Source organism: Candidatus Eremiobacteraceae bacterium (assembly GCA_035295225.1).
In the GTDB taxonomy this organism is placed as follows: domain Bacteria; phylum Vulcanimicrobiota; class Vulcanimicrobiia; order Eremiobacterales; family Eremiobacteraceae; genus JABCYQ01.
The window spans coordinates 1-54,846 of the sequence record DATGJI010000051.1; the positions used below are offsets into that span (position 1 = coordinate 1).

The 54,846-nt window shown below is 62.8% G+C and carries 53 protein-coding genes, 1 tRNA gene, 1 other RNA gene and 1 pseudogene; 13 read left to right on the forward strand and 43 right to left on the reverse strand.

All coding sequences use genetic code 11. The features are described 5' to 3' along the window. Window positions 1–128: 128 nt before the first annotated feature. The 8 genes from VKT51_08115 to VKT51_08150 form a co-directional block, all read right to left on the reverse strand. Window positions 129–569, reverse strand: coding sequence for a hypothetical protein (locus tag VKT51_08115; GenBank protein ID HLJ84119.1), 441 nt, complete (start codon window positions 567–569; stop codon window positions 129–131). Between the two features lie 9 nt (window positions 570–578). Then, window positions 579–1,661, reverse strand: coding sequence for a dipeptide ABC transporter ATP-binding protein (locus VKT51_08120; protein HLJ84120.1), 1,083 nt, complete (start codon window positions 1,659–1,661; stop codon window positions 579–581). Continuing rightward, entirely contained in the window at window positions 1,651–2,706 is a 1,056-nt protein-coding gene (locus tag VKT51_08125) for an ABC transporter ATP-binding protein (GenBank protein ID HLJ84121.1), read from the reverse strand. The genes VKT51_08120 and VKT51_08125 overlap by 11 nt, the downstream gene beginning before the upstream one ends. 87 nt (window positions 2,707–2,793) lie before the next feature. Beyond that, window positions 2,794–3,714, reverse strand: coding sequence for an oligopeptide ABC transporter permease (gene opp4C / locus VKT51_08130; protein ID HLJ84122.1), 921 nt, complete (start codon window positions 3,712–3,714; stop codon window positions 2,794–2,796). Window positions 3,715–3,717: 3 nt separating this feature from the next. Then, the gene (locus VKT51_08135; GenBank protein HLJ84123.1) at window positions 3,718–4,680 is read right to left on the reverse strand and encodes an ABC transporter permease; all 963 of its coding nucleotides are present in this window, start codon (window positions 4,678–4,680) and stop codon (window positions 3,718–3,720) included. 10 nt (window positions 4,681–4,690) lie between these two features. Beyond that, the gene (locus VKT51_08140) at window positions 4,691–6,340 is read right to left on the reverse strand and encodes an ABC transporter substrate-binding protein (protein ID HLJ84124.1); all 1,650 of its coding nucleotides are present in this window, start codon (window positions 6,338–6,340) and stop codon (window positions 4,691–4,693) included. A gap of 20 nt (window positions 6,341–6,360) precedes the next feature. After that, window positions 6,361–6,723: a preprotein translocase subunit SecG gene (secG, locus tag VKT51_08145; protein HLJ84125.1), complete on the reverse strand. Its 363-nt coding sequence runs from the start codon at window positions 6,721–6,723 to the stop codon at window positions 6,361–6,363. A gap of 75 nt (window positions 6,724–6,798) precedes the next feature. After that, window positions 6,799–7,548: an alpha/beta fold hydrolase gene (locus VKT51_08150; GenBank protein HLJ84126.1), complete on the reverse strand. Its 750-nt coding sequence runs from the start codon at window positions 7,546–7,548 to the stop codon at window positions 6,799–6,801. 41 nt (window positions 7,549–7,589) lie between these two features. Here VKT51_08150 and VKT51_08155 point away from each other — a divergent pair, with 41 nt between their 5' ends. Further along, window positions 7,590–8,246, forward strand: coding sequence for a hypothetical protein (locus VKT51_08155; protein ID HLJ84127.1), 657 nt, complete (start codon window positions 7,590–7,592; stop codon window positions 8,244–8,246). On the opposite strand, the gene murI is transcribed toward VKT51_08155, so the two are convergent. From murI to VKT51_08185, 6 genes are all read right to left on the reverse strand, one after another. After that, window positions 8,224–9,030, reverse strand: a complete 807-nt coding sequence (gene murI, locus VKT51_08160) for a glutamate racemase (GenBank protein ID HLJ84128.1) — start codon at window positions 9,028–9,030, stop codon at window positions 8,224–8,226. The genes VKT51_08155 and murI overlap by 23 nt on opposite strands. Window positions 9,031–9,048: 18 nt before the next feature. Next, complete coding sequence (locus VKT51_08165) at window positions 9,049–11,070, reverse strand: N-acetylmuramoyl-L-alanine amidase (protein HLJ84129.1); 2,022 nt, start codon at window positions 11,068–11,070, stop codon at window positions 9,049–9,051. Continuing rightward, a complete protein-coding gene (locus VKT51_08170) occupies window positions 11,067–11,570 on the reverse strand; it encodes a GerMN domain-containing protein (protein ID HLJ84130.1) in 504 nt (167 codons plus the stop codon). Before VKT51_08170 ends, VKT51_08165 begins: the two co-directional genes overlap by 4 nt. Before the next feature lie 153 nt (window positions 11,571–11,723). Beyond that, window positions 11,724–13,001: an RNA polymerase sigma factor gene (locus VKT51_08175; GenBank protein HLJ84131.1), complete on the reverse strand. Its 1,278-nt coding sequence runs from the start codon at window positions 12,999–13,001 to the stop codon at window positions 11,724–11,726. 2 nt (window positions 13,002–13,003) lie between these two features. Beyond that, window positions 13,004–13,414: a YciI family protein gene (locus VKT51_08180; GenBank protein ID HLJ84132.1), complete on the reverse strand. Its 411-nt coding sequence runs from the start codon at window positions 13,412–13,414 to the stop codon at window positions 13,004–13,006. 161 nt (window positions 13,415–13,575) lie between these two features. Beyond that, window positions 13,576–14,703, reverse strand: coding sequence for a permease (locus VKT51_08185; protein ID HLJ84133.1), 1,128 nt, complete (start codon window positions 14,701–14,703; stop codon window positions 13,576–13,578). Window positions 14,704–14,814: 111 nt separating this feature from the next. Here VKT51_08185 and VKT51_08190 point away from each other — a divergent pair, with 111 nt between their 5' ends. Continuing rightward, window positions 14,815–15,195 carry a VOC family protein gene (locus tag VKT51_08190; protein HLJ84134.1) on the forward strand — a complete coding sequence of 127 codons (381 nt, stop codon included), beginning with the start codon at window positions 14,815–14,817 and terminating at the stop codon, window positions 15,193–15,195. A gap of 43 nt (window positions 15,196–15,238) precedes the next feature. Here the strand turns inward: VKT51_08190 and VKT51_08195 are convergent, their stop codons facing one another. The 4 genes from VKT51_08195 to VKT51_08210 form a co-directional block, all read right to left on the reverse strand. After that, complete coding sequence (locus tag VKT51_08195; protein HLJ84135.1) at window positions 15,239–15,544, reverse strand: hypothetical protein; 306 nt, start codon at window positions 15,542–15,544, stop codon at window positions 15,239–15,241. Window positions 15,545–15,675: 131 nt separating this feature from the next. After that, a complete protein-coding gene (locus VKT51_08200) occupies window positions 15,676–17,313 on the reverse strand; it encodes a S53 family peptidase (protein ID HLJ84136.1) in 1,638 nt (545 codons plus the stop codon). A gap of 150 nt (window positions 17,314–17,463) precedes the next feature. Beyond that, on the reverse strand, window positions 17,464–18,081 hold the full coding sequence (locus tag VKT51_08205; protein HLJ84137.1) for a hypothetical protein: 618 nt from the start codon (window positions 18,079–18,081) through the stop codon (window positions 17,464–17,466). A 22-nt stretch (window positions 18,082–18,103) separates the two neighbouring features. Beyond that, on the reverse strand, window positions 18,104–20,050 hold the full coding sequence (locus VKT51_08210) for a hypothetical protein (GenBank protein HLJ84138.1): 1,947 nt from the start codon (window positions 20,048–20,050) through the stop codon (window positions 18,104–18,106). Window positions 20,051–20,187: 137 nt separating this feature from the next. Between VKT51_08210 and VKT51_08215 the strand changes: the two genes are divergently transcribed. Continuing rightward, on the forward strand, window positions 20,188–20,568 hold the full coding sequence (locus tag VKT51_08215; GenBank protein ID HLJ84139.1) for a hypothetical protein: 381 nt from the start codon (window positions 20,188–20,190) through the stop codon (window positions 20,566–20,568). Further along, window positions 20,550–22,370: a GAF domain-containing protein gene (locus tag VKT51_08220; GenBank protein HLJ84140.1), complete on the forward strand. Its 1,821-nt coding sequence runs from the start codon at window positions 20,550–20,552 to the stop codon at window positions 22,368–22,370. The genes VKT51_08215 and VKT51_08220 overlap by 19 nt, the downstream gene beginning before the upstream one ends. A gap of 10 nt (window positions 22,371–22,380) precedes the next feature. Here the strand turns inward: VKT51_08220 and VKT51_08225 are convergent, their stop codons facing one another. The 7 genes from VKT51_08225 to VKT51_08255 form a co-directional block, all read right to left on the reverse strand. Next, the gene (locus tag VKT51_08225) at window positions 22,381–22,611 is read right to left on the reverse strand and encodes a hypothetical protein (protein HLJ84141.1); all 231 of its coding nucleotides are present in this window, start codon (window positions 22,609–22,611) and stop codon (window positions 22,381–22,383) included. Window positions 22,612–22,989: 378 nt separating this feature from the next. Further along, window positions 22,990–23,343: a transfer-messenger RNA gene (gene ssrA / locus VKT51_08230) on the reverse strand. A 90-nt stretch (window positions 23,344–23,433) separates the two neighbouring features. After that, on the reverse strand, window positions 23,434–23,802 hold the full coding sequence (locus VKT51_08235) for a phage holin family protein (protein ID HLJ84142.1): 369 nt from the start codon (window positions 23,800–23,802) through the stop codon (window positions 23,434–23,436). After that, the gene (gene uvrC / locus VKT51_08240) at window positions 23,803–25,647 is read right to left on the reverse strand and encodes an excinuclease ABC subunit UvrC (protein ID HLJ84143.1); all 1,845 of its coding nucleotides are present in this window, start codon (window positions 25,645–25,647) and stop codon (window positions 23,803–23,805) included. Between the two features lie 42 nt (window positions 25,648–25,689). Further along, the gene (locus VKT51_08245; protein HLJ84144.1) at window positions 25,690–26,337 is read right to left on the reverse strand and encodes a DedA family protein; all 648 of its coding nucleotides are present in this window, start codon (window positions 26,335–26,337) and stop codon (window positions 25,690–25,692) included. Between the two features lie 2 nt (window positions 26,338–26,339). Continuing rightward, the gene (locus VKT51_08250) at window positions 26,340–26,765 is read right to left on the reverse strand and encodes a Clp protease N-terminal domain-containing protein (protein ID HLJ84145.1); all 426 of its coding nucleotides are present in this window, start codon (window positions 26,763–26,765) and stop codon (window positions 26,340–26,342) included. Beyond that, a tRNA-Pro gene (locus VKT51_08255) sits at window positions 26,765–26,839 on the reverse strand. Before VKT51_08255 ends, VKT51_08250 begins: the two co-directional genes overlap by 1 nt. Window positions 26,840–26,898: 59 nt before the next feature. Between VKT51_08255 and VKT51_08260 the strand changes: the two genes are divergently transcribed. Next, window positions 26,899–27,648: a TrkA family potassium uptake protein gene (locus tag VKT51_08260; protein ID HLJ84146.1), complete on the forward strand. Its 750-nt coding sequence runs from the start codon at window positions 26,899–26,901 to the stop codon at window positions 27,646–27,648. Further along, window positions 27,649–28,308 carry a TrkA family potassium uptake protein gene (locus VKT51_08265; protein ID HLJ84147.1) on the forward strand — a complete coding sequence of 220 codons (660 nt, stop codon included), beginning with the start codon at window positions 27,649–27,651 and terminating at the stop codon, window positions 28,306–28,308. 124 nt (window positions 28,309–28,432) lie between these two features. On the opposite strand, the gene VKT51_08270 is transcribed toward VKT51_08265, so the two are convergent. The 6 genes and pseudogenes from VKT51_08270 to mutL form a co-directional block, all read right to left on the reverse strand. Further along, a complete protein-coding gene (locus VKT51_08270; protein ID HLJ84148.1) occupies window positions 28,433–31,039 on the reverse strand; it encodes a zinc-dependent metalloprotease in 2,607 nt (868 codons plus the stop codon). A 94-nt stretch (window positions 31,040–31,133) separates the two neighbouring features. Then, window positions 31,134–32,384 carry a radical SAM protein gene (locus VKT51_08275; GenBank protein HLJ84149.1) on the reverse strand — a complete coding sequence of 417 codons (1,251 nt, stop codon included), beginning with the start codon at window positions 32,382–32,384 and terminating at the stop codon, window positions 31,134–31,136. Beyond that, window positions 32,381–33,271, reverse strand: a complete 891-nt coding sequence (gene dapF / locus VKT51_08280) for a diaminopimelate epimerase (GenBank protein HLJ84150.1) — start codon at window positions 33,269–33,271, stop codon at window positions 32,381–32,383. The genes VKT51_08275 and dapF overlap by 4 nt, the downstream gene beginning before the upstream one ends. 117 nt (window positions 33,272–33,388) lie before the next feature. Then, window positions 33,389–33,586: pseudogene (gene hfq / locus VKT51_08285) on the reverse strand (RNA chaperone Hfq). A gap of 13 nt (window positions 33,587–33,599) precedes the next feature. After that, entirely contained in the window at window positions 33,600–34,532 is a 933-nt protein-coding gene (gene miaA / locus VKT51_08290; protein ID HLJ84151.1) for a tRNA (adenosine(37)-N6)-dimethylallyltransferase MiaA, read from the reverse strand. Continuing rightward, window positions 34,529–36,247: a DNA mismatch repair endonuclease MutL gene (gene mutL, locus VKT51_08295; protein HLJ84152.1), complete on the reverse strand. Its 1,719-nt coding sequence runs from the start codon at window positions 36,245–36,247 to the stop codon at window positions 34,529–34,531. Before mutL ends, miaA begins: the two co-directional genes overlap by 4 nt. Before the next feature lie 254 nt (window positions 36,248–36,501). Between mutL and VKT51_08300 the strand changes: the two genes are divergently transcribed. The 3 genes from VKT51_08300 to VKT51_08310 are packed head-to-tail and all read left to right on the forward strand — an operon-like array spanning window position 36,502 to window position 38,588. After that, window positions 36,502–36,915, forward strand: a complete 414-nt coding sequence (locus tag VKT51_08300) for a GntR family transcriptional regulator (GenBank protein ID HLJ84153.1) — start codon at window positions 36,502–36,504, stop codon at window positions 36,913–36,915. A 4-nt stretch (window positions 36,916–36,919) separates the two neighbouring features. Then, on the forward strand, window positions 36,920–37,843 hold the full coding sequence (locus VKT51_08305; protein ID HLJ84154.1) for an ABC transporter ATP-binding protein: 924 nt from the start codon (window positions 36,920–36,922) through the stop codon (window positions 37,841–37,843). A 1-nt stretch (window position 37,844) separates the two neighbouring features. Further along, a complete protein-coding gene (locus VKT51_08310) occupies window positions 37,845–38,588 on the forward strand; it encodes a hypothetical protein (GenBank protein HLJ84155.1) in 744 nt (247 codons plus the stop codon). A 228-nt stretch (window positions 38,589–38,816) separates the two neighbouring features. On the opposite strand, the gene VKT51_08315 is transcribed toward VKT51_08310, so the two are convergent. Genes VKT51_08315 through VKT51_08330 form a run of 4 tightly spaced genes read right to left on the reverse strand, consistent with a single transcriptional unit; the run spans window position 38,817 to window position 45,124 of the window. Then, entirely contained in the window at window positions 38,817–40,349 is a 1,533-nt protein-coding gene (locus VKT51_08315; protein ID HLJ84156.1) for a sensor domain-containing diguanylate cyclase, read from the reverse strand. A gap of 50 nt (window positions 40,350–40,399) precedes the next feature. Next, complete coding sequence (mutS, locus tag VKT51_08320) at window positions 40,400–42,901, reverse strand: DNA mismatch repair protein MutS (protein HLJ84157.1); 2,502 nt, start codon at window positions 42,899–42,901, stop codon at window positions 40,400–40,402. Next, entirely contained in the window at window positions 42,898–44,220 is a 1,323-nt protein-coding gene (gene miaB / locus VKT51_08325) for a tRNA (N6-isopentenyl adenosine(37)-C2)-methylthiotransferase MiaB (protein ID HLJ84158.1), read from the reverse strand. The genes mutS and miaB overlap by 4 nt, the downstream gene beginning before the upstream one ends. Before the next feature lie 58 nt (window positions 44,221–44,278). Then, window positions 44,279–45,124, reverse strand: coding sequence for a PEGA domain-containing protein (locus VKT51_08330; protein HLJ84159.1), 846 nt, complete (start codon window positions 45,122–45,124; stop codon window positions 44,279–44,281). Between the two features lie 94 nt (window positions 45,125–45,218). Between VKT51_08330 and der the strand changes: the two genes are divergently transcribed. From der to efp, 3 genes are read left to right on the forward strand one after another with little or no spacing between them, the layout of a single operon-like run. Beyond that, window positions 45,219–46,607 (forward strand): ribosome biogenesis GTPase Der, encoded by a 1,389-nt coding sequence (der, locus tag VKT51_08335; GenBank protein HLJ84160.1) that lies wholly within the window; start codon window positions 45,219–45,221, stop codon window positions 46,605–46,607. Beyond that, window positions 46,604–47,203, forward strand: a complete 600-nt coding sequence (gene plsY / locus VKT51_08340) for a glycerol-3-phosphate 1-O-acyltransferase PlsY (protein HLJ84161.1) — start codon at window positions 46,604–46,606, stop codon at window positions 47,201–47,203. Before der ends, plsY begins: the two co-directional genes overlap by 4 nt. 60 nt (window positions 47,204–47,263) lie before the next feature. Continuing rightward, window positions 47,264–47,824 carry an elongation factor P gene (gene efp, locus VKT51_08345; protein HLJ84162.1) on the forward strand — a complete coding sequence of 187 codons (561 nt, stop codon included), beginning with the start codon at window positions 47,264–47,266 and terminating at the stop codon, window positions 47,822–47,824. A gap of 103 nt (window positions 47,825–47,927) precedes the next feature. Here the strand turns inward: efp and VKT51_08350 are convergent, their stop codons facing one another. The 5 genes from VKT51_08350 to VKT51_08370 all read right to left on the reverse strand — a co-directional run bounded on the left by VKT51_08350 (window position 47,928) and on the right by VKT51_08370 (window position 51,138). Further along, a complete protein-coding gene (locus tag VKT51_08350) occupies window positions 47,928–48,908 on the reverse strand; it encodes an ornithine cyclodeaminase family protein (protein HLJ84163.1) in 981 nt (326 codons plus the stop codon). Between the two features lie 10 nt (window positions 48,909–48,918). Further along, complete coding sequence (locus VKT51_08355; protein ID HLJ84164.1) at window positions 48,919–49,686, reverse strand: TIGR00266 family protein; 768 nt, start codon at window positions 49,684–49,686, stop codon at window positions 48,919–48,921. 105 nt (window positions 49,687–49,791) lie between these two features. Beyond that, on the reverse strand, window positions 49,792–50,073 hold the full coding sequence (locus VKT51_08360; protein ID HLJ84165.1) for a GIY-YIG nuclease family protein: 282 nt from the start codon (window positions 50,071–50,073) through the stop codon (window positions 49,792–49,794). Next, entirely contained in the window at window positions 50,070–50,636 is a 567-nt protein-coding gene (locus tag VKT51_08365) for a UbiX family flavin prenyltransferase (GenBank protein ID HLJ84166.1), read from the reverse strand. The genes VKT51_08360 and VKT51_08365 overlap by 4 nt, the downstream gene beginning before the upstream one ends. 4 nt (window positions 50,637–50,640) lie before the next feature. Further along, window positions 50,641–51,138, reverse strand: coding sequence for a SprT-like domain-containing protein (locus VKT51_08370; protein HLJ84167.1), 498 nt, complete (start codon window positions 51,136–51,138; stop codon window positions 50,641–50,643). A gap of 94 nt (window positions 51,139–51,232) precedes the next feature. Between VKT51_08370 and VKT51_08375 the strand changes: the two genes are divergently transcribed. After that, window positions 51,233–52,063: a M55 family metallopeptidase gene (locus tag VKT51_08375; protein ID HLJ84168.1), complete on the forward strand. Its 831-nt coding sequence runs from the start codon at window positions 51,233–51,235 to the stop codon at window positions 52,061–52,063. A 167-nt stretch (window positions 52,064–52,230) separates the two neighbouring features. Here VKT51_08375 and VKT51_08380 read toward each other — a convergent pair whose 3' ends face one another. From VKT51_08380 to VKT51_08390, 3 genes are all read right to left on the reverse strand, one after another. Further along, complete coding sequence (locus VKT51_08380; protein HLJ84169.1) at window positions 52,231–52,566, reverse strand: CHY zinc finger protein; 336 nt, start codon at window positions 52,564–52,566, stop codon at window positions 52,231–52,233. Window positions 52,567–52,628: 62 nt separating this feature from the next. Continuing rightward, on the reverse strand, window positions 52,629–53,627 hold the full coding sequence (locus VKT51_08385) for a UPF0158 family protein (protein ID HLJ84170.1): 999 nt from the start codon (window positions 53,625–53,627) through the stop codon (window positions 52,629–52,631). Between the two features lie 47 nt (window positions 53,628–53,674). Further along, window positions 53,675–54,846, reverse strand: a 1,172-nt coding sequence (locus tag VKT51_08390) for a hypothetical protein (protein HLJ84171.1), incomplete at its 5' end; no start/stop codon positions are given.

Below are 54,846 nucleotides of genomic sequence, written 5' to 3' on the forward strand. Positions count from 1 at the left end.
GGATGTGGGGCGCGCCTTTACGGCGCGCCGGCGGATGTGGGGCGCGCCTTTACGGCGCGCCGGCGGATGTGGGGCGCGCCTTTACGGCGCGCCGGCGGACCGTAAAGGTCCGCCCTACATCGCTCTGGTTAGTATAGGGCGAGGGCGGCGTTGACCAAGGTGGGTGCGTCGGTCATGTCCATGCTCGATATCGTCACGGTCACGCCGGGCGGCGTCCACTTCAGCCAGCCGACGTGCTGGTAGTACGGACCGGTCACCGTATATGTCGCCGGGTAGCCGTTGACCATATATATCTGGCCGGTCGGTTCCGGCGAAGGTCCTGGACTGCTCGCGTCGTCGTCGGCGCGCATGGTTTCCAAGACCGTGAGCTCGAGACGGTCGCCGAGGCGATAGACGATCTTCACGCTTGTCGGCCGCGACTGCGAATCGCTGGCAAGAATGGTGACGCTGTCTGCTTCAGCCGACGTCGGCATGACGTAGACGTGAAATGCCGCGTTGTCCACGACATCGGCAAGCGATTGACTTGCGCCCATCGCGCCGAGCAACAGCGCTGCGAGCGCCGCGATCACGAGCGCCTCTTACGCGACCGGCGCCACGCGCGCGCGCGTCGTGGGCCTGATCTGGGGCTGTTCGCCGTTCAATTCTTCTACTTTGTGACACGCCACCCAGTGGCCGGCGTAGTTGGAAAATGCCGGGACTTCTACTTTGCAGCGCTCGTACGCGATCGGGCAGCGCGTGTGGAATCTGCAGCCGCTCGGAGGATTGACGGGCGATGGGATGTCGCCTTCGAGGATGATGCGTTCGCGGCGCGCTTCGAGGCGCGGGTCGGGGATCGGAATAGCCGACAGCAGCGATTGCGTGTACGGATGGAGCGGGCGCTCGTACAGTTCGTCGCGGCCGGCAAGCTCCATCAACTTCCCGACGTACATCACCGCGACGCGATCGGAGATGTGGCGCACCACGGAGAGATCGTGGGCGATGAAGAGATATGTCAGCCCTAGCCGGTCCTGCAGATCCTGAAGCAGGTTGACGACCTGCGCCTGGATCGAGACGTCGAGCGCGGAAACCGGCTCGTCGGCCACGATGAATTTTGGATTCACTGCCAGCGCGCGCGCGACGCCGATGCGTTGCCGCTGCCCTCCGGAGAATTCGTGCGGATAGCGGTTGGCGTGATACGGTGCGAGACCGACCGTCCGGAGCAGCTCGTTGACGCGCGCATCGATTTCTTTACCGGATGCGAGCTTGTGGATCTGCAGCGGCTCGGCGACGATGTCGCCGACGGTCATGCGCGGGTTGAGGCTCGCGTAAGGGTCCTGGAAGATGATCTGCATCTCGCGGCGCAGCGCGCGCATGGCCGGACGTTTCAGGGTGGTGATGTCGATGGTGCCGCCCTCGAAATAGATATGGCCCCTCGTAGGCTCGACAAGGCGGAGGATGCAGCGGCCCACAGTCGTCTTGCCCGAACCGGACTCGCCCACCAAGCCGAGCGTCTCGCCTTCCTTGATGTCGAACGAGACGCCGTCCACCGCTTTGACGTCGCCCACGTGGCGGCTGAAAACACCCGCCATGATCTTGAAATACTTGGCGACATCGCGCAGCGCGACGAGCGTGTCGGCGCTCACGCCGTCGGTGGAAGCGGTCGGTTTGAGCTCAGCTGCCATCTGGCGCCTTCCGTTCGGCAGCGGCGGCGGCCGTCGCCTCTGCGGCAGCGCGCAACGCCTTGGTGTCGATATTTTTATCTTCCTTATATAGGAAGCATCGCGCCACGTGCCCCTCTCCGAATTCGTACGCCGGCGGCGGGGTGGTGATGCACTCGGGCATGACGTACCGGCAGCGCGCGGCAAACGCGCACCCGGGTGGCAGCCGCAGCAAATTCGGCGGCTGGCCATCGATCGGCTGGAGGCGCGTGCGGCCCTTTTCGTCGAGGCGAGGCAGCGAGTCGAGCAGGCCCCACGTGTATGGGTGCTTCGGTTCAGAGAATATCTGATCGGCGGTGCCGTATTCGATCATGTTGCCGCCGTACATGACGAGCACTTTCTCACATACTTCGGCGACGACGCCGAGATCGTGGGTGATGAGAATGATGGCAGAGTTGAGGCGGCGCTGCAAGTCGCGCATCAGGTCCAGGATCTGCGCCTGAATGGTGACGTCCAGCGCGGTGGTGGGTTCGTCTGCGATCAGCAGCGCCGGGTCGCACGACAGTGCCATGGCGATCATGACACGCTGGCGCATGCCGCCCGAGAACTGGTGCGGATAGTCGTTGATCCGATCGCGCGCTTCTGGGATTCGCACGAGAGCGAGCATGTCCACCGCGCGCGCCATGGCATCTCGCTTGTTCTTCTTCTGATGGATCATGATCGCTTCGGCGATCTGGTCGCCGACGGTGAGCACCGGGTTCAGGCTCGTCATCGGGTCTTGGAAGATCATGGAGATCTTGTTGCCGCGGATCGCGCGCATCTGAGGTTCGCTCAACAAGAGAAGGTCTTGTCCGTCGAACTCGATGCTGCCGCTCTCGATCCGCCCGGGCGGCATCTGGATCAGCCGCATCACGGCAAGCGACGAGACGCTCTTGCCGGAACCGGATTCGCCCACGATCCCGAGCGTCTTGCCCGCGTCAACGGAGAACGAAAGACCGTTCACCGCGCGGACGATACCGTCGTCCGTGCGGAACGTCACTTCGAGGTTTTTCACCGAGAGCAACGACATGGTCTTAGAACAACGCTCCTATGAAAACGGAGGTCGCGTCGAAGCGCGACCCTGTGCCGGATTTTTCACGCGCCGCACGGAGTATTCCTACGCTCCGCTGCCGCGCGTCTTGGGATCGAGCGCATCTCTGAGACCTTCGCCGACGAAGTTGAACGCGACGACGGTCATCACGATGAGCAGACCGGGGATGACCAACAGCCACGGCGCGCTGAGCACCTCCGGATCGAGCGCCTTTTGCAGACTATTGCCCCAACTCGGCGTCGGGATCTGCACGCCGAGGCCGAGATACGAAAGTCCTGATTCCGTCAAGATGTTGTCGCCGATGGCGAGCGTCGCCGCCACGATCACGGGCGCGAGCGCGTTGGGCAGCAAGTGCCGGAAGATGATCCGACGATCTTCGGCGCCGAAGGCACGCGCAGCGGTGACGAAGTCGCGCTCGCGCAGCGAGAGTATCTGACCGCGCACGAGGCGCGAGACGCCCGTCCAGGACAGCATTCCGATGACGACCATGATCACGATGATGCTGAAATTATTGGTCACGGCCTCCACGGTAAGGATCAGGAAGAACGTCGGGAAGGAAAGCATCATGTCGACGAATCGCATCATCGCCGAATCCACCCAGCCGCCGTAGTATGCCGCGATCGCTCCGTATATCGTGCCGAATGTGATCGCGATGAACATCGCGGAAAACCCGACTTCAAGCGAGATGCGCGCTCCGAACAACATACGTGAGAAGTAGTCGCGTCCGTCCACGTCGGTGCCGAAAAGGTGGTGAGCCGAAGGCGGCGTGGGCGTACCGATGATATTCATGTCGATGGCAAGCGGATCGTAACTGGTCAAATGGCCTGCGAAGACGGCGCAAAAAACGATCAGCCCGACAAGACCGAGGCCCACCAGCGACAGTTTGTTGCGAGCAAAGCGTCGCCAGACGTCGACGGCGACCGGAACGTGCGCGGGCATCGCTTGGTCGAGCGCGGATTCGAGGCCGATCGGTCGCGACGCAGCCATGTGCTAGTCGTACCTGATCCGCGGATCGGCGACGGCGTAGCCGATATCGGCAAGCAGATTCCCGACGACGACGAGCAAAGCTGAAAAGAGCGTGATGCCCATGATCGTGGGATAGTCGCGTTCGAAGATCGCGTTCAAACCAAGATAGCCCATGCCGGGTATCGAGAAGACTATCTCGGTGAAGTACGCTCCCGTGAGAAGGGCCGGCAGATAAAGGCCGATGAGGGTGATAACGGGCAGCAGCGCGTTGCGCAGCGCGTGCTTGTACACGACGACGCTCGGCGAGAGACCTTTGGCGGCCGCGGTCCGGATGTAATCTTCACCGAGCACGTCAAGCATTGAAGCACGCTGGTAGCGCATCCATGAAGCCAAACTCACGAACGTCAGCGTCGCGACAGGCAACACGAGATGACGGATCCGATCACCGAGGTTGAACCCGGTCGAACCCATTTCGCTCAGGCCCGACGCCGGAAACCAGTGGAGCCGCACCGCGAATATCTCGAGCATCATAATACCGAGCCAGAACGTCGGCATGCCGTAGCCGATAAACGCGATCGCCGTGGCGATATAGTCGATGACCGAATTCTTATGCGTCGCCGCGTAGATGGCTGTGGGTATCGCGATGAGCAACGTGCAGATGAACGACGTCGAGATGAGCTGTAATGTGATCGGGACCTTTTCGAGGATCTTTGCCATGACCGGCCGGCCGTCGATGAAGGAAAAACCCAGGTCACGATTGACGACGAGGTTATGCAGCCAATAGAAATATTGGACGTACCACGGTTTGTCCAACCCAAGCTGATGTTGGATTATCGCAAGATCTGCGGCCGACATCGGCCGCGCCGAATGCGTGAAAATGGACCCGACGCCGCCGGGCGCCAGCGCCATGATCGCATACGAGATGACCGAGATCCCGAGCAGAAGCGGAATGAGTCCGAGCAGGCGCCGGCCTATGTACGTGGACACCGAGCTGCGCTTACTGTGCTATCCACCATTTCGGAAGATTGAAGATCGTGTACGCGAAGAACGGACCGGCCTGCGCCGGGTCCACACCTTTCACGCGAGAGTTGACGACGTTGCGGTAATACGGCTCTACGGTCCAAAGATACGGCACGTCTTGTATCGCGAGCTCCTGCACTTTGAAATAAAGGGCACGCCGCTTTGCCTGGTCGGTCGTCTCGAGCGCCGCTTGCAGCAGCGCGTCCATCTTCGGATTGCTGTAGCGCGCATAGTTGAGGCCGGCCGGCGGGATCGCTTGCGTGCTCAAGATAAGCGTCGGATCGGGATCGGTGTTCTCACTTTCCCCTCCGGAATCGAGCTGAAATTTTCCATCCCGCTCGTTCTGATAGAAGACGTTGATCTCCGACTGCTTGGATGTGAGCTTGATGCCGACCGCCTTCATCTCGGCTTGTGCGAATTCGAAGTCTTTCGCTCCGGCTTCGTTACCCGAGATCAAGCCGACGGAAATCGTGAGCGGCTGACCGTTCTTTGAGCGGTAGCCGTCCGGCCCCATCTTCCAGCCGTCGGCGTCGAGTATCTGACCGGCCTTAGCTGGATCGTAGGGAAATGCGGTCTTTTCGGCTGGGTCAAGAGCCCATGATTGCGCGAGCGAGACAGGTCCGAAAACGGGGATATCCTCGCCGCGGAACAGTTTTGCGGATTCGGTCGCGCGATCCCAGGCGTACATCATCGCGCGCCGCACGTTGATGTCGCCCATGATCGGATCCTTGAGGTTCGGTATCTCCCAGTTGAAGTCGTTGGCGTACGTGTGGATGTGCGTGAAGCGGTTATCGTCTTTGACGGCCTGCCATTGCGCGCCCGTCAACTCGTATGTCATGTCCACTTCGCCGTCTTGCAGCGCGATGAGCACCGCCTGTTCGGTCTGGTACTCCTTGATGTACACCTCATCGATGTACGGCCGGCCATTCCACCACGTCTTGTTGCTGGTCAGGGTCATGTGATCGTCTTGCTTGAAATCGGTGACGATGTATGGGCCGTCGCTGACGAACGATCTCGAGATGTCGAGATGTCGCATCGCCGAGTGCGAAACCTTGGCATAGATGTGTGCCGGCAACGGCGCGTGCACGACGCCCCCGAGAACATCGGCGAGAAACGCCGCGTTCGGCGTTTTCAATTTGTAAACGACGGTCCATTTGTCCGGTGCGGTGAGACCGGCAACGATGTCGTAGTCGGATTTGTATGGCGCCTGCGTCGCCGGATCCGACTCGAGTGCGTATTCGTACATCACGTCTGCGCTCGTCACCGGCTGGCCATCGCTCCACGTGGCGTTGTGGCGCAAGTGCATCGTATACGTCAAACCGTCTTTTGAGATTTCCCATTTCTCGGCGAGCCACGGGACGACTTGCATCTGGGGGTCGACGTTGACCAGCGTGTCGTAGGCGAGCGCAAGATCGTTGCCGGCCCCTTCCACGTCAGCGTAGATCGGCAGCAGTGTGTCCGCCGCAGAATTTGAACCGATCTTAAACGTTCCGCCGTAGTGCGGCGTTCCGGCCGCGGCCGTTCCGTTCTCAGGCGCGGTCGAGGTGGAAGTCGATCCACCGCCCGAGCATGCTGCGAGCAACGCGGCCGCGACGACGAGTGCGGCGGTCTGCGGCAGATGACGCATGATCTTTGTGCCCCCGCTGGCTATCGAGTGATGAAGAAAAATGCGATCGCGAGGATGACGAATGCGCTCGCGAACGTGGTGGTGAGCCGGCCCATCTGTTGCTCGAGGCCGAGCCTACCGTGGTACGCGGATTCCATCCGCCCGCCGATGCTGCCGCCGAGACCCTCGGTCTTGGTGGTCTGCGCGGCCATGAGCGCGATGAGCCCTACCGATGAGACGATGAACAAGCCTTGGACAAGCGCCAAGATGACGGGATGCTGCTGGCCCCACGTCGCAGGTGCTCCGAAGAGATTTGGCGGCAGCACGAGCGGCACAGGTGTGGGGATAACGGGCGCTCGCGTAGCGGCGGCGGCAGCGGCGAGGGCAGTGAGGAATGCGAACACGCGTAGCCTGCTCCGTAATGACGGTCAAGACGGGGTGATAGAGCGATAGTTCTTCGGTAAAACGTCCCGCGTACCCTATGCGGATTTCATCTCCAGACCCTTAAGAAAGTCCAGCACGGCGGGTGCGAATCGCTGCAGACGCGGCCGCACCGTTATGAGATGGTCGTGTCCGTCGAGCATCACCACGCGCACATCGGCCGAGCCGACGGTATCGCGGATGTATTCCGCATTTCGCGCCGGCGAGGTGGGATCGGCCTTGGACTGCACGATCAGCAGCGGCGCGCGCACTTTGGGTAAGATGTCCTTCGCCATCGCAAGCACTTCCAACACCGGCGGTGCGGCGTTGACCGGCACCGTCGAATAACCCACCACGTTGCCCTGCCACGCCGCGAAGTTCGCGGGCGTGCGAAGCGTCGGTACGAAGCGGTTCAGAAACGGCACCGCGCCGGCGACCAGCGGATCCAAGAACACCGGCGTCGAGAAGCAGACGATTCCGCTCACCGTGTGCCGCGTCGAGAGATAAAGGCTGAGCGCACCGCCGAGAGACAGTCCGAGGAGATAGACTCGACAAAAGCGCCGGCGCGCTTCGTCGAAGGCGCGCTCTGCGCCATCGATATAGTCTGACGCTTCGATCTGTGCGAGATCGTTTTCATGCGTCGCATGTCCGGCGAGCGCCGGACCGATGACGCCGAACCCATTTTCATGCAAGAGTTCGCCGAGCGCGCGCACCTCAAACGGACTGCCGGTGAAGCCGTGCAGCAAGAGCGCACCGGGGCCGCCATCCGGACCGAAGCTGAAGGGCTCACCGCCTGCGAGATACGTCATGCGGGCAGGGCGGGCGTCGCGCGCCAGGAAAGCAACGCGCGATGCGCGATCCGGCGAACCCACGCGAGGCCAAAATCTCGTCGGGCACAGTCGTGCTGCTGCGGGAACATCGCGCGGCTGTTGAATTCGCGCGCGCACTGTCCACGATATTCAATCCTTTTCTCTCCGCCACGGCGCTTTTCATCATCGTCTCGCATGCCTACTCGACGTCCAGGCTCGAGTTCTGGAAGCTGTCGGCAGCGGGGCTCTTCTTCTTCACCGTCGCTCCGCTGGCGTGCGTCCTCTACCTTTACCTTACCGGTCGCATCTCCGACTTCGACATGTCCGAGCGGCCCGAGCGCCAGCGCGTTTTTGCGGCGTTCGTCGTGATCTATCTCCTCGCCGCGATCTCGCTCTCGGCTCTCCATGCGCCGGTTCAACTCGTCGCGATCACGTGGGGATACTGGGGCACGGCGCTGCTCACGATGGTCATCACGCGTTGGTGGAAGATCAGCACGCACGCGTTCGGCATCGCGGGGCCGTTCACGGTCATGTTCTTTCTGTTCGGTAAGGAGCCGCTGCCGTACGTGATCATCGTGCCGCTGGTGTGCTGGGCCCGCGTCTACCTGCGCAGTCATACGGTGGCGCAAGTCGTGACCGGATCCGCCATCGCCGTGCTCTCGACGTTCGTCTTCTTCAAGTTGTTCCACTTGGTTTGAGATCGACGTGCCGCAGCACGTCGATCCGCGTACCCGTCAAGAGCTGGGCGTTCGCGGCGAATTCGTCCTTGTCGCCGCTGACCTCAAATGAGAGCGTGCCGCGGCTGTGGTCGAGCCCTGCGATCATCTGACTCACTTTCGCCGCGCACGCGGCCGCCGGATCGACGATTGCGACCTCGTCGCCGAGCGCGGTCGTGAACCAGGCGGCCAAATGCTGAAAGTGCGTGCATCCGAGGACGAGCGTGTCGCAGCCGGCGCGCAGGATCGGGCCGCAATACAATGCGACTGCATCTCTCGCGCGCACGCTCGCCCACCCGCCGGATTCGACGATCGGCACGAGCGACGGCGCCGCGACGGATGTGACGCGCGCGTCCGGCCGGTACTTCAAGATCTCGCGCTCGAACACGCCGCTGCGCACCGTCGCGTGCGTCGCGATGACCCCGATGCCGCCGTTCCGGGTGGCTGCCGCTGCCGCGAGCGCGCCGAACGAAACAACGCCGACGAGCGGAACGGTGGAGACAGGCCAGCCCGCCGCGTCAAAGGCCGCGCACGTGGTTCCGGACGCGACGACGATGACCGAGGGGTCGTGCACGAGCAGTCGTTTGACGATTGCCGCGCCGAGCGCGGCGACGTCCGCAAGCTCGCGGCCTCCGTACGGCACGTGGGCGGTGTCGGCGAAATACATATAGTCCGTGTCGAGCGTGAGCGCGCGCAATGCCGACAGCACGGTCAAGCCGCCTAGACCCGAGTCGAGAAGGGCGACTCGACGGGCCGGGCTTGTCATATCAGAACGAGAGTCCTGTCAAGGTGAAGGTCCGGGGGTCGGCGATGCGTGCGGTCCCCCGGTGAAATCCATGATGCCTTTGACGATTCCTGCAGCGATGCGGTCGAGGAACGCCGGCTGCTGCAGCAACGTGCCGTCATGTGCGTTGCTTAGGAATGCAGTCTCGACGAGCACCGCCGGCATGGCGGCGTGTTTGATGACGTAGAAATCTTCGCGCTTGACGCCGACATCGGCGATGCCGTCAGACGCCACCGTTTCCGCTTGCACATCTTGGGCAAACGCCTTGTCCGCGGGCTGCCAGTAATACGTGGTCGTGCCGTTCGGCGCGGTCGACACCGACGAGTTGATATGGATGCTGACGAACACGGTGGCGCCCGCGGCGTTTGCGACGTCGTCGCGCGCCTGCAGTTCCTGCTTGTCGACGCCGTTCGGATCGCCGACCTCGTAGTCGCCGTCTCTCGTCATGACGACACGCCAGCCGAGCGATTGCAGCCGGTTCTGCACGATTTTCGAAATCTCAAGCGTGAGATTCTTCTCGGTCAGCCCGAGGTCCGGATTGAGCGATCCAGGGTCGTTGCCGCCGTGGCCCGGATCTATGACGACAAGATCGCCGACCGTCGCCGCCGGTTGGATCGAAGCCATCGGCCTTGGCGATGCGTTCGCGACCACCGCAGCGTTCAGTTCTCCGACGCCGGCCATCGGCGTGTCAGGCGCGGGCGTCGCGGTCTCTATCTCTATTCCGATCTGATTGCTCGTCCCCGCGACCTGGCCTACGCGGATATCTGTGTCGCGGCTCGGCGCAATCGACAAGCGCACGACTTTATCCGGCACGAGCAGATGTTGGCTGACCTTAGCCGATTTGATGAAATCGAGCTGCACATCCAGGTCTCGCGACGCGCCGACCAGCACGGCATGATCGAGATCGAGCCAGAAGCGATCGTCGGGATCACCGAGCCTGTGCCATGAAAAACTTACCGGTCCGGAAAGCGTGAGCGTGATGCGCATGCCGGTCGGTACGCGCGCGACGCTCACGGCGGTGACTCTCTGATCGGCGGATGGAGCGGGAGAGCCGCTTGGCGTGGGTTCGGCGACGGGCGCCGCGGTTGTGACTCCGTTTATCGGCGACGATGTGTCGACGGGTTCGGGGACAGCAGGCGTGGGCGAAGCGACTTGCGGAGTCGCGGTCGGCAGCGTCGTTGCGGACACCACGACATTGTTGATGCGGGTCACCGCGCTTGGCGTGGCTGCGATCGTGGCCGTCTTCAGCGCTGCTTGATCGCGCGCGATGACGATATCCATCTCCGCGCCGCCGTCACCGCGGCGCGCGACGAAGCTCGCCTTGCCGGCCAGCGCCAGGGTCAGCGTTGTCGTGGGATAACCCGGCGGGCCGTTCTCTGCGATGGTGCCGCGCGCCACAAGACCGATACGACGTTGCACATCGGCAGCGAGGTCGGTGCCGAAGCCGGGAAACGACACGGTCAGCGTACGCGCGCGCGACTGGGCCGCGTACGCACTATGCCAGCTGATAACGCCGGACCCGGCGATGTGCAGGATCGTCCGCGGACCGTCTTGCCGAGAACTGATCGAAAGTATCTGCGGCACGAACACGTACCCGCCGTGGAAGCCGCGCACGCCGAGGCCGAGCGCGCGCGCGAGCGGCAACAGCGGCAAGTACAGTTGTCCGCCCTGCGTGAACGGCGCGAACGGGATCGCAGTCGCGGCGCTGTTGACGCTGACCGCATTGCTTCCGACAGTGAACGTGATGAGCTCACCGTCTGCGCGCGTGATCGCGACGAAACGGGTGCCGGGCTGCCACGCGAGGTGTGCGGCGACTTGATCGAGCATCGCGTTGAGACCCGAGTCGTTGACCGGAGCGACCGGATCGCCGAATGCGATCCCGAGTTTTTCGAACGGGATCTGCCGGCCGGCGACCCAGACTTGTGCCGAAGTCGGCGTGACGGTGGTGGCGAGCGCCGGGACCGGCAAATCGAGTGCCAAAGCGGCGGCCAACGCGATGCCCGCTGCGAGCCGGATCATCATTGGGCGAAGGTCGTGCGCGAGAGCGGTTCGTCCAGTTCGAGTTGACCGCCCGGAAGCGAAGGCACGACGACGCCGTTCAGGCGGATCTGTACCGCCGTTATTCCCGGAATATCGGTGACCGTGTACGTGAGCGACTTGAAGAGCCCGGCTTCATCGCCGGCGCCCCGGCTGAATCTTTTTGTGATCGAGCCTGTGAGGTCGACGACCGCGGTCGCTTCCTTCAGCGAGACTTTGGCACGGGTATCGGGCGGAAATGTGAGGAGATCTGCGGCTGGGTCGAGCGGACCAGCCAAAAGCTGCTCCACGGCGTACTGCGCACGGGCCGCCCCAGACAGCCCCGGCGCGGCAGAGTAATGGAAGGCAACCAGCGTGTCGCTGCCCGCTTTACTGTAGTAGACGGTTATTTGATTGGTCGGAGGCGGCTCTGCGCCCCGATGGTTGCATCCGGCGACGCTCAAAACGAGCGCTATCGTGACTGCTAATCGTGTTCTGCTCGACATCCTGTCGATGATCTATCCCTCCTGCCCGTACAAACGTTTGTTTGGGCAGAGTATGTAGGGCGGACCTTCATGGTCCGCCGTCGATGATGGCCGAAGGGGTCGACGCGAGTCGGCCCCGGCAAACGCAACGTGGGCCGACTGGCGTCGGCCCCTTCATTGCGTGAGGGCTCGCGCGCGAGCGTGCAAGAGCTCGCGTTCGCGAGCGTTTTGCGTGAGCGACGCCGCGCGCTCGAATTCTTTTCGAGCCTCTTCGTGGCGGCCGACCTTTTCGAGCAAGTCACCGCGAACGCTCGGCAGCCAATGGTACTGGGCTAGCGAAGGTTCGTCGTCCAGTCCGTCGACGAGCGCCAGGCCGGCCGCCGGACCGTATGCCATGGCGACCGCAACGGCTCGGTTCAATTCGACGATCGGCGTCGGCGTCAGCTGCGCGAGCGCGTCGTAAAGCGCAACGATCCGCGGCCAATCAGTCTCACCGGCTGTTCGGGCGCGTGCGTGGCATGCGGCGATCGCGGCTTGCAACGCGTACGGTCCGAGCGCGCCACGGAGATCCTCGGCGCGCTTGAGGGCGGCGAGGCCGCGCCGTATCAGCAGGTAGTCCCAGCGTCCTCGATCTTGGTCTAACAAGAGAATGGGCGCTCCCGATGGCGAGACACGCGACTTCAGACGCGACGCCTGTATTTCCATCAAGGCGACAAGACCATGGACTTCCGGCTCAGCCGGAGCCAGTTCAGCCATGATGCGACCGAGGCGCAGGGCGTCTTCGCACAGCGCCGGTCGAAGCCAATCCTCTCCGGCCGTCGCCGCATATCCCTCGTTGAAGATGAGATAGAGAACTTCAAGCACGGACGACAGTCGTCCGGCGCGATCGGCTCCGCTCGGCACCTCAAACGGCACGCGAGCTTCCGCCAGCGTTCGCTTGGCTCGTACGATCCGCTGTGCGATCGTCGGCGTCGAGACGAGAAAAGCGCGCGCGATCTCTTCTGTCGTCAAGCCGCCGAGCAGGCGAAGCGTCAGCGCGACTCGCGCATCGGTTGTGATGATCGGATGGCACGCGATGAACATGAGGCGCAGGAGATCGTCGCCGACGCCATCGTCGGCCCCATCGAACGCCGCCACGGTCAGTTCGTCAGCGGCTTCCAGGCGATGGCCGATCTCTTCGCTCTTCTCTTCCAGACGCTTCAATCGGCGAAAGACGTCAACCGCGCGGTGTTTCGCCGCGGTCATGAGCCACGCGCCTGGATTGTCAGGAATGCCTGACTCGGGCCACTGCTCGAGCGCCGCGACGAGTGCGTCCTGCGCGAGATCCTCCGCAAGGCCGACGTCGCGGACGAATCGCGTTAGTCCGGCGATGAGGCGCGCCGACTCGATACGCCAGATCGCATCGATCGCGCGATGCGCTTTCGATGCGACCGTTGCGTCAGGTTCGCTCACATCTATACGTTAGGCTTGGCGCCGGCCGAGGCTGCCTTCTGGTTCCCGACAATCTCTTCGAAGTCCGATTCCTCGAAAATCTGGCGGATTTCGATCTCGGAGTCGCCGGCATGCGGGTTGGGGCAGCGCTTGACCCACTCGATGGCTTCCGCCAACGATTTGACTTGCCAGATCCAAAAGCCGGCGACCAGTTCTTTCGTCTCTGCGAACGGACCATCCACGACCGTACGCTTTGACCCGGAGAACTGCACGCGCGCGCCCTTCGAACTCGCTTGCAGGCCGTCGGCGGCGAGCAGCATGCCGGCTTTAGCGAGTTCTTCGTTAAATTTTCCCATAGCTTCGAGGAGTTCGAAACTCGGCATCACGCCCGCTTCCGATTGCTCGTTCGCTTTGACCAAAACCATGACTCGCATCTACTTCTCTCCTTTACTTGCAACTCTGCGTGAGCCCCGCATCGTCGACCTACTCGCACCGCAGCGGTCTCTACTCACGCGTCGATTTTGGCACGGCGATTTCGACACTCGCTGTACCGCTACGGGGAATTTTCGAGCCGGCTAAGCGCCGACTCGATGGGTCAATCGTGATGGTGATGTCCGGCGTGCGGATCTGAGCCTCGATTACCCCACCACACGAGAAGCCCGACGATCGCGAGAAACAGTATGTTCAAGATCGTCGTATAGTCAAAGCTGATCTGTTCCACGGCCATCAAGAAATTTCCCGACGGGCGCGGCGTCAAATGCAAGGAGCCGAACACAGCGTCCACGAGTAAGCCTGCGACGACCATCGAGAGATAGAACACCGCGACCATGCGCAACGCGAGCGCCCAACCGTAATACTTCCGATAGATGTCGACGAGCGGCAGCACGATCAGGTCGGCGTAGAGAAACGCGATGACGCCGCCGAAGGTGCTGCCGCCGTTCCAGAGGACTGCCGCGAGCGGCACGTTGCCGATAGAACAGACGAAGCTGAGAAAGGCGATGACCGGTCCGATCGAAGCGTTCTCGACGACTCGAAACAGCGTTGGCCCCCCGGTGACGAACAAATGCTGCCACCACGTCGCGGGCACGCCGACGGCGAGAAAGCCGGCTATCAGGAAGCCTAAGATCAGATCGGTCTGCAGCATGGACCAATCCATCTCGAAGTAGTGCGCGATATAGCGCCAGCCCTCACCGGATCGCAGTTTCTCCATCAACGTGGCACCGGGGGCGAGCATGTCGCCGTGATCGTGCTGGTGCGTCGAGCCCGTTTCCACATGCGCGCGCCCGCGTTCCACCAACGCCGGCGAAATGAAGAGTTTCGCAAAGAGCGCGAAGATCGCGATCAGCACGAGTCCGCCGACCCACTCTGCGACGACGAACGGCCAGCCCATCAGCCGCCAGAGAATAAAGCCGAGCTCGATCACGAGATTCGTCGAGGCGAACATGAATGCCATCGACGTCGTGAAGTTCGCACCGCGTTTGAATATCGATTTCGCGGTCGCCGCCGCCGCGTAGCTGCACGACGAACTCGCCGCACCGAGAAGCGCGGCAAGTCCGAGTTCACGGAACCCGGCGCGACCGAACAGCGCAGCCATCCCGCCTTTCGGCACGTACGCCTGCACCATCGCGGAGAGGATGAACCCGAGCAACAGCGACCAGAGCACCGCCCAGAACATCGCGAACGACGCGTAAAGCCACTGGCTGATGAAATGTACGACGATCATCGATCTACCGCTGCCTGCGCGCGTTTCACATCGGCGGCATGTCGAAGGAAGCCGCAGGCTCGAGGCAAATCATGCGGCTCTGCTTCGTGCGACGTTCGAATCGAGGGTGCGATGGGCAACCAGCTTTCCTATAAAGTCACGGGAATGGATCTGAGCGGATACATGGTCAAGGATGCGGCACGAGCGATCGCCTTCTACCGCGATGTGCTCGGCCTAGAACCGGTGACGATCTATCCGGACAATCGAGGCGCAGAATACGAACTCGCCGACGGCACGACCTTCGGACTGTGGGGCGGCGGCGGGGTCGTCATGCCGTTTCAGCCGAGCAACGGAATATTGTTCGCGGTCGACGATCTCGACGCTGCGGTAGCTGCGCTCAAGGCCAAGAGCATCCCCGTCCTCATGCAGCACGACACGCCGGTCTGCTCCATGGCGATGATCAACGACACCGAAGGCAACATGATCACCTTCCACAAGCGCAAGGCGATGTGACTTTGTCGTCGACCGTTTAGGCCGGGCGTCGAGCGCCCTTCGTCTATGCCCCGCGCGTCCGTGCTTCGCGCAGTTCCCGCTGAACCGGCCATTCTGAAAAGGCGAAGATTAGGACGATGATGAGGTTGACGATCGGAATGAGCAACAGCAAGCTGAGCGCGCCCGAATAACCGGCCTTCGACGCGATCGTCCAGTTGATCCACAGACTTAAGATGAGCAGGCCGATGCCTATGAGGACCCCGACGATGCCCATGCCCGCGATGGCGGCGAAGGCGCCCGCGGACGCGTTGGTGGCCGCATCGCTATTGGCATCTGCGAGCAGCAAAACAAAAAGAAGCGGAGAGATCATGACGACACCTCTTTCGGACAGCATGTGTGCCGGAACGACCGTTCGCCCGCTTCCTCGCTAAACCCCTGGACTATCGGACAAGAGGAGCCGGGAGAAAAACGAGGGCAAGCGCTGCTTGCCCTCGTCACGTGTCATTCCACCCCGGCGAATTTGAAGCCCTTGATCGAGCCTATGCCGGTCGTGTTGTCGTAACCCGTGTGCGCGCTGAAGCCGCCGTTTGAGCCGATCTTTATGTCGTGGAATACGGTGTAGCCATGCGCCTTGAACGCCGCATAGATGTTCGGGTTGACGTACCCGAAGCGCTTCCCGTCTTTCTGATTGATCGTCACCTGCAGCGCGCAGTACGTCGGCGACGACCACGATGTGCCGCCGATCGGACCTTGGAACGCGCCGCCGAAAAAGAACGAGAAGCCCGTAGATGGATCTGCTGGGAACGCGATGTCGGGCACGTTCCGATGTGTGGTGGACGCAAGTCCCGGCACGCCGACCTGGTATGTGGGAATCGGCAGAACTGCCGACACGCCGCCGCCGGTCCCAGACCATGTGCGCTCGGACATGTACATCGCATGCGAGTTCACGAACAGCGATGTGCCGCCGACCGAGACGAAGCGCGGTTCCACCGCAGGCGTCGATTGGCCGGTCGTGGAGCTGCACTCTTGTGAGCCGCCGTCTCCCGCTGACGCGCTAAAAGTGATGCCTTTGGCTTCGCCTTGCGTCGCGATGTGGTTGGCCGCTTTGGCGTACGGCTGGTCATCCGTCTCGCAGACGCCGAAGCTTGAATTGACCACGTCGACTTTGTTGTCGGAGACGATCCTGTTATACGCGCTTTCGCCAGGCGCGTCGATCGGATCTTCGAGGATATAAAGGTAGATATCGGCGCCGGGCGCGAGCGATGCCATCGTCTCGACATCCAGCGTGGCTTCGACGACAGCCGGATCACTGGGGCTCCAAGCGCCCGTGCCCTGGATGAGCGTGCGGTGCGTCTTTCCGGTGCGCGTCTCGCCGAAGAACGTCAAGAACGACTTGATGTCTGAATCTTTCACGGTGCCGGCCACGTTAGCGACCGCATGGCCCGTGCCGTCGAAGCCGTGCTGCACCGGGAAATCGAAACCTGTCGCAAGGGCGACGGGACCGAATCCGCCGTCGGGTCCGTGAAGCATGCCGCCGACGGTGTCGGGCTGCACAGCCAGACGCCGACCGCGGACCCAATCGTATTGGGCTTTGTTGAGATTATCAAAGCCGGAGATCGCGACCACGTCGTTTTGCAGCTCGTCCGGCACTATCGCAGGGCGCGCGTTTGCGTAGCGCAGCCCGTATCCGTTCTGAAAGACTTTGTGTATCTCGGTTTTAAAATACGCGTCCGCCGCTTGCGCCGGACCTTCAACGTTGAGCAACGTGCGATTGTTGTACGTGCCGGTGACGCGGAAACCCGCGCGCTGCATCGTCTGGGCTACGCGCGCATAGTCTGCTTGGGATGGCGCGAAGTAGGCATTGAATTGATAGTTGTTCAGGAAGCGCCCGAAGTACGGTGAAGACGGATCGCCTTGCGCATCGACGAGCCGCGATAGTTCGGCCTCATGGCGATAGTGGAGCGTGATCGCGAGTGAGACGACTTGCGAGCGCGAGGCGATGCCGAGATCGCGCACATCGCTGCGAACGGGAACGTTTGCTGCAACGGCGGGCGTGAGTTGCGCATTCGCTCGGTGTGGTGCGCCGATCAGCAAGAGCGCCGCAGCTGCCGGCACGATGAACTGCTGGAATCTGACCATGACCCCTCCAAAGAAAGATTGTGATTCCATACAGTGTACGCTTGAGGCGCAACTGCGAACAAGGCCCAATTCTATTCAGCGATGCTGGCGGTTCTCAACCTCAACAGCTCTAGAATTGTGGTGGCATCATTTCGGCACTATTCTGGAGCGTTAACTCTTATGCGGACAAATCGCATCGTAGATGCCAAACGCGCACCAGTCAGACTGCGGCACGCCGTACTCCCGCATCTCAGCGACTCCGATAGCGCCGCCGCCGCCTGCGATCCTATGCCATCCGCCGACTCTCTTTTTGAAGAGTGTCGCTCCGCCTCCGCCCCCGTACCATCCGCCAATGGCATAGTTGGCTGAAACAACGACGTAGGGTATCAGCCTTCCATCCATTTGCCGGCGAATAGCCTCAATATCTTGAACAGGGCCCGAATCGTTCCGCACTCCGCGGCATGGCCGATCATTTTTCGGCGCCGGCAGACTTCGCATCAGCCTCGCACCGTCTCCCCGAGAGATCCCGTGCCCGTCTATCTGACATTGAAAGTAAAGAACGTCGAGTGCTTGCCAGCCGAACGAAAATCGCTCGACGAGGATCGGCTCGATGACCGCAGACCCTTCCATCAGGCCGCCGTGCGTCAAAACGGCGGCGTATCGTCCCACGACGTTCATGCGCTCGACGACGGCTACCGTTCCTTTGGGCTGATAGAGCGCGTTCAGCGCAGCTTGTTGAGGCGATGACGCGAAGTTAGCGAACGCATAGGCCGCAAATATTGCGATCACGATGCACCCCTCTGATTCGGCATCATAGATTCGGATTCGCGCGCTGCTGGACGAGCGCGTCGATCGCGGTCATCTGCTGTCGAACGATATCCAGCGCGCTGGCCTGCGCGTCGCGATCGCGCCGCAGCTCGGCGTTGCTTTCGCGCAGCTCTTCGAGCTGTTGGCGCAGCGTTTCGGCCTCGAGGTGATCGTACGCGGCCCCGGCGGGCATCGCAAGCTCGCGCAAGCTGCGGATCTCGTCGGGATCGAGCGCCTCGCCGCCCACGTGGCCGCCGTAGAGCGCAATCGCGGCGACCTCGTGTCGGATGACGATCGGCACCGCGAGAAGCGGTTGCTGCAATCCTGTCGGCATATCGGGGCGCGCATAACGGACGTCGGACAAGCGGACCGGTTCCAATTCGGCTTGCAACAAGACGACGAGATGATCGGACGCTTCGAGCGACTCCGTCGAACCATCCCAGCCTAAAGCGAAGCGCCGTCGAAACGATCCGTTACCTTGGCGCCGAAAGACGGCGCTCGACGAAAGTTCCAGAGCACTTTCGGGATCGGCCGAAAGTGTTTCATCGACGAAATCGACCGACGGTGCATGCGGCAGCATCCGCGCCACGCGCGCCAACCGTTTTTCAGCGAGATGGCGGCGGCGGAAGAGCACGCTGTCGACGAAATGATCTACCCGCCCGTGCATCGTGTTGAGCGAGAATCCAATCGTGACCGCAACGACGATCTCAACGACAAACGCGAGCTGCGTGCGCTCCAGCCACTTACTGATGAAAAAGTCGATGAGCGCGAAAACCCCGACGAGTATCGCCGTGAGGATTGTATAGACAAGCGTTCGGCTCGCGACAAAGCCGACGTCGATGACGCGGTGACGGATCGTGCCGTACGCGACCGCAACGGCGAAAAGCGAGAGAGAGAGCGATGCTAAGATCGGGATGAGCGCGTTGGCGATGGGATTCGTATAGATCGTATTGACGACGATGCCACCGGCGTCGAGCGCGACGTAGAGCGCAAACGTCGAGATCACGGGTAGTAGCCGTTGGCGAGCGCTGCCGCGCGCTGCCGCGAGCGAAGAGGCGAGAGCGACGAGCGCCACGATTCCCACAAGCGCCGGAAAGATGTAGTCGGCGATGAGCCCGACGACGTAGGGAGGGGGCGAAGAGCCCACGAGAATGTCGGCTGCGAAGTACACAGTCATAGCGAGGTAAACACAGCCAATCGGAATCGCGGCGCGATCGAGCGTTCGAAGCCAACCGCTCGGGTTGTCTCCGGGGAAGCGGCTGACGAATATGAGCAAGCCCGCAAACGTGATGGCGTTGCCGACGAGCAGACTGATCGACGTGAGGAAAAAGATGTCTGGCGTCGACCAAGGGTATGCAACCGACGTTGCCGCTGCCGCGATGCCTATCGCCAAGAAACCCCAGGTCATGCGACCCGGTCGCATAAACACGAGCCAGATGCCGAGCGCGCTGATCAGTACACCGGAGATAAATACCGCGATGCTCGATAGCTGGGAGCCGACCTGGGGGACGGCGCGCAGCGTTACGGTCCTGCGGTTGCCGCCGTTCAGGACGTTTACCGTGAGCTTATCGCCGATCGCGACAGCTTCGGGCACCTCGAGATTCACACGACCGATGAGCGGGAGGCTCGCGAAGTCGATCTTGTCGCCCGGCCGGATACCGGCGTTTGCCGCGGGCAGGTTGGGAGACACTGAGATGATCGTCGCGCCGTCGGCGCCGACATTCCAGCCGAAGACACCGAAGCCGAACTGCGTGCTCGCTATCAGCGCGACGAAGCTGAGAATGATGAGTGCGACGCACAGCACGACAATCGCCACCGTGATGAATCTCGGTGTCGCCGGCGCGGTTGATTCCGCTTGCACGGTGCGTAATTTCACGGCGGCGGCCGTCAACGCCTTGAACAGCCGAGACTGCTTTGTTACCGGCGCCGCCAATGTTAGCGGAGAAAGCACGCGGTGAATCCAACCGATTCGATGCGTTCGGCGGCGCGGCGATCACACGCGCGTATTGCTGATATCCGATGAAGGCAAAAACTATGCGAAAAATGGGCGTTCTCAGGAACTCTTTTCATCCGTTTTTATCGGTCTGCGTGGCGGCCGCGCTTGTGCTGCCTATGGTCTCCGCCGCGTCTGCGGGAGCTTCCCCGGGAGCGGCCGCTGAGAAGCCATACATCTCGTGCTCGACGTCAGGCGGTGCAGGGATCAACACCTACATCACGGGCGTTTTTCAAACCACGTATCCAGTAAAATATCTGCCGAGCGGGGGATATCTCGTCGATCAATCAGTGCTCGATCGCTTCTACGCGTACCTGACGAAGAAAGGCTACCATTTTAAGCCCGGCAGCAACTATGGCTGCGTCGTAGAACCGACCAAGGCGCAGGCTGAGGCCGCCCAACGTAAGCGGTATGAGAGCGGCGGCTGCTCGAACTGCGGCAAAGTTGTGGAGACCGGTTGGAAAGACACGCCGTAGCATTCCGCATGGCCGCCCGTTGGAAGTGGCTTCTCGTCGCATTGTGCGCGCTCTGCGCCGCGCGCCTCCTCGTCAACACCGTCGCCCTTTTCGGCCTCGGCGGACCTCCATGGTTTGGTTGGTGGGACGCAAACTTCTACACGAACGGCCGCCCCTACACGATCATCTTCGATCCGCCCGCGCCGGGCGGCGCAGCCGCGCTCGGCGGCGTGCGCGGAGGCGATACGCTGGATCTCCGCGAGCAAAGCCTCGATTCGCGCCTCGATCTCTTCACGCAGCCGATGTCGGGCAAGCCTGTCCACCTCATCGTCCACCGCGGGCGGAGCACCGTGGAGCTAGACGTAGCGCCGGCTCCGATCTGGCAGGTCAATGCCGGCCTAAAGGCCACTCGCGGGCTGCTGCAACTCATTGGCGGGTTGCTCCTGATCGGCTGCGCGCTGCTCATCTCGTTGCGCCGGGCCGATTCCGTCGACGCGCGCCTCCTTGCCGGCATGCTGCTTCTCTTGAGTGTTGCCGTCGTCGGTACGGTACCGAGCTCGATCGGAACCTTCCTGATCTCGATCGCGGGCGGGATCTGCGTTCCGGCTGCGCTCGCGTTGATGATCGCACTCTCCTCTCGATTCGGCGCTCGCAGCCGTGCGCGAACAGTTATGGAAATACTCGCCTATGGCGCCATCGGTCTGGCAATCATCCGGACCTTCGCGTTCTTCTATGCGCTGGTCACGTTACGTGTCGACCCCTACGTCTACGGGCCCAACTCGATTGCCATCATCCAGACGATCGCAAACATCGCGATGCTAATTGTGGTGGGCATGGCGGTCGCAGCCACGCCGTCAACGGAGCGGCCGAGAGCCGGATGGCTTCTGCTTCCGATACCAATCGCGCAAGTAGCGAGCATCCTTTTCCTAAGGCTCGGAGTCAACGTCGCGCACACGTGGGTGTTGCAACAAGTGGTCGGGAATCTCGGCTATCTCTGCCTCGTCATCGGTGCACTCGCCATCACGTACGCGCTGCTGCGGCGACGCGTCCTCGATTTCGAGTTCATCGTCGGACGCACCGTCGTCGTGGCGACGGTGTCGCTCATCGTCGTCGCCGCGTTCACGTTATTAGAATGGCTGCTCGGCACGGCGCTCGCGGGCATCGGCAAAACCGGCGGCATCGTCGCAAACGCGGCTCTGGCGCTCGCGCTGGGCGTCTCATTGCGCTACATCCATCGGCGCGTCGACGCGTTTGTCGACGCAACCCTCTTCCGCAAGCGCCACGAGGATGCGCGCGCCCTGCTGGCTTTTGCGAAGGAAGCGGCTTTCGTCACCGACCCGGATGCGTTGATCGATCGCGCGATCGCCGACATCCGCGCGCATACGGATGCGCGAAGCGCCGTAATCTACGTTGACGGCGAAGGATCCTTTCACCCGGCGCGCTCGTACGGCGACGGCACAGCGGCTGCGGTTGGTCCAAACGACGGCGCGATCCTCGCGCTCAAGGCTTGGCACCATCCGATCGACCCGCATCGGTCCCCGTCGTCGCTCGACGGCGCCCTTGCCATTCCGATGTTAGGCCGAGGCCGGTTGTTGGGCGTACTGCTCCTCGGCGAGCGCGCCGGCGGCGAAGCCTATGCGGCAGACGAGATCGAGACGCTGTCGCAGTTCGCGTCGGGAGTCGGGGCGGCGTTGGAATCGCTTGCGATACGTGGCGAGGCGCACTCAGTAAGCGCATCCCTCGCGAAGATCCAGACGACGCTCGATGCTATGCACGATGTGATGACGCGCATCGATGCGCGTTTCCGATCGTCGCCGAGCTGAGAATTCCGAGTTAGGTTCGCGAATGTGCACCTGGGGCTTCGATTCCGAGCAGCGCCGATAATCTGCGCTTGCCGCACCCCGTCACGGAAATTGCCGCGAAGCGAAGCGTAAACGTCGGCTCCGTCACTGATGGCGGTAGACGTTCTCCTGTCACGAAGACTCCATCTAAGTCGTAGACCATGTGCCCGCTTGTCGGGTCGTCGATGTGCACGTGGGTGATCGTCTTTCGGTCGGACATCATGCGAACGAGCTTTGGGCCGTCGGATGCGTTCGCCAGTCCGATGTACAGTCTATTCGTGCTGCAAATCCATCCAGTTCCGGTGATCTCGTTAACGAGGATACGACCGGTCTCCGCAGACCAAAACGTCGCAGGAGCATGAGCGGAAGGATATTCTGACGTCACAGGTGACCCCGTCAACATTGGCCGCGGTGTCGAGCCAATTCGCGAGGCGGGGTTCGACGAGTTTGCCCCGGCATGCGAGTGCGCTGAATGTGCACAGGCCGTCTGCACGAGACAAAGCGCGATCGCAAACCAACCTGGAACGCGGGTAAGCCAGGTTCTCATGCGGAGAGGTTAGTTGCCCCTTCACATCTGTGGAGTTGTGGGATAATGGGGACTTGGTGGAGGCGACCGGAGTTGAACCGGTGTCCGAGAAGACCCCCACGAAGGCATCTACAAGCTTATCTCGGGTTTTGATCTCGCGACTGCGTACGCTCCCGAGCGAGCTTACCGCTGCCGCCAACCCCGATCAATTTCCCGAACGCGTCGTGGTCCCCGCGCTCGGTAGCCGAACTTTTTTGACATCCGCGGGCCCGTGCCGGCGCCGTTGCCCCGCGGACGTAGTAGCCTAAGTTAGGCTGCTAGTGCGTATTCGCTATTCGCGTTTATACGGTTTCCGATCGTTTAAGGAGAGCTCGGAACTCCGCTTGCTTCCTTCGCCTGGGCACAGCCCGTCGAGACCGTGACGCCCCCACGCCGGATGATTCTACCCTATTAGACGGACGCGACGCAAGCGATGCAGGTCGGCGCCGTCCCGCCGGACGCCGACCTGCGAGGAGCACGTTAGGGTGTTGTTCGCTTCTCTTCGCTCTCATCGTGCAAGATCAGCGATGCGATCCATGAGATGATCGTCACAGCGATCGCGCCCCAGATCGCGGCCCAGAGACCGGGCACGTGGAAGCCGGGTACGAGATTGAGGACCCATTCGAAGATCAACCCGTTGATGATCAACGTGAACAATCCGAGCGTGAGTATGACGAGCGGACACGTGAGGACCATGAGTATCGGCCTGATGATCGCGTTGGCGATGCCGAGCACGAGCCCGCCGATCGCGATGGCCGTCAACGAATCGGCCCGAATCCCAAAGAAATTGAAATGCGCGATGAGCCAGAGCGCGAGCGCGTTCACGATCACGCGTATTATGAATCGCATCTAAGTGTTCAACGCCTCCTTGATGGAGTGTGCGACCGATGCCGATATCCCGGGAACCGTTCGGAGCTGCTCTTCCGACGCGCGGCGAACGCCGGAAGCGGAACCGAATTTTCGCAGCAGCGCCTTTTTCCGGGCGGCGCCGACGCCGGGAACGGCATCGAGCGGCGACGCTATCTGACGCTTGCCGCGCAACGTCCGGTGATACGTCACCGCGAAGCGATGCGCCTCGTCTCGAACCCGCTGGACGAGGTGCATTGCCGGCGAGTTTGCCGCAAGGAGCACGGGCTCCGCTTCGCCCGGCAAATACAGCTCCTCGAACTGTTTTGCAAGAGCGGCCGCCGGAATCGCCACAAGGTCGAGTTCGCGCAGGACTTCGAGCGCCGCATTGAGCTGACCGCGGCCGCCATCGATCAAGAGCAGATCCGGACGCCGGGAGAACTTCTTCTCCTTTCCCTCCGCGGGTTCGTTGAGATAGCGCAGCCTGCGGCGCAGCATCTGCGCCATGTTCGCGAAATCGTCGTTGCCGTCGCCTTGGATCTTGAAGCGGCGATAGTCCGACTTGCGCGGCCGGCCGTCTTCGAACACGACCATGGATCCTACGACGTCGGTTCCCTGCACATGCGAAATATCGAAACACTCGATGCGGCGCGGCTGCGTCGGCAGATTCAAGGCCGACGCGATCTCCACCAACGCCGTGGAAGTGCGTTCGTCGGCGACCGCCGTCCGCGTAAGATGATCGGCGAGATGCTGTTCCGCGTTGCGCCGTACTTTGCGCAAATAGTCGGCGCGTGGTCCGCGCTCCGGCGCGAGGATACGGACGCGGTTGCCGCGCTTGCCCGACAGCGCACGCTCCACGCCTGCACGGTCGGGGATGCGCGATTCGAGCATGATCTCTTTTGGTATCACCGGCGCGCGCGCGTAATATTGCTGGACGAATTCCGCGAGCACCTCATCGGGCCCGCGGCCTTCGGTGCCCTCCAAAATAGACGACTCCTGTCCAACGAGCAAACCTGCGCGCACGAAGAAGACCTCCACGCACGACACGCCCTGACCGTGCGCCGCCGCGACCACGTCCATGTCGATGCGGCTGCGCCAGACCACTGCTTGACGGGCCATGATGCGGTGCAGATCGGTCAGACGATCGCGCAAGCGCGCCGCCTGCTCGTAGGCCATGTCGTCCGACGCCTTCTGCATCTCGCGCTCGACGCGCGCGACGAGCGCATCGTAACGGCCTTCTAGAAACAATGCGACCTCTGCGACGATGGCGTCGTATTCCGCTTCGGTCTGCAAGAAGGCACACGGAGCCATGCAGCGTTTGATGTGATACTGGAGACACGGCCGACGATACGTCACGCCGATCTCGCCTGTGCAGGTCCGCAACGGGAACGCACGCCGCACGATCTCGATCACCTCGCGCAGCGCCGCGGCGTTGGTGAACGGGCCGAAATAACGGCCGCCGTCATCGATCAGTTTGCGCGTGAAGATGAGGCGTGGGAACCGTTCACCCATCGTCAGCTTCAAGTGCGGATAAGATTTGTCGTCTTTCAACCGGATGTTGAACGGCGGCCGGTGCTGCTTGATGAGATTGCATTCGAGCAGCAGCGCTTCCGTATCGTTGGCGACGATGATCGTGCGGATATCGCGGACGAGGTCGACCATCGCATCGGTGCGCGCTTGATGCGGGCGACCTGGTTGGAAATACGACCGGACGCGCGAACGCAGGTCGATGGCTTTGCCGACGTAGAGAACTTCGCCGCGCTCGTCCAGCATCTGATAGATGCCGGGCTCGGCGGGCAGCCGTTCCAGCGCATTGCGGACGTTGTCGTTGATTGTGGTCGCGGTCATGGATGTTCGTATTGTTCGACGCTAGGGCAAGCGATGCTTGCCCTAGGGATTGGTCGGGTCGGTTTGTTTGGCGGCCGCGCGCTGCGCGCCCGATCGCAAGTGCGACCAGATCCAGAAACCGATCGCCGCGACGATGACCAGGATCAAGAGCAGCGCAAATCTGTGGAAGAGACCGGTGAGGGCGTACCAATGGCGGCCAAGCGCGAGGCCGACGTAGGCAAACCCCGTGCACCAGATCGTCGCGCCGATCAGCGTGAAACCGATGAAGCGCCAGAACGGCATGCGCACGACGCCTGCCGGCAACGACGCGACAGCGCGCACCGCGGGCAGGAGCTTGCAGAGCAATACCGCTCGCGACCCGAATCGAACGATCCAATTGTGGGCGTGCTCGAGCTCGCGCTCGCGGATGAAGATCAGCCGGCCGAACCGCATGACAAGCGGCCGGCCGCCATAGTATCCGATCCCGTACGCGATAGCGGCACCGATCGTGTCTCCGGCTGTCCCCGCGATGATGACTCCCGGCAGCAAGAGCTCGCGCGTGTAGGCGAGATAACCGCCGAACGACATCATGACTTCGCTCGGAAGCGGCACGCCGATCGCCTGCAGCATCATGCCGATCGCGATGCCGCCGTATCCGAGATGCCGGATGAGATCGAGCACCCACGCCGTGACGATCTGAAAAAGATGCATGATCAGCGCGCAGGTAGGGTTGCGCGAAGGCCGGCGAGCACGCGCGCGGCAACGCCGCCGCCATCTTCTACGATCGCGTCGATGATGTCACGGGGCTGCACGGCCTGCGGACCGCCGCTGCGAGCGCAGGCGGCGGCGAGCACTCGTTGGACGCGCGGCGTGATGAGAACGCCATCCCACGGATGGTCGGCTGGATCACCCATGGCGGCGAAAAGCGCGCGCTTCACATCGTAGCGGTCGAGATGGGCATCGTGAAAAAATGCCGCGATATCCGGTGTCGGATCGATCGTCATAGCGAGCAGGATGTGCTCGGTTCCAAGAAAGTAGTGGTTCGCGTTGCGACATTCTTGTTCGGCGAGCTTTATGACGGCGCGCGCTGCAGAACCATAGTGCGAGAACATCGGCGACCCTATTACGACGATCGGCATCGGGGCGACAGGATTTGAACCTGCGGACCTCTCGGTCCCGAACCGAGCGCTCTACCAAGCTGAGCTACGCCCCGACCGGTGCCGACCGGCAATCGTTCGTTCGTGCGTTCATCGCCTCCTTGCCCGGCAGCGTATGGTGCGGGGAAACACGCGCGTTACCCAGAACATTCCGGCCCGCAGCAAGGCTTATCATTTCCATCTCGGAGTCGTGCACTTCATGCGCTATCTCATCGTCGGTTGCGGCCGCGTCGGATCCACTCTCGCAAAACGTTTAGCGCGAGCGGGCCACTCAGTTTCGGTCGTAGACGAAAGTTCGGCCGCCTTCCGCCGTCTCGGCCGCGATTTTCCCGGCAGTCTCGTGCTTGGCACGGGCATCGATGTGGATGTGCTCAAGCGAGCCGGCGCCGATCGGGCCGACGGTTTCGCCGCCGTGACGCAAGGCGACAACCGCAATATCATGGCTGCGTTGATCGCGCAGCAGCATTTCAAGATCAAGCACGTCGTGGCGCGCATCTACGACCCGGAGCGATCGTCCATGTATCGCGATTTCGGGATCGCAACGATCTGCCCCACCACCGTCGGCGCGCGCCTCATGGCGGATGCACTCGAGGAGCATAACTTCCGCGTATTGCCGTACGAACGGCCCGATGTCGAGATCATCGAGTTCGTGGTGGGCGAAAGCGCGCGCACCAAACTCGTGTCCGAGCTCACGATCGAGGGCAAGACGCAGGTCTGCGTCGTGGTGCGCCGCGACGGAGCATCGCGAATTCCCACGCCGGAAATGCGGCTTGAGGCCGGCGATCGCATCGTGGCGTCCGTTCAGCCAGAATTCCTGGACGAATATCGCAAGACCATCGAGGCCACATTGGCCAAGGCAGGTTAAGTGTTCATCATCGTCGTCGGCGGCGGCAAGCTCGGCACATATCTCGCCAAAGCTTTGCTCGAACAGCAGCATGAAGTCATCGTCATCGAGAAAGACGAGCGTAAAGCCGAGCGCCTTTCCCAGTTCTTGGAACGCGAAATCGCGCACGTGGGCGACGGCTGTGATCCGCTCGTCCTCGAAGAAGCCGGGGTCATGCGCGCCGACGTCGTCATCGCGGACACCGGCGACGACGAAGACAACCTCGTCATCTGCCTCGTCACCAAGCGCAAGTTCCACAAACCGCGCACGATCGCGCGTATCAACAATCCGAAGAACAAGCAGATCTTTGAGGAACTGGGTATCGATTCGGTCGTGAGCGGTACCGAAGTCGTCATGAAGATCGTCCAACAGGAAGTGAACGTCAAGGATATCTCCCCGCTCATGACGTTCAAAGGCGGTAACCTCGAGCTCGTGCAGCTCTCGATTCCGTCCACCTCGCCCGCGAGCCATCGCCGTCTCGCGCAACTTCAGTTGCCGAAGCATGCCGTGATCGTCGCACTCGAACGAGCGGGCGACCTCCTCGTTCCCGACGGCGACACAGAGGTCAACGCCGGGGACACGATGCTCATCGTCACGCAACCCGGCGCTGCGCCCGAACTCAAAGCGCAACTCGTAGGCTAAATCTGTTGAAGGGGCCGACGCCAGCCGGCCCACGTTGTTTGTTGAAGGGGCCGACGCCAGTCGGCCCACGTTAAAAAAAAGAGGGCCGACCGGCGTCGGCCCCTTCCGTTTGATTGTCTACCGGCTAACGCGCGGGCATCACTACCTGCGCGTTAAGCGCCTGCGCGACGCGCGTCTGCATGAACTGCAGGTGCGCGAGCGTCTCTTCATCGATGGACTTCGACATCTGCACCTGCCGGAGCGCGGATTGGAGCTGCACGAGCTTCGCGCGCGCGAGCGCCTGCGCGCCCGATGGCGTTCCGGGTTGCGGCGCGATCGCCATCCGTATCAGCATTCCCGCATACGCCTCTTGGAGATTGCGTCGAATCGCTGACAAGCCGGAGATGCTTCCGCCCGACAGATCGCCGAACACGCTGCGCTGCGCCCAGTCGAACAGATCGCTCGTGCTCATCGTCTGTCCGCGCTGCCCGGTGAGCGAGAGCGCGTCGAGCCGCTGCAACACGGCGGGTTGGAACGCCTGACCCAGCACGTTGAGCTGCCACGCGCCGACAACATCGATGACCGGCACGTCATGGCGCGGCGGTGGATTGTATGCCCAAGCGGCACCGTTCCACGGCGACCATTCGGCGTAGGTCATGGTGTTCAACAATCTCGGCGAGAACTGCCAAGCACTGTCCGAGAAAAGGTACTTGTCCAGCACGCCCCACGCACGAAGTTCTTCCGATCGGGGCACAGGGGTCAACGGCACGGTGCTGCCAGGATCGCCGGCATGCGCGCGCGACAGGTACTGCCCCGCAACGAAGTGGTCTGCCATCCGGACGTCATAGCCATAGCCCCCGAAGACGTCGGTGAATGAGTCTAGAGAGCGCTGATACGACTCGCCGCCGCCGGGCATGCGCCGGTCAAGCGTGTGCAGCAATGATTGCGACAAATCCATCTGCGACGATAGCCATCCCAGCGTGTTGTTCGACAAGTCAAATTGGTTGACGCGCGGATCGACCGCATGACCGCTGGGCCAGGACACATCTTCGTCGGATGCAAAGCGGTACATCGGATCAGACCACTTCGTAGCCCACGAGCGAAGGGTAGTCAGTTCGGCTTGCGGCGTCGTTGCGTTCGGTATCGCGGCGTATCCGTAATGAATCGCATAATAGTCGTACGGTCCGAGGACGATCTGCCAGTACTGGCCTTGCGGCGTGCCGTTCGGCCAGATGTTCATCGGCGCGTATTCCATCACCGACGTCGCGATGCCGTATCGCGAGGTGAACGCCTTGCTCTGCAGCTGCTTCGCGGTGTAAGCTTCCGATCCGATGAAGTTGTGCTGCAGGCCCATATCGTGCCCGGACTCGTGCAGCGCTATGTTCTTCAAGAAGTCGTAGTCGAATTGGTTTTGCGAATACGACGCGCTGCGGCCCAGTAGGTTGAGAGCGACGCTGCCGAAGGCGGCGTGATCGCGCATCGCCTCGCCATACGCGGATTCCGTCGACCCAAAGCCTCGCGAAGCGCTCGATGCCGCCGGCGCGACGAGATCGCGCCATTGGATGTGATTGAAGTACATGAGATCGGCGTCGAAGAGCACGCCCGTGTGAAACTCTTCGCCGGTGCGCGGGTCGATCATCAACTGCGCTTCGGCGAATCCGCCGCCGTTGGACTCGGTCAGCCAGCGCAGCATGTTGTTGCGCACGTCGTCGGGATCAAACGTCGGATCGTTCGGCTGATCTTTGACTTGGATAGCGTTGAGGATGCCGACTTTCGCAAACGCCTTGTTCCACTCCATGATCCCGTCGCGCAGCGCCGGTCGGTACATGTCCGGAACGGCGTTGCTCAAGTAGAACACCATGGGGTTCGTGGCCACGGACGGCCGCGTTGGATCCTGCGGCTTGAAGTTCCAGCGGATGATGTAGTGGAGCTGCCGGCTGTCGACATGATCGGAGCTGAAATCGAGCACCACGTTCGAGAAATAGCCGACGCGATCGTCGGCGATGCGCGGCATGTATCCGTCGTTCGGCGGCGCGACGAGGTTGTAGTCGATGCGGAACGAGATGCTCCGCGGATCCGGCACGTTGTCCACCACGTCGGGGACGTCGGTCACCCAATTCTGTCGGACTTCCAGCAGCACGTTCTGCGGAAACGCTTTGGTCGGGCCGAAACTCGCGGTATCGGTATCCAGCCGATACGAATTCTCCGGCGTCGTCCCCAGCGAGTTCTTCAGCGAATCGCTCAGGTCGATCACGTCGCCGAGGAACGCATCGGCGGAAATCACGATGTCGCCGGTCTTGTCGTCTTCCGCCGCGATTTTCGCGACGCCGACGTTGGAGTCTGCGGTGGTCAGGTCGATCGCTCGCGCATTTGGACTCCCCGCCGGAGCCATGAAGTTCGTGTTGGGCCACGTGATGAACACTTTGTCATCCGTCCGCGAGAAGCGGATCAGCCGAGCGGGAGCGTAGTCGAACGCGCCCGGATAGATGCCGAAGCCGCCGAGGCCGTTCACCGGCACGGCGCTCTGGATGAAATCCGTGTCCAATTGATCTTTGCGCAGCTCGAGGTAGACTTTGCCATCCTTGCGCCAGACGGTGAACAAGCCCGGCTGGCCTTGTGCGCCGTCGATAAACTTTGCATACGGCGTCGGCCCGCTATCCGAACCATCTGCGGCGGCGTCCGCCCGCGCGGCTGCAACATTGCCGGCGATCAGGAATACGGCAAGAGCCGACATCAAAATCCGCTTGATCATTGGTGTTCCGTCCTCATAAGTGCGAGCCGGCAGTCGCATACGACGCCGGCAACTACATTATTAAGCGACGATTATGGCCGGGCTCGCGTTTTCCCTATCCGAAGCCGCGCGTGAAATTTCCGGTGCGGACACCTGGAAATTCTCGGGTGAGCCAATCGAACCAGGCGCGCATGCCGATGGTCGCGTGCGGCGGTCGTCCGACCGCAGCGAAATAGGTTTCAGGGTCGACGTTCAGTGTTCTAGTCTGCACCATGTCGATCGGAAACTTAAGAAGTATTTCACCAAATGAGCGCATCTCGCTCTCGGCGTCGGTGATACCCGGATGCGTGAGCAGATTCAGCGATATCGCCGCGCCTGCGTCGCTCGCCACCTGTAGGCTCGCAAGCACGTGTCCGAAGTCGTATCCGCGCGGACGGTAGTATGCAGCGTACACATCAGGCCGGCATGAGTTCAGGCTGACGCGGATCGAGCGGACGCCCGCATCTACAATGCGCGCAAGCGCGCTAGGCGAACTCGCATTCGTGTTGCAGTGTATCACGCCCGCCGACGTCCTCTTGCGAATGGCCGCCACAGCGGCGGCGATGCGCGGTGCGGCGAGCAGCGGTTCTCCCTCGCAGCCTTGACCGAACGAGACCATGGATCCGCCGCCGTCCAGATGGGCTACCGCGAGATCTACTATCTCGTGCTCGGTCGGCAACGCACGGACGCGCTCTTGCGCGCTCACAATACCCGCTCCCGGCTCCTGTTCGGAAATGCAGCCGATACAGCGCGCGTTGCAAGCAGGCGATACCGGTATGGCTGCTTCGCCCGCCCGAAGGAACATGTTCTGCGCCGTATAGCAACCATATTCTGTCGCGCAGCGGGTCAATTGCCGCAGCAGCAGACCGGCGCCGAACTCAGACGTCCGCGCCGCTATGCCGGCCCGAACGGCATTGGGCTCGTGCGAACGGGCAGACCATGTTTCGAGCGCGTCGGTGTGCTTCGCGGCAACGACGATCGTGGCGCCGTCCCAAGCCGCAGCCGCGTAGCCATAGAGAGGAAGGGTCGGTGCGCCGGCCCGGCGTTCGAACGCCGGGAGAAGCGTTCTCGTATATCCGAGCGGCAACGCCACGGCAACTGCGTCCGCGATCTCGCCCGCCGCGTCGGGTAAGACGGTCCGCGCGCCGCGGTCGTAGCAGATCGCATCACGCCCGGGAAGCGTGAGCAGGAGCGTCCCCGGAGGCATCGGGATAAAATCTTCTTCCGTCGCCAGTCGCTCGCGCCCGTCGTCCACCGCCGCAGTGAGATCGGGAAAATCCAGCACGGCGCCATCCCGACGAGCGAAGAGCGGAGCGGGCGCGGTCACGCCTTTTCCGCGACGAGCATCGCCTTGAATTCGTCGTCGCCCACCGCGACTTCAGCGCGGAAGACGATTTCGGCGGGCCCTGTCATCACGACGTTGGCGGTCGGCGCCGGCCACGCTATCGTCAATGCGCCGCCTCGCATGCGCACGTCGAGCGGCGATTGCGCTCGACCAGTCACGATCGAAGCGACGGCCGCCGCGCATGCACCGGACCCGCATGCATTCGTTTCCCCGACGCCGCGCTCGAAGACGCGCAGCGACATCGCGCCGTGTTCCACACGAGCCACTTCGTAGTTCGCGCCATTCGGGAAGAGATCGAGCCGTTCCATGGCCGCGGCGTGCGCCGCGAGATCGACTCGCTCCGGCGGCTCGTCGACGAACGTCACGCAATGCGGGTTCCCCATCGAGAGCGCCGTCACTCGCTTCGGCCCGACCGCGGTTTCGACCGTCACATCGAGCGCGCGGTCGTCTGCATTTCCGCGCATCGGGATCTCGCGGCGCAGCAGGCGCGGTGCGCCCATGTCGACCGCCACAGCCGATACGCCTTCGATGTCAACGACTTCTAGCGTGACAGGGCCGCCTTTGGTCTGCGCGGTCAGCCGCGTGGGAAGGCTCGCGCGGTCGAGCGCCAAGTAGCGCGCGATGCAGCGCAGCCCGTTGCCGCACATCTCCGCTTCGCTTCCATCGGCGTTGAAGATGCGCATCGCGAAATCCGCTCCGGGCAGCGTGGGCGTTTCCACGACGAGAAGCCCGTCCGCTCCGATATCATGCCGGCGTCTGCACCACTTGCGCGCGAGCGCAGCGTAGGGCAGACGATCGCCCGACGGATTCTCGAGCACGATGAAGTCGTTGCCCGTCCCTTGCGCTTTGGTGACGGCAAACGTGCGCATTTCGGTTTTGCCTGGTTAGTGAGGGGCCGCGCTCGTGGCTGGTTCGGCAGGCGGCACGGCCTCAGCCGAGCGCGCCGGCGGTCCGCCGACGTCTGCGCCGCTGAACGTGACGGCGCCCTGTGGCGAAACGGTGGAAACAGCGTGTTTATAGACGAGGTGCGGCTTGTTATCGTATTCGAGAATGATCGTGAAATTGTCGAACCCGCGAACGTGACCGCGCAACTGGAACCCGTTGCGCAAGTAGATCGTCACGAGCGCGTTCTCTCTCTTTATCGCGAGCAAGTACGCGTCTTGCAGCGGGAGATTCGATTTCAAAGCCGGGTACAATTCACGCCGTTCGGCGCAATTCCCTTGCCGCCGCGGCCGCGGCACGCGCAGCGTCCGCGACGTCGTCGGCGTCGATCACGCGCGCACCGTGCACGCGACGAAACCACGTCGCCTGGCGCGATGCGTACTGCGATGTCCGCTGGACGACGCGCGCGAAAAGTTCAGGCGCTGTCGCGATGCCGTCAGCGTATGCCAACGCTTCGGCGAAACCGATGCCGGTCAGCGCGGGCGCAGCAGGCCAGCGCGCGCGCACGGCGACCGCTTCGGCGACGAGTCCTGCGGCGAGCATCGCTTGGACTCGCGCACGGATGCGGTGCCGGATTTCATCGCGAGAGACGCAGAGCACGATGACCTCAAGCCGAATGTCGTCAGCACTCGGTCGAATCGGATCATCGGCGCGCTTCTGTGCTGCGAGCGCCGCCTCGAGCGCTCGCAGCGTCCGATAGCGATCGTTACCGCCGACGCGTTCTGCCGCGCTCGGATCGATCGCCCGCAACCAATCGAGGAGCACATCGTGCGGATGGAGTCGCGATTCCGCGCGAACTCGAGCGCGAACGGCCTCATCGCCTATCGGGCGATCCATGGGCATCGACCCGTTGAGCGCTTCTATATATAATCCGGTGCCGCCCACGAGGATCGGCAATTTGCCCCGACGTGCGATCGAACGGATGGCTGCGCCTGCATCGGCGACGAACCGGCCCGCGCTGTATCGCTCGTCAGGCGGTATGATGCCGTAGAGGTGATGCGGTACGCTGCGCATCGCCTGTTCGGACGGCCATCCCGTGCCGACGCGCATGCCGGCATAGATCTGGCGAGAATCGGCGTTGACGATCTCGCCGTCCGCCGCTTCTGCAGCGATGAGAGCGCATTCGGATTTTCCCGCCGAGGTTGGACCGCAGATGCAAAGCGCCGCGATCCGCTCGGCATCCGTCACGCTCGTTTGAATGCCTTTGCAAGAGTGGCGACGTCGAGCCGCATCGTCGTCGGTCTGCCGTGCGGGCACGTGTGCGGCTCGCGACAGGCGCGCAGCCGCTCCCAGAGCACGGCTTGTTCCTGGAGCGCAAGCGGTTCGTGGGCACGCACGACGGAGTGGCACGCGATGGACGCGTAGAGTTTGAGCCGGCGATCGCCGCCGTCTCGTCCGCCTGCTTCATCGGCGAGGTCGTCCAGAACGCCGGCGAGGTCGAAACGACGATGCGCCAATCCGGCAGGCAGCGCGGATATGCGGTAAGCGTCGTCACCGAACGATTCGACGAAGACGCCGGCGGCTGTCAGTTCGTCGTGGTGTTCGTGCAGCGCTGCGGCTCGATCGGGCGAGAGCTCGACGACGGCCGGGAAAAGCATCGGCGCAGTAGGATCGGGCACAGCGGCGCCGGCGACGAGCGCTTCATATGCGATGCGTTCGTGCGCCGCGTGTTGGTCGATGAGGATAAGGCTCGCACCGTCGCTCGCGGCGATGTACGTGTTGTCGATCTGACCGAACACGCGCATTGCTTCACGTCCGGCGAACGGTAACGCGGCGTCTGGCGCAGCCTCGTCGGGAAAAGCGTCTTTAGATGCGCCGCGGACGCCTGCGTGCTCTTGCACCTCGTCGTCGTCGATGCCCAGCGCCGAGAGTATCGGCATCGGCGCCGCCCGTTCGGGGTTCGTTCGCCGCATGGTCCGGGCGACAGCGCGGCGCACCGCGTCGAATACCGCTTTCCCGAACCGGAACCGCACGTCGATTTTCGTGGGATGCACGTTGACATCGACGTCTTCCGGCGGCACGTCGATGCGGACGACGCCGTACGGATATCTCCCGCCCATGCCGAACGTACCGGCGCCCGCGAGCCACGCTGAACCAAGCGCGCTTGACCTGACCAGGCGGCCGTTCACGAAGAAGACTTGCTGATTTCTGGTAGGACGATCGTGGCCTGGCGTGCTGACGAAGCCGCTCACTTTTTCTCGAGCGACTCCGGCATCTTCGTCGACTGCGGCTAGCGCACCGCGTGACTCGCGACCAAAGACATTCTCGAGACGATCCACTGCGCGCGCCGTCGCCGGAAGCACCCAGACCTCGCGATCGTCGTTGCGCAGCACGAACGTCACCGCCGGCCAGCCTAAGCTCAACTGCGACAGAAATGCGCTGATGCGGGCGAATTCTGCGCGCGCGCTCTTCAGAAACTCTCGCCGCGCCGGCACAAGCGCGAAGAGGTCGTGAACCACGACCTTCGTGCCGGGCGACGCCGCGGCCGCGGCAGGACTGGAGATCGCCGTCGCGTCGGCGGTGACGCGCGCGCCGACATCGGCGTCCGACCGCCGCGATGTGATCTCAAGCCTGCCGGCTGCCGCGATGCTCGCGAGTCCTTCCCCGCGAAAACCAAGGGTGCGTATCGCGAAGAGGTCGTCGCGGCGCTGCAGTTTGCTCGTCGCGTGACGAGTGACCGCAAGCGCAAGCTCGTCGCTTGCGATACCGGTGCCGTCGTCGAGTACTGCGATGCTCTCGCTGCCGCCGCCCGTGATCTCGACGATGATGGTTTTGGCCCCGGCATCCAGACTGTTTTCAACCAACTCCTTCACGACCGAAACGGGTCGCTCTATGACCTCGCCCGCTGCGATCTGGCCGATGGTAGCCTCATCCAGGACTCTGATGGTGCGCGTGATCTGCATTTGCACGTACGTTGGCAAAGGGGGCGCAATAATTCCTTTATACGGGACAAATTGGGCTTGCACCGAGCAACACTTATGGTATTATACTAGTAACTTAGTACGACAGCACATTGGTGCGTCGGTTGAAGGAGGCCCATCATGATCCGCATCTACACGAACGAGCGCCGCGACGCCGAGACACCCGTCAACACGATCTTCGGCCAGCCTATCGGCGGCGGATTCTTCGCCGGGTGGGGCCCGAAGCTGTAATCGCCATGACCGCGATCTTCACGATCGACCATCACAGTGGTGTGCCGATCTACCTACAGATCATGGATCAGATAAAGCGCTCGATCGCGCTGCGCATGCTGGTCCCGGGCGAGCAGTTGCCGACCGTCAAACAACTGGCGACGACGCTGATCGTGAATCCGAACACCGTCGCTCGCTCCTATCGAGAACTCGAGCGTGACGGCGTCATCGAGACGAGTCCAGGCAGAGGATCGTTCGTGCGCGGCGACGGCACGCAAGTGCTTGCCAACCGCGCGGTGCACGACGTCGCATCTTCTGCATTGGACGGAGCGATGCGCGAAGTCCGCTCGGTTGGTCTTTCTCGGACCGACGCCGCTGAACTCATCTCGAAGGCACTCGACCGATGGTACCCGCCCAACGGCGAACTGGAGGCATCGTAGTCTAATGACGACTCAACTTGCGATAGCCGTGCGCGGCATGACCAAACGCTTCGGCGAGACGACCGCACTCGACAATTTTTCAATCGATGTGCCAGTCGGGTCGATCTTCGGCGTGCTCGGAACCAATGGAGCCGGCAAGACGACCGCCTTCAAATGCATGCTGGGATTAGCGCGCGCCGATTCGGGAACCACCGAGTTCGAAGGTGCACCCCTCACGCCTGCGCTGTTCGAACGCATGAGCTACGTTCCGGAACGCCCGGAGCTGTACGGCGATCTTCGCCTGTCCGATCACCTCGAACTGACGCGCAGATCGTTCAAACGCTACGATGCGGCGAGAGCGGCGCACCTCATCTCCTTGTTCAGCCTCGATCCACGAAAGCGCGTCGGCAAACTCTCGAAAGGCCAGCAATCGGCGGTCGCTCTCACGCTTGCGCTCGCCACGCGGCCGGAATATCTCGTGCTCGATGAGCCTGCGAGTGGGCTCGACCCGGTCAATCAGCGCAACGTGCTCGACCTGCTCATCGGCGAGGCTGCCGGCGGAGCGACGATCGTCTTCTCATCGCACCAGATCGGACAAGTCGAACGCGCGGCAGACCGCGTCGCGATCATCCATCGCGGCATCAAAGTCTTGGACGGCGAAGTCGACCGGCTGAAGACCGACGAGAAAGTCGTCGAAGCCACATTCGACGATGATGCCCCAAGCGTCAATGGTCTGGCGTCGGACGCTTCGGTGCGTCGCATTGTCCGCGCCGGCCGCCTGCTGCGGGCATTTGTTCGCGGCGACAGCACTTCGGTCGCAAACCGGATCTCCGCGCTGCAGCCGAAAAGCCTGCGCGTGCTCGATCAAAATCTCGAGGATATCTTCTTGAACGCCGTGGCAGCGGGCGACGGTGAATCGGTCGCTCGCGCGACCGCGTTGGAGGGCTGACATGTATTACGTCGAGTTTCTGCGCGCGCGCAAAGTCATCTACTGGACCGCCGGATGGTTGGCGCTGGCGTTCGCTCTCGCGCTATGGGCGCGACTGGAAAGCGGTCCGGGGCATCATCCGCATACCCCCCTGCCGATCGAAGCGTTCATGGGCGGCGGCGCACTAGTCGCGAGCATCATCGCCACGATCCTCGGTTGCGCGCTCTCGCACGAGAACAACGGGCACCTCGCGCTTGCGTGGACGAAGCCGGCGTCGCGAGTTCAACTCGCGGTGCAGATGTCGCTCGTGGATATCGGTGCGATCTACGTGGCCTTCGCGCTGGGCCTCGTCTTTGGCTTCGGTCTCATTGAGATCTTCGGCTTTGGCGGATACGTGGTGACCGACTCGCAAACCTTAGACTTCTTTTTGCGCTCGCTTCTCTCGCCGCTGGCTTGGTATGGGCTCACTCGGGCCGCGACGGCTAGTATGCGCGGCCGCGCCGGCGCAGTGGCCGCTACCCTTTGGATCGTCGGCAGCGTCGTCGTCGGTCTGGATCAGAGCCACCTCCTCAGCGGTATATTCGGATTCATCGTATCGGCTCTCGACAAGATCAACCCAATGTATTACTTCCAGCTGACCTACAACGATCAGGGGCAGAACAAGACGATGGTCCAGAGCATGGTGTTAGGTCTTTCCGGACTCGTCGCCCTCGCGGTTGTGGGCTATGCTGCGGCGCTCGCCCAGTGGCGCCGTCTGGAGGCATGACCGTGGAGCACCTTGGCTTTCACTTCGTCGTCACGATCGGATCCTATCGCCTGCGCTGGGGCATAAGCCTGGACGAACCAAGCAGCTCGTAGTCCTGAAGGGGCCGACGCGAGTCGGCCCCAGCGAACATGACGCGGGCCGACTGACGTCGGCCCCTTCAGACAACGTGACGTGGGCCGACTGACGTCGGCCCCTTCAGACAACACGCCCCTTCAGACGACGGCAAAATCAAAAAGGTTTGCGGAGTTCCGGTTCGCGCGCGACGAATTGCGTCGGGCTCGCGATCTGAACGTTGTTGCGGCCCCCATTTTTTGCCGCGTAGAGCGCTTTGTCGGCGGCGGCGACGAGGGCCGCTTTCTGACTGACGTCTTGCGGATAACCCGCCACGCCGATGGAGATCGTGACACTAGCCGCATTCCCGTCGAGCGTAAACGTCGTCTCCTCGATCGCCTGGCGTATTCGGCCGGCGACGATCGCTGCTTCCGCCTTGATGGTCTCCGGCATCACGATCGTGAACTCGTCGCCGCCGTAGCGGCAACAGATGTCGGCCCTGCGCGCGTGCTGGCGCAGCACGTCGCCGAGCTGCCGCAGCAGTTCATCGCCTTGCGGGTGGCCGTACGTGTCGTTGATCCGTTTGAAATAATCCACATCGAGTATCAGCAGCGAGAGAGATTGTCTTGCGGTCTGCGCCTTGCGGAATTCCGCTTCGAGGCGCTCCTGATACGCTCTGTTGGTCAGGAGGCCCGTCATCGAATCGGTCTCGGCGAGCTCGAGCGTCTTTTCGTGCAGGCGCGCGTTTTGGATGCCGACCGATGCAAGCTTGATCAGACGGTCGACGAGCCGCTGCTGTTCGAACGTATACTCGTTGGGGCGAAGCGCGACGAACGCGACGCAGCCGATCGTCTGTCCTTCGCTTACGATGGGGACCGCCATGAAGCCGTGTGCGGCTTTCGGCTTGGGAACGAGCGCTTCGCGCGGCTCTTTCTGCAGGTCCGGCACGATGATCGGCCGCTGCTCCATCGCAGCGTGACCGACGACGCCCTCGCCGAAATGCAGCGTCGCGCCTCGATAGAAATCGCCGTTTGCGCCGGCCAGCGCTTCGGCGCGCAATAGATCCTCTTTGGCAACCGGGTCGTATGCCGCGATGTACACCACGACCGTCTGCCATGGGACGGATTCCTGGAACTGCTTCAGCATGTTCACGAGCTGCGAGAGCACTTCGGGGAGCGCAAGCTTCGTGCCCATATCCGAACCCGCTTCGAGCACGCGATTGATCGCGCGCATCTGGCGTTCTGCCTTTCGCACGGAATGTAGGCCGAAGGCAGCGCCGGCGTACGCGGTGCTCGCGAACAGCAGGTTGAGCCCAACGATCTGAACGAGATCGGAATTCACGTGGGCAAGTCCGTCGGCCAGACCGTATGCGAGCGCTGAGGCGAGAAGCACGGTGACAGCTGCACCGAGCGGAAGCGCCGCTGCATCCAACGCGACGACCACGATCAACAGACTGAATCCGGAGTACCACCCGACGACGGAGACGGCAGCGATGTCGAGCAGGGCGACGATCCAGAGGCGCGGCGCGGGGAGACCGGAGGACGATTCAGCCGGCGCTTCGCGCAGCGGCACCGCGATCAGCGCGGTGACCACGCAGTAGGCCACAAGACCCGCCACCACGCGCAGATCCAACGGCGAGATGATCGGCAAGACCACAGCCTGGACGACTGCAAGAATGCGAACGGCCGCAACGACCATCGAATATGTCAAAGCCCGCGGGCTCGTCTGCGCGCGCAACCCCAATGCCGGTCGATCCGCCTTTAGTCAATGGTCAGACGCAGCTGATCCTCGCCGCCGGCGCGGTCGCGTGACCTCATTCCGCGGGCTGCCGAGTGGGCTGGTCTGCTCTCTATTTCATCGGCCAATTCGCGTGCCCGTTGCACGACTTCTTGCGGCAGTCCGGCCATGTGAGCCACCGCAATGCCATACGATCGGCTGCTTGCTCCGTGGCGCACGCGATGCGAAAACACGGGACCGTCTGCCCCTTCTGCGACCACGACATGCAAGTTTTCGACCGATGGCCACTGCTCGGCCAAACCGACCAGCTCGTGAAAGTGTGTCGCAAATAACACCATCGGCAGCGCGGAGCCGAGGGCCAAAAGGTACTCACCGATGGCTTGCGCGATGGCAAGGCCGTCGGTCGTGCCCGTTCCCCGGCCGACTTCATCGATCAGCAGCAGACTGCGCGGCGTGCAGCGGCGCAAGATGACCGCCATTTCGGACATCTCGACGTAGAACGTCGAGCGCCCCGCGGCTATGTCATCGCCCGCACCGATGCGCGTGAACAAGCGATCGACGATGCCGAGCCGCGCGCTCGTCGCAGGCACGAACGAACCGGCTTGCGCCAGGATCGCGATCAATGCGTTCTGCCGCAGGTAGGTCGATTTGCCTCCCATGTTCGGACCGGTGATGAACAAGAACCGCTTCTCGCGGTCCATCCTGCAATCGTTAGGAACGAAATCCACCCCGCCGATCGCATCCACGATCGGATGACGGCCGCCCTCTATTTCAAAGACGCTCTCGTCTACGATGTCTGGTCTGACGTAACGGCGCTCGCCCGCGACTTGCGCGAACGAGCAGTAGAAATCCAATTCGGCGACGGCGCGCGCGGCGTCGAGGAGCGCGTCGGCTCGCCGCTCGATCTCGGCGAGTTGCTGCTCGAAGATCTCGCGCTCGAGTGCGACCTGCTTTGATCTTGCGCCCAGGATATCTGCCTCGAGAACCTTCAGCTCCGGATCCGTGAATCGCTCGGCGTTCACGAGGCTCTGGCGGCGGATGAAGTGACCCGGCGCCTTCTCGGCATTTGCGCGCGAGATCTCGTAATAGTAGCCGAACGCTTGCGTGTGCTTGACCTTGAGCGACTTGATGCCGGTCGACGTCCTCACGCGCTCCTCAAGCTCGAGGATGAGTTCTCGACTGCGTGTGCGCAGCTCGACCATCTCGGAGAGCATCGCTGAGTACGATGGTCTGATCACGCCGCCATCTGCCAGCGTCGGCGCCACGTCTTCGAGCATGGCGGCATCGAGTTGATCCGCGGCGGCGGCGGGTGCGCCGCCGGCCGCGATCGCATCGGCAAATGCGCGGACGCCGGGGTCGGCCGCTTCGCGTATCGCCGACGCGAGGTCGCCGATCGCGCGCAACCCTGCCCGCAGAGCGCTCGCATCGCGCGGGCCTGCGCGGCGCGCCCGCACCTTCTGGATCAATCGCTCGATGTCGCCGATGCGGCCGAGATCGTGTTGCAGCGCGATCCGGTAGCCGACCGTCGCCACGAGCGCGCTCACGAGCTCGTGGCGTCTGCGGATCTCGGCAGGATCGGTCGACGGTGCGCACAAGCGGCGCGCAAGCAGACGCGTCCCCATCGGCGTCTTCGTGCGCGAGAGGACCGACAGCAACGACGCGTTCGCGTTCTCTCCGGAAGATGCCACGAGATCCAGATGGCGACGCGTTGCGGGATCGAGAACCATCAAGTGCGTCGCGGCGACGGCCTTTTCGGCGGCGACGCGAGCGATTGCGCTTCCGTCAAGGCGAAGATGGGTCAGATAGCCGCTGAGGAGGTCAAGGGCAGATGATGCAGCCGGACGCTCCTCGCGCGCGAGCGCATCGAGTCGCCAGCGGCCGGCGGGGCGCGAGCCCGCATCGAGCTCGACTTCGTCGGCGAAGATCGCGATGCGGCATTCGGGCCCGACCAGCGACGCGATTTCGCGCGCTTCGATCTCGTCCGACACGACGACTTCGGACGGTGCGATCCGACCCAATTCGGCGGCCACCGCGTCGTCGTCCGCAAGGACGCTAAGACTCGCGGACCATGTCGAAACGTCGGCGGTCGCGATCGCGGTCATGTCGTGCGAGCGCATGACCGCGCACAAATTGTTCTCTCGTTCCGGTGTCAAGAAGGCGTCTTCGAGCACCGTGCCCGGCGTCAAGACGCGCACGATCTCGCGGCGGACTAAGGTCTTGCCATCCGGCGCCTCCATTTGGTCGGCGACCGCAACCACGCGGCGCATGCGGATGAGCCTCCGCAGGTAGGTATCAACGCTGTGGTGCGGCACGCCGGCCATCGCGACGCGGCCGGCCTTGCCGGCTTCCTTCGACGTGCAGATGATGTGCAGTGAACGCGCGAGATCTTCAGCGTCGGCGCCGTACGCCTCGTAGAAGTCGCCCACGCGCATGAGAAGGAGCGCTTCCGGATACTGCGCTTTCAGGCCCGCGTATTGCGCGATGAGAGGCGACCCGAGATGTTCGCCCAACGAATCGACGATCAAACGGCCGTGCCTGCTAGACCCCATTGAAAGGCTTGATCGACCGATACATCGACAAACGCGCGATGTTCGGTCGCCGGATCGCGCGGCCAGATGACCGTGGCGTTATGACCCGACTTGCCCGCCATGCGCGCCGGATCTTTCTTTGACGGTCCCTGGGTCAGCACGCGGACGGTCTCGCCGATGAACGATTCGTTGAAGCGCCGCATGACCTCGTTCTGCGCCGCGTTGAGCACTTGCAGCCGCCGGATCTTTTCAGCGGGGTCCACCTGGGGCGACATCGTCGCCGCCGGCGTTCCCGCGCGCGGCGAATACGCGAAAATGAACGCGTACTCGAACGTTCCCAGCTCGACGAGTTTGAGTGTCGCGAGAAAATCGTCTTCGGTCTCCGTCGGATAGCCGACGATCAGATCGGTGGTCAACGCCCAACGCGGAAGGCGTTCGCGGAAATATGCGACTTTTTCGCGGTATTCGTCGATCGTGTAGAGTCGCGCCATCGCCTTCAAGACGCTGTCGCTCGCGCTTTGCAGGGGCAGGTGCAGGCGCGGCGAGACGTTCGGCAGCTCCGTTAGCGCATCGACGACTTCGGGGCCGAAATCTTTTGGATGCGACGTCAAGAACGTCAAGCGCTCGAGACCTTCGATGCGGCCGATGCGGCGGAGCAAGTTCGCAAACGTGAGACCGGTCTGCGCGTGAAAATACGAGTTGACGTTCTGGCCGAGCAGGGTGATCTCTTTAGCCCCGCAGCGGATCTCGCGCCGGACTTGCGCTTCGATTTCATCGGGGTCGAGGCTCTCGAGCGGGCCCCGCGTATACGGCACGATGCAGTACGTGCAGAATTTTTCGCATCCGCGGGTGATATTCACGAGCGCGCGCAGGTGTGAGAACTGCGCCGGACCGTCGTGCCCAGGATCGTCTTCGGGAGACGGCATCGTGAACTCGGTCTCAGGCGGAGCCAGATCGGTCGGCACGCCCCAGTCGGCGAGAAGCTGCTTGAAGCGATTGTACTCGCGCGGCCCGAGCAGCGCGTCGATGAACGGCGCCTTGTCGCGCATCACGCTGCGGTCCTTTTCGGCCAAGCAGCCGGCCACGAGCACCTTGGTCTCCGGCTTGCTGTCCTTAAAGGGTTTGAGTTGCCCAAGTCTGCCGTACACCCGCGTCTCCGCCTTTTCTCGGATCGCGCACGTGTTCAAGATGATGATGTCCGCGAGAGCAGGATCGTCCGTGAACGTGCAGCCCATAGACCACGCCTGATGCGCAAGTCCGTTGGAATCCGCTGTGTTCATCTGACAGCCGAACGTCTGGAGATAGATAGATGCCATTGCCTGCCTACTCTACAGCCGAAAGTTCCGACTTGGAGACGCTCCCTTATTTCTCTCTTTACGGTTTTGCCGCGCTGATGCGCTGCAAAAGGGAGAGCGGTAGATAGATCTTTCCGGCGACGAGAGCCGCAGCGATCGGCAGGCTGCCGGCTTTCCCGTTCATCACATAGTCGCGTGAGCCGATCGTGCACTGCAATTCGAGCCGGTGCGCGTGGATGTCGACCGCGTTGCCCGATACGACGACGCTTGCATCTGGAACATACGATGCGAGGGGAGCCAGAACGTCATCGGCTTGAGCCGTCTCGGTCGAGCCGCTCGCGGGCGCTGCAACGGATATGACGCTTGCGGTATCGGGAAAGACTTCGACGACGCGCGTGACGCGTCCGGTCTGTTTTCCGACGACCGTGACGATATGGAAACCGCTCTTCAACTCTTTCCGTTCGAGGGGTAACGTGCCGGCACTCGCACCGTCGATGTAGACGGCATCGCCTGACGTTCCACGGACGTCCAACGTGCCGGGCGAACCCGCGGCACCGTTCGAGGCGGAGGCGATGTGCGAGAGCACGAGGCTGACGGTCGCCGCCTGGCCGACGCTGACGTCGAAGCTCGCGGTCGCAACGTTCCAGCCGGATCGCGAGACGGTCAGAGCGTGGCGCCCCGGCAGCAGGTCGTCGACGAATGCAGGCGTGCGACCGAGGTAGGAACCATCGAGCCACACTTCCGCGCCGGCGGGCAGCGTCGTGATGTACGCGCCGCCATGCGGGGGCAGAGTAGCCGACGGCGAGGGACTTGTCGGCGTTGCCGATTGCACGTCCGCTTCGCCGGACAACGGAGACGCGACGAATGCGGCGCCGATCAATATCGCCGCCATGCACCGCGAATACGCGACCAAAAACATTCGCATGTGCGCTTTTTCGCAACTTCAATCGGCGCGCCCTGGGCAAATGCGGCTCGTGAGCCGAGGCCGCCGCAGCCTCGTTGTCGAATGAGGTCTAGCCGTGACGTCATCTCCGATCGTCGCCCTCGTCGGGCGTCCAAACGTGGGTAAGTCCGCGCTGTTCAATCGTCTGCTCGGTCGCCGCCTCGCAATCGTCGAGGCGACACCCGGCGTGACTCGCGATCGGCTCTACGCTCCTATCGAGTGGCTCGGCCGCCGGTTCACGGTCGTGGACACCGGCGGCATCGAGACGGGCAGCGTCGATGATCTCATGGCGCAAACCCGCGCCCAGGCGGAGCTCGCGATCCGCGAGGCCGACGTCGTTCTCTTCGTCGTCGACGCGCAGGCCGGGGTCCAAGCTGGCGACGACGACGTCGCTGGGCTGCTTCGGCCGCAGGGCGAAAAGGTTATCCTGGTCGCCAACAAGGTCGAATCGCCGAATTCCGCCGCCAATATCTACGAATTCTGCGCGCTCGGCTTTGATGTGCCGATGCCGGTCTCGGCCGTCCACGGGCTGCAGAGCGGAGATCTGCTCGACGCGATCGTCGCAAAACTGCCGCCGGAAAAAGTAGCGCCGGACGACGACGATGGAATCGTGCGGCTCGCGATCATCGGTCAGCCGAACGTCGGGAAGTCGTCGCTCGTCAACGCGCTGCTTGGGCAACAACGCGCGATCGTCTCCGAATTGCCCGGCACGACGCGCGACGCGACAGATACCGAGGTCGAGCACGAAGGCCGGCGCTTCACGATCATCGACACCGCCGGAATCCGGCGTCACGTGAACCAAGGTCCTGCGCTCGACTACTACAGCAGTCTGCGCGCCGTCGCTGCTATCGGACGCTGCGATGTCGCGCTGCTGCTCATCGATGCGCAAGTCGGCGTCACGGCGCAAGATCGGCGCATCGCGGGCCTCGCGACCGAAGAAGGCAAGGCGTTTGCTATCTTGGTCAACAAGTGGGATCTCGTCGATGCCGCCGCGTTCGATCGGGCTGAAGTCGAAAAGGCGCTGCGCGCCGAGTTTTCCTTCGCGCCGTATGCAGCCGTGCTCTTCGGGTCTGCGCTCACGAAGAAGGGCGTCCATAAAGTCTGGGATGCCATCGCGTCCTGCGCCGACGAGCGGCGCAAGCGCGTGGCCACCGCGCGTTTGAATCACGTGGTGCGCGACGCGTTTCGAACGCATCCGCCGGCCCCGTTCAAAGGCAACGCGCTGAAATGCTACTACGTCACCCAAGCGGGCACGTCACCGCCCAAGTTCGTCTTCTTCGTCAACGATCCGCGCTTGCTGCACTTCTCCTATTCGCGCTACCTTGAGAACTCGATCCGCGAGGCGTTTGGTTTCGCGGGGACGCCCGTGATACTCGACTTCCGGCCGCGCGTGCAGCAGGACGAGACCACGCACGAGGAACTGATCTTGGAGCGCGATACCGGCAAAGCAAAGGAAGCGCGATGACGATCGAAGCCATCGCGGCGCTTGTCTGCGCGTACTTGATCGGATCGATCCCGTTCGGCATCCTCGTTGGCCGCGGTCTGTTCGGGGTGGATCCGCGCGGCGTCGGCAGCGGCAATATCGGCACCGTGAATTCGCTGCGTGCGCTCGGCAAGTTCGGCGGCGTTCTCGTTCTCGTCGGCGACGTCTTCAAGGGCGTCGTGCCCACGATGCTGGCGCGTTACTACTTGCACTTCGACCCGTGGCTCGTCGCCGCCGTGGGCCTCGCGACGATCGCCGGGCACAACTGGTCTGTGTTCCTGCGCTTCGGGGGTGGAAAAGGCGTGGCCACGAGCTTAGGGGTGATCGTGGTGCTAGCTTGGCAGGCGGCGGCCGCTTTTGCTGTCGCATGGCTCGTCACGGTGCTGCTCACGCGTTATGCGTCGTTGTCATCGATGGTCGCGAGCGCGGCCGTCGTCGTCGCATTCGCAGCTGTGCACTCGCCTGCGGCGTACACTGCTTTCGGCGTCATAGCGCTCGTGTTCGTCCTTTGGCGGCACGCCTCGAACATACAGCGCTTGTTCGCCGGCACCGAACTCAAACTTGGTCGCAACCAATGACGGGCGCTGGACGCGCTCCCATTTGCAGGGGCCGACGCTAGTGGGCCCAAGAGGAGTACGATGATCTCATCCAACGATTTCCGAACCGGCGTCACCATCGTTGTGGATGGCAATCTCTGGACGGTGGTGGATTTTCAGCACGTCAAGCCGGGCAAGGGATCGGCATTCGTGCGGACGCGCCTGAAGAATGTGCTCCGCGGTAACGTGCTCGAGAAGACCTTTCGCGCGGGCGAAATGCTCGAACGCGCGATCATCGAAACGCGCGATATGCAGTACCTGTACGGTTCAGGCGACGAGTTCCATTTCATGGACCAGTCGAACTACGAACAGATAGCGCTCACGCATGACGTGCTCGGCGAGAACACCGATCTGCTCAAAGAGGGTATGGGCATCACCGTGCAGTTTCACGACGGCCGAGTGATCGCCGGCGCGCTCCCGAACCATATCGAGCTTCGAGTCGAAGAGACCGACCCAGGATTCCGCGGCGACACTGCCACGAACGTCACGAAGCCGGCGAAACTCGAGACCGGCGCGATGATCCAGGTGCCGCTATTCATCAACCCAGGCGACAAGATCCGCATCGACACGCGCGACCGCAAATACATCGCCCGCGTCCAATGATGTAGGCCGGACGCCTGTAGGGCGGACCTTTATGGTCCGCCGGCGGTGTAGGGCGGACCTTGATGGTCCGCCGCGGTGTAGGGCGGACCTTGATGGTCCGCCGCTACAATTCTACCTTGACGCCCGCGTTGCGCGCGATCGCTCGCTCGTAGACGAGCTGGGCGCACGCAAGATCTTCGACTGCCACGCCGAGCGACTCGAAGAGCGTGATGTCGTCGGGACTTTTCCGCACAGCCACATTGCGCGCCAGCACATCGCTGAGCAAGGCGACGTCGGAGAGACTTTTCAGCGCCCCGTCTTTTGCCGCGAGCAGCAGATCGCCGGCTTCGTTCAGGGCGCCGTCGAGCGAATCGCACACGATGCGGGCATGACCGACGAGGTCGGCAGCAAGTTCGCGGGATCGCGGCGTGCATGCGCCGACCGCGTTGATGTGCGTTCCCGCTCCCACGTCGCGCAGCGCGAGAACCGGTTCGGATGACGAGGTCACCGTGCACACGACGTCGGCGCCGCGGCAGGCATCCGATATCGTCTCACACGTCGTCGTCCGGATGCCGAGCTCGCGCGCTTCGGCAGCGATGTGCGAGGCCTTCGACGAATCGCGTCCCCAAATGCGGATCTGCTCGAAGGATGCGATCTCATGCATCGCATGCACGTGCGATCGCGCTTGGGTACCGGTTCCGATGATCGCCGCAACCGACGCGCGCGGATTCGCGAGTGCGTGCGTCGCGACGGCGGACGCGGCCGCCGTGCGGATCTCCGTGATGTAACGGCCGTCGAGCAGCGCGAGCGGCCTGCCGGTTTCGCTCGAGAACAATAGGATCGCCGCGTCGTGAGTATGCGCCGCGCGCGCCGCATTCCCGGGAAAAACGGTTACGAGTTTCGCGCCGAGCGCCGCGCGTTCGCCGCCGATCGCGCCGGGCATCGCGCCCAGGAGACCTTCCGACGCGCGCGCGACTGAGCGCAGCGGAAATGACGCACCTCCCTCGGCGACCGCCAGGAAGGCACGCTCGACCGCCTCGATCGCATCGCGCATCGAGAGCAACTCGGCGACTTCCGTCTCGCGCAGGATCAGAACGGCCGGCATCGTGGTGCTTTTATTGCCCGAACAGATCCTTGAGCACTTGACCAGCCACGGCGCCGCCGACCGCACCGCCCGCGACGCTGCCGGTCGCCGCTTCGTGACCGAGATACGGCATGAGCGCGTGAGCAAGCCCGCTGATCGTGAGCGACTGGAGCCAGATCTTCCCCGGTCCGGTGAGGCGCGCGAGGAAGAGACCTTGATTTCCGAAGAGCACGTTTGCGATTCCCGGAACCGTCTGGATGTCGAAGTTCACGCTCTCTTCGAACATCCCGACGTGGCCCGGATGAACGAGCAGTCCCTGGCCCGCGGCCAAATCGTATGTCACGACCTCCCCGTCCAGTTCGATCCATGCCTGCGCCTGGCCGCCGATCTTCTGCAGCACGAGCCCCTGCCCGCCGAATATGCCGGCACCGAGCGATCGCTGAAATCCGACCGAGAGCTCGACGCCCGGTGTGGCGCACAAGAAACCGTGCCGGTGGATCATGTAGCCTTTACCCGGGGCCACATCCATGGCCATGATCTGACCCGGCAGTTTGGTCGCGAACGCCACCATGCCGGGCGCGCCTTGCGCCGAGTATTCCGTCATGAACAATCCGCCGCCGCCGGCGGCTCTCATGATCGCGCCGAACAGGCCTTTGGCGCCCGCGCCGGAGGTGGATGTCTTCATCTGGATGTTGCCCGAGATCCACGAGAGCTCGCCGGGTTCTGCGACGATGGTCTCGCCAGGCTGAAGCATCATCTCCAGCACGGGCATGGTGGTGCCAAGAATCTTATGATCCATCTTCAATCTCCCTCGCGCGGCGCTTTGGTCCGGCGTTGCGCCGGCCCCTGCAATCGGCGGACCATAAAGGTCCGCCCTACAACCGGCGGACCATAAAGGTCCGCCCTACGACATTCTAGCAAGCCAGCGTAACGAGAGCGTCCGTTTTTGCGCGTGGCTGCGGCGTTTGAGCAAATACTCGAAGCGCATGGCGGCCGTCTTCGATGGAAACGCGCGGCGGTACGCAAGACACACCGGACGTTTGCCCCGGAGGATCTTCGCGCCGCGGCCGGCGTTGTGCGCCGCGATGCGCGCGTCTGCATCGACCGCGTACCCGCAATAATACGATCCGTCCTGGGTCAACGCGAGGTAGACGTGGTGCGAGGCGGCAGAGCGTTCGCGCTTCATGTGCGTCCGGTCCAGCGCGAGTACGATTCGTGTGCGACGCCGAGCGCGTCGAGCGCTTTGCCGACGGAATGGTCGACGACATCGTCCACGGTCTTGGGTCTGTTGTAAAAACCAGGCACGGGCGGAACGATCACGGCGCCGATCTCGGAGAGCCGAGTCAACGTGCGCAAGTGTCCGAGGTGGAGCGGCGACTCGCGCACCATAAGAACGAGCCGGCGGCGTTCCTTTAGCGTGACGTCGGCGGCGCGGACCAGAAGGTTGTCATCGAGCGAGTACGCGATCGCGGCGCCCGATTTGACGGAGCACGGTGCGACGAGCATGCCGTCGGTGTGGAACGAACCGCTAGATATGGACGCGGCGAGGTTTGCGGGATCGTGCACCGCGTGTGCGAGCTTGCGAACGTCGTCCGCGCGGTGATCCGTCTCGAGCTCCATCGTGCGCAGCGCGCCGGCGGTCATCACGAGATGGACTTCGGTTCCTTCGATGGCCGATAAGACTTGCAGGGCTCGAATCCCGTAGATCGTGCCGCTTGCTCCGGTGATGCCGACGATAAGGCGCCTCATCTGGTCAAGCTTCGCGAACGTGCATTCGGAAACGGCGATCGTAACCTGCCGGCGCGCAACGCGCGCATGAGACGGCCACGCCCGGCCTTCGGCGCCGGACAAATTCCACGCGACACGCTGGGCATGCCAACACGTACCGACGGCGGCTTCGCCTGCGCGGCACGGGCATACTATGGTAGATGCTCGTCAGCCCAACTTCGCGCATCTTGCGCTTGAAGTGCGCTCCATGACCGCTCGGCAGGCCTCGCGCGTGAAGCCACGCGTGCACCATTTCGTGCAAGAGCGTTGCCTCCACATGACTTGCGTGCGCTGCCAGCAGCGTGGACGAAAGCTCGATCACCGCCGGTCTGTAGATGATGCGTCCGGCCACGGAGGTCAACCGGGCGTTATACCGGATGCGGTATGACGGGAGCTCCGCGCCGAAGTTCGAGGCGTTGAGCCGGGCGAACAGCAGTTGAAGGTCCGATTCTGCCGGCAGCGCGGCGCGAGTAGCGAGCGACATTGTTCCCACAGCTTTGGCGCGCTTTTCGCATGATAGCGCGCGTTCCCTCGCACTATGCAAGGTGCGGCGCCGCCGAACGACAACAAGTGGCGCCATGAAGATCTACATCAGCGCCGACATGGAAGGCGTGGCGGGCATCACCGCCGAGGAGCAGACGAATCCCGTCGGACAACCGGAGTACGAATACTCGTGCAAGCTCATGACCGGTGAGGTGCGGGCGGCGTGCGAGGGCGCGAAGGCCGCCGGGGCCGACACGATCGTGGTCAACGATTCCCACTGGAACATGCGCAACATCATCCACGATGAGCTGCCGCCGGATGTCACGCTGATCCGCGGAAGCATGAAACCACTGTCGATGAATCAAGGTCTTGACGGTTCGTTCGCGGCGGCGGCGTTCGTCGGCTATCATGCTCCCGGCGGCACGCAGGACGCCGTGCTCGATCACACCTACACGGATGCTACGCTCTATGAGGTGCGCATCAACGGCGTGCTCTGCAGCGAGGCACGCATCAATGCGGGCGTCGCCGGGGCGTTCGGCGTGCCGGTGGTCTTCATCTCGGGCGATCAGCACGCGTGCGAAGATGCGCGTGCGTTCTTGCCGTGGGCGCAAGCCGTAGCGGTCAAGCGCGCGATCGGGCGATACGCGGCGGCGTCGCTCTCCCCTGCGCAATCGCGAGCCGCGATCAAGTCGGGCATCGAACGCGGCATACGCGAGGCGGCGCAGCGCGGCGCGAAGCCGGTCATCTTCGAGAAGCCGATCGCGCTCGAGACCACCTTCACGTATACGTCGAAGTGCGATATCGCGGCGTTGATGCCGGGATGCGAGCGCATCGGACCGAGGACGCTACGCTTCGTCCACGACGATTATATGACGGTATTCCGGGCGTTTCGAGCCCTCATGTGCCTCGGCGGTTCCGTGTCCTAGCGCACTCGAACAGGGCTATTCGCTGAAACCGTAACACTTCGGAGGGTCGGCGCGTCTACTAGTATGAGCCGGCGGCGGCGGCGATCCCCAACGTCGACGACCACCGGCGAGTCGTCCCAAACCCCGACCCAGAAGCGCGGCCTGGACGCTCACACCAGGCCGCGTTTCTATTTCGGTCGTGGATTCGCAGCCTCCTGAATCTGAAAGTACAGATGATGGTGGCTGCGGCAGCCACGATTGAATGGAGCGCCGCAGGCCGCGCAGCGCGCCTCGCTGAGCACATACTGAGAAATGGAAAGCGTTGCGCTGCAGGCGCCGCAAAGCACCGCTTCTTGATCCCACTCGCTCTTCGGCCAGATCGTTATCGGATGGTCGGCAAGCTCGTCGTGGCAGTCTTTACAAGCATAGAATAGGCCGCAACATCGCAGTTTGACAGCGACGATGTCGGTCGGCCCGTGATAGTGCCCGCAGCGGGTGTGAGAATCGAGATCAACGCCGCGCACGCTCGCACGATGATCCACCCGACCGTCACCAGTCAATGGTAACGGCATGCGGGGCTCTGCAACTACGAAGATGCTGCCGGCTGCGACTCGCCGTCGGATGCGGCCGACGACGCAGCTGCCGGCTCTTGTTCGGCTTTGCCGTCTGGCGCCGGCGCGGAAGGCGACTCCGCGACATGTGCGGCCGGCGCAACGGCCGCGTCAGCCGCATGGGTTTCATCCGCCTGGTCGACCGCTTCCATCGCGGCACCCCCTTGCGAGGCGGCGCCGCCTTGCGTCGCAACTTCCTGATCGGCTTCGGCTTTCGCCGGTTGCCAATCGTAGTCGGAGCCGGCGAGCGAGAATCGCGCGAGATCGACTTTCAGACCTGAGAGCCAATCCAACGCCAAGTGGTAGTGGCGTTTTGTCCGGTACGCCATCCAGCGCCGGCGCAGCGCATCATCCTCATCGACGGTCTCGCGAAAGCGTTTGAACGCTCCCTTGCCCGAGATGGCGGTGCGAAGTCTCCCGGCGATGTTGATGTCTTCGACCGAGCCGATGAAGTCGGACATTATCCCATAGCGGACGTCTGTCGTGACCGGAACGATCTTCACGAACTCTGGATTCGCGTCGGCTTCTGCGATGCGCACGTTCTCCTGGTCTCCCAGGTTGTGCATGAAGTGCTCAACGGCGCCGGTGGCGGTGTTGAAATACGAAACGCCGTCGACGTCACCGCCCGTCAGTGCGGTGCCGAGCTCGTCGAGCAAGGCATTGCGTTTGACCGGTCCGGGCTTGACCGTTCGCCCAGTGCCGTGCCGCGGCCGATGATGGTGGTGCGCGCCGGGCGCCGCCGTGGCGGGCTCGAGGCCAAGCGCTTTGCGGATCTCCGCCGGATCCACCGACGGCAGGCCGAGATTGTTCAGGCGGACATAGTGGCCCGCCAATTCGACGAGCAGATCGTCGAGCTTGCGGCGCCCGTCGGCGTCTGCGACCGCATCGCTTGGCGAAAGACCGCCGAGATCCGGAAGTGGTCGGCGGATCCATTCCGCCGTCACGTTGGTGTGATTCGTCGTCGCCTCGTTCATGTCAGGTTCCTATCCGTTGTCTTGGTCGTTGCTGGCCGCACTCGACGTCATGCCTGCGCGGCGGTCCCGATACTTTCGGCAATGCGCAGTACGTCATCCTCGGTCAGACCGAGCTTGTTCATATTGGTGTAGTACTGGTCGACGATCTCCTCCACGCGGCCGGTCTGGGCTCGCTCCTCCCGGACACGCTTGACTTCTTCCAAAACGCGCCCGATCAAGCCCGCGTCAACCGTCACTCCGCGCGCCCGCAGCGCTGCTTCATTCTTGTGCAAAGCCGCCTCGACGACCGAAAGACCGCTGTGCTTGCCGTAGATGAAACGCATCTCCCCGCCTACGAGGTCGGCCGGCACTGCCTCGTACATCCGCCGATCGATCAGCATCGCATGCGTGTGGATACCGGATTCGTGCGAGAAGACATTGGCCCCGATGATCGGTTCGTGCGCTTGGATCGGATAGCCGGAGACGCGTTCCATGAAACGCGCCAGATCTTGAAGTTTTTGGTACTTGAACCCCGGGATCTCGATGCCATAGAGGACTCGAAGCGCGGTGACGACTTGATGCAGCGGCACGTTGCCGGCGCGTTCGCCATAGCCATTCGCCGTGACCGTGAAGGCCGTGAAGCCGCATGAGAGCGACGTGATGCAGTTGATCGTGGCGAGCCCGTAGTCGTTGTGGAAGTGATTGAGCAGCGTGACGTCTTTGGGGAGCGCGTCCACGATACGCTGCGAATACCAGCGCGTCGCCTCCGGCGTGAGGCAGCCCACCGTGTCCGGCCACGACGGCCGTGTCGCGCCGGCTTTCAATCCCTCGCGGAAAAGTTCGATGAAGTAGTCGACGTCGCCGCGGCTCCCGTCCTCGCCGCCGAACTCGACGCGCTCCACGCCCTTCGACCGCGCATAGCGGATGGCGTCGCACTGCATGCGGATGTTCGCCTGCCGGTAAAACGACAGCGGCAGATCCAGCCATTCCGCCGCGTCCTTGCCTTCGCGAGCAAGCAGCGCCTTGCCGATCTTGTACTTCATGTGCAGATCGCTGCCCGAGGTGAAGACGAAGAAAGTGACTTCGCGCGGAGCGACGTCGATTTCGGCGAGGGCGGTCAGCGTTGCATCTATGTCCTTGGTCGTCGAACGGCACATGACGACGATGTCCAGGTCTTCGCGGATCTCGCCCTTGCGCTTGCCCTGCATGATGAGTTGAAGCGAGCGGCGTTCATCTTCGG

Bases quoted from the DNA above. Each gene is read 5' to 3' on its own strand.
- VKT51_08150 (HLJ84126.1), bottom strand. From the start codon at position 7,548: ATGACGTATCTCGCAGGCGGTGAGCCCTTCAGCTTCGGTCCGGATGGC.
- VKT51_08155 (HLJ84127.1), top strand. From the start codon at position 7,590: ATGCGCGATCCGGCGAACCCACGCGAGGCCAAAATCTCGTCGGGCACA.
- murI (HLJ84128.1), bottom strand. From the start codon at position 9,030: ATGACAAGCCCGGCCCGTCGAGTCGCCCTTCTCGACTCGGGTCTAGGC.
- VKT51_08140 (HLJ84124.1), bottom strand. From the start codon at position 6,340: ATGCGTCATCTGCCGCAGACCGCCGCACTCGTCGTCGCGGCCGCGTTG.
- VKT51_08190 (HLJ84134.1), top strand. From the start codon at position 14,815: ATGGGCAACCAGCTTTCCTATAAAGTCACGGGAATGGATCTGAGCGGA.
- dapF (HLJ84150.1), bottom strand. From the start codon at position 33,271: ATGCGCACGTTTGCCGTCACCAAAGCGCAAGGGACGGGCAACGACTTC.
- VKT51_08260 (HLJ84146.1), top strand. From the start codon at position 26,899: ATGGTGCGGGGAAACACGCGCGTTACCCAGAACATTCCGGCCCGCAGC.
- VKT51_08330 (HLJ84159.1), bottom strand. From the start codon at position 45,124: ATGCGAATGTTTTTGGTCGCGTATTCGCGGTGCATGGCGGCGATATTG.
- VKT51_08385 (HLJ84170.1), bottom strand. From the start codon at position 53,627: ATGAACGAGGCGACGACGAATCACACCAACGTGACGGCGGAATGGATC.
- VKT51_08310 (HLJ84155.1), top strand. From the start codon at position 37,845: ATGTATTACGTCGAGTTTCTGCGCGCGCGCAAAGTCATCTACTGGACC.
- VKT51_08375 (HLJ84168.1), top strand. From the start codon at position 51,233: ATGAAGATCTACATCAGCGCCGACATGGAAGGCGTGGCGGGCATCACC.
- VKT51_08355 (HLJ84164.1), bottom strand. From the start codon at position 49,686: ATGGATCATAAGATTCTTGGCACCACCATGCCCGTGCTGGAGATGATG.
- VKT51_08350 (HLJ84163.1), bottom strand. From the start codon at position 48,908: ATGCCGGCCGTTCTGATCCTGCGCGAGACGGAAGTCGCCGAGTTGCTC.
- VKT51_08365 (HLJ84166.1), bottom strand. From the start codon at position 50,636: ATGAGGCGCCTTATCGTCGGCATCACCGGAGCAAGCGGCACGATCTAC.
- miaB (HLJ84158.1), bottom strand. From the start codon at position 44,220: ATGGCATCTATCTATCTCCAGACGTTCGGCTGTCAGATGAACACAGCG.
- VKT51_08250 (HLJ84145.1), bottom strand. From the start codon at position 26,765: ATGCCGATCGTCGTAATAGGGTCGCCGATGTTCTCGCACTATGGTTCT.
- VKT51_08245 (HLJ84144.1), bottom strand. From the start codon at position 26,337: ATGCATCTTTTTCAGATCGTCACGGCGTGGGTGCTCGATCTCATCCGG.
- opp4C (HLJ84122.1), bottom strand. From the start codon at position 3,714: ATGGCTGCGTCGCGACCGATCGGCCTCGAATCCGCGCTCGACCAAGCG.
- VKT51_08200 (HLJ84136.1), bottom strand. From the start codon at position 17,313: ATGGTCAGATTCCAGCAGTTCATCGTGCCGGCAGCTGCGGCGCTCTTG.
- VKT51_08195 (HLJ84135.1), bottom strand. From the start codon at position 15,544: ATGATCTCTCCGCTTCTTTTTGTTTTGCTGCTCGCAGATGCCAATAGC.
- mutL (HLJ84152.1), bottom strand. From the start codon at position 36,247: ATGCAGATCACGCGCACCATCAGAGTCCTGGATGAGGCTACCATCGGC.
- plsY (HLJ84161.1), top strand. From the start codon at position 46,604: ATGACGATCGAAGCCATCGCGGCGCTTGTCTGCGCGTACTTGATCGGA.
- VKT51_08370 (HLJ84167.1), bottom strand. From the start codon at position 51,138: ATGTCGCTCGCTACTCGCGCCGCGCTGCCGGCAGAATCGGACCTTCAA.
- VKT51_08170 (HLJ84130.1), bottom strand. From the start codon at position 11,570: ATGTCGAGCAGAACACGATTAGCAGTCACGATAGCGCTCGTTTTGAGC.
- uvrC (HLJ84143.1), bottom strand. From the start codon at position 25,647: ATGACCGCGACCACAATCAACGACAACGTCCGCAATGCGCTGGAACGG.
- VKT51_08235 (HLJ84142.1), bottom strand. From the start codon at position 23,802: ATGCGATTCATAATACGCGTGATCGTGAACGCGCTCGCGCTCTGGCTC.
- VKT51_08185 (HLJ84133.1), bottom strand. From the start codon at position 14,703: ATGATCGTCGTACATTTCATCAGCCAGTGGCTTTACGCGTCGTTCGCG.
- VKT51_08225 (HLJ84141.1), bottom strand. From the start codon at position 22,611: ATGATGTCCGACCGAAAGACGATCACCCACGTGCACATCGACGACCCG.
- VKT51_08180 (HLJ84132.1), bottom strand. From the start codon at position 13,414: ATGCGAGTCATGGTTTTGGTCAAAGCGAACGAGCAATCGGAAGCGGGC.
- VKT51_08270 (HLJ84148.1), bottom strand. From the start codon at position 31,039: ATGATCAAGCGGATTTTGATGTCGGCTCTTGCCGTATTCCTGATCGCC.
- VKT51_08305 (HLJ84154.1), top strand. From the start codon at position 36,920: ATGACGACTCAACTTGCGATAGCCGTGCGCGGCATGACCAAACGCTTC.
- VKT51_08360 (HLJ84165.1), bottom strand. From the start codon at position 50,073: ATGAAGCGCGAACGCTCTGCCGCCTCGCACCACGTCTACCTCGCGTTG.
- VKT51_08120 (HLJ84120.1), bottom strand. From the start codon at position 1,661: ATGGCAGCTGAGCTCAAACCGACCGCTTCCACCGACGGCGTGAGCGCC.
- efp (HLJ84162.1), top strand. From the start codon at position 47,264: ATGATCTCATCCAACGATTTCCGAACCGGCGTCACCATCGTTGTGGAT.
- VKT51_08165 (HLJ84129.1), bottom strand. From the start codon at position 11,070: ATGATGATCCGGCTCGCAGCGGGCATCGCGTTGGCCGCCGCTTTGGCA.
- VKT51_08300 (HLJ84153.1), top strand. From the start codon at position 36,502: ATGACCGCGATCTTCACGATCGACCATCACAGTGGTGTGCCGATCTAC.
- VKT51_08125 (HLJ84121.1), bottom strand. From the start codon at position 2,706: ATGTCGTTGCTCTCGGTGAAAAACCTCGAAGTGACGTTCCGCACGGAC.